A 47,774-nucleotide genomic window follows, 5' to 3' on the forward strand; every position below is an offset into this window, starting at 1 on the left:
AGCGGGAGCCACTCGGGCCGGGCGTCGGCGAGCGTGGCGGCGGTGGCCAGCCGGCCGCCGGACTGCAGGCCGCCGATCAGTGCCCATCCCGTCGCGGTGACGGTGAGCGCCAGGGCGGTGGTGCGGGTGGCGAGGGCGAGGTCCAGCAGTGCGGTCAGCAGGCAGGCGACGGCGATCGCGACCGGTCCGCCGTCGGTGGCCACCGCCACCAGCAGGCCAGGGAGTTGGAGCAGCAGTAGGGCCACCGGCAGCGGCCCGCGCAGGCGCACGGCCGCGCCGTACGCCGCCGCACCGCCGGCCGTCAGCGCGGTGATGCCCGCCCAGTAGGCGGCGGCGCCGATCCGGTCGAGCCCGCCGAGGCCGACGGCGCGGGCCGCGTACCAGTCGAGCAGGACCAGCGACAGCCCGAGGGCGGCCGAGGTCTCGGCGGTGGCGGTCAGCCCGCGCCGACGGAGCGGGACGGGTGCCAGCAGTGCGCAGAGCGTGACGGCGGTGAGGATCAACGCCTTGGCGCCGAGGCCGAGTTGGCCCCAGCTGACCACGGTGAAGACCAGTGCCGCGACGGCCACCAGCAGCCCGCCCAGTGCCAGCAGGACGGTCTGCGCGGACGGGCCCGAGACCTCGTGTGACTGCGACTGCACCTGCCACTGCGGCGTCGGCGCCAGGTGCGGGGCGTGCGTCGGCGGGTCGGGCAGGTCCTGCCGGGCGCGCAGCCCCGCCAGCAGGTGGTCGCGGTGCAGCAGCAGCGAGTGCCGCTGGGCGTCGAGACCGGCGAGGGCGAGGGTCACCTGCCAGAGGGCGGCCGCGTCCTGGCCGAGCAACGGCAGTCGGCACTGCGGGCAGCGGGCGACGGGGGCGGGCCCCAGGGGCGAAGCACAGCCCGGACAGGCGGGTGAACCGGTGTTCATGCTGGTGATTGTGGCGGCCGCGCCGGTGAGGCGACATGAGTATGGGTACTCAACTTGCGGCCGGGGCCGGGTTCGCAGGTCAGGCCTCGTGCCCGGGAGCCCAAAAGGGCGTGCGGTCCGGCGGGCAGGTCTGCGAAGCTCGTCCGATGCCGGCCCGAAACCGCAGACTGCCACGCCACCTGTCCTGGCCGCTCACCCCGTCCGACCTCGACGCCGCGCTCGGCGAGCGGATGACCCGGGTCGAGCGGGTGTACTTCTCCGACCGTCCGCACGAGGATGGAAGCCTGTTGGGTATCCAGTGGTACGGCGTGACCGTCCATCCCACACTGAGGTCGCGGCTGTCCCTCACCGTCGGCCCGCTGCCGGCCACCGAGCGGGCTGCGGCCAGGCAGATCCTGGTGCGGGTCTGCCTGCCGGAGGTCGCCGCCTGGATCGACGAGATGCTTGCCGCCTCCGAGACCTGGCGGCAGGCCGGTCACTACCGGCACTGGCGCCTGGCCGGTGACTCCGGGGTCGTCCACCGGGACGATTTCGACCCGTACCGCTGAGCGGCGGCCGTCGGGCGGGAGCCCGGACCGGGCCGCATGCTGGAAGGGATCTTGCCCGCCGCCGAGTGCGAGAGAAGAGGTCTGCTGATGGGTTTCCGGTCTGCCGGCTCGGATCGCCAGACGCCGAAGCGCACCCGAACGAGCGCGACCTGGGTCGGCGTTGCGTTGTTCGGCGTGGTGCTGCTGCTGCTCCTGATCTTCATCCTGGAGAACACCCAGCAGGTCGACGTGGCGTTCTTCGGCGTGCACAGCCACCTGCCGCTCGGGGTCGCGCTGCTGCTGTCCGCCGTCTGCGGGATCCTGCTGGTGGTGATCCCTGGCACCGCCCGGATCCTCCAACTACGGCGGGTGGCACGGAAGAACGTCGCTGCTCCGGCCCCTGCTCCGGCCCAGGCTCCGCCGGCGCCGCCGGTCGACCAGGCCGGGACGGCCGTCGCGCCGGAGAGTCCGGGCGGGGACGCGGCCGACAGCGAACGACCGGTCGAGGACTGAAGGAGAGCGACATGGCCACCGAGAGATTCGCCCTGGCCTTCCCCGGCGATCCGGATTCCCCCGGGGACCAGGACGTCGTGGTGGTGGAACCCACCGGCCAACGCGGGCCGGGCGGGCACCCGGTGTACGCGGACGTGACGGGGATCGTCCGCGCCGAGATCAGCGATCGCGGCGAGGTCCGGATGCTGGCCAGCGGGGGCCACCAGGTGCCGCGCACCCCGATGACGGCGCGGCCGCTCCCCTGACCGGGTGGCCCGGTTCAGTCGGCCTCCCGGAGGTGGGTGCGTCGGCCGTCGTGGTCGAAGATGCCCAGGATGTCGGCCGGGCCGCCCTGGGCGCCGATGGCATGGGGAACCATGGTGGAGAACTCGGCCGCCTGCCCGGCCTCGACCACGATCCGCCGGTCGCCGAGCAGAAGCACGACGGTGCCGGACAGCACCGTGAACCACTCGATGCCCGGATGGGCTTTGAGCGCACTGGTCGCGGTCGGCGCGGGTCTGGTGAGGCGCATCCTGGCCACGGTGACGCCGGGATCGCGGCTGAACCTCCACTGGGTGAGCCCACGGGTCACGTCGTGGTGGGGCTGGATCACCACGTCGCCGTCGTTCGGGGTCTCCACCAGCTGGTCGAGCGTGGTGCCCAACCCCCGGGCGATCGACGCCAGTTGGTCCAGGCTGATCCGCCGGTGGCCGGTCTCGATCCGGCTGAGGGTGGAGGGGCTGAGGAAGCAGCGCTCGGCGAGTTGGTCCAGTGACAGGCCCATCGCGACCCGCAGGCCCCTGATCCGCTTGCGCACCAAGGCGTCGAGGCCGCCGTCTTCTTGCGTCATACGCAAGATGCTATGCGATCCGGGCAAGCCCTCGTAGGGTCGTGGCCATGGCTCACCACGCTCACCAGCACCATGCCGTTTCGCCCGAGTCCGGGCACGATCACGGGCACGACGAGGCCGGCCTGGCCGAGATGCTCGATCTCGACGCCGAAGTCCTGCACGCCCACCTGTCCGAGCTGACCGGGTGGCTGAAGGACTTCGCCACCGATGCACCGGTACGCCGCGTCCTCGACCTCGGCAGCGGTACGGGTACCGGCACCTTCGCCCTGCTGTCGCGGTTCGCCGAGGCGGAGGTGGTGGCCGTCGACCGGTCCCCGTACATGCTGGGTCACCTGCTCGACCGGGCGCGCGAACGCGGCGTCGCCGGGCGGGTCCGTACCGTCGAGGCGGACCTGGACGCCGGCCGGCCCGACGTCGACCAGGCGGACCTGGTCTGGGCGGCGGCGTCGCTGCACCACATGGCCGACCCCGACCGGGCGCTGCGGGAATTGTTCGAGGTGGTTCGCCCAGGCGGCCTGCTGGCCGTGGTCGAGATCGACGGCTTCCCGCGCTTCCTGCCCGAGGACCTCGGCCTCGGCCGGCCCGGGCTCGAGGACCGCTGCCGGGCCGCGATGTCCGACCGGCACGCGGAGCAGATGCCGCATCTGGGCGACGACTGGGGCCCACGCCTGACCGGCGCCGGGTTCACCATCGAGGCCGAGCGGGTGTTCGGCATCGAACTGCGCCACCCGCTGCCCGAGGCCACCGGGCGCTACGCCCGGTCCATGCTGCGGCGGGTGCGGGGTGTGCTGGCCGACCGGCTGGATGCGGAGGACCTGGCCGTGCTCGACGTCCTGACCGAGAGCGACGGCCCCGACGGCGTGCTGCGGCGCGAGGACCTGGTGGTCCGGGCCGAACGGAGCGTCTGGGTGGCCCGTCGGCCGGTGCCGCCGGCCGGGTGACGGTACGTCACGGATCGGCGTTCCGCCGCGGCGTGGCCGGGAGGCAGGGGACTGCGGTGTGTGCGAACGTGGGTGCAGTTGTCCCGAGAGGAGTGGTCATGTCGTCGAAGCGCCGTCGCAAGAAGAAGGCTCGCGCCAAGCGCGGGGCGAACCACGGTCGTCGTCCCCAGTGCTGAGTGATGGCAGGGCGGTTGCCCGCGGTTGCTGACGGCGCCGCAGGTGACCGCCCTGTCGGATCGGCCCCTGGCCTCGGGTTCTGCCCGTGGCGGGGGCCGATCGTCGTTCCCCGACCGGCGTGGCAATCGGATGGCAATCGTCTGCCAAGTCGGGACGGCCATGCTGGGCCCTGCAATACCGGGGACGAGGAGGACGGCATGCCGGAGAGCAGCGGACCAGGTGGCCACGCGGTCGTGGCGGGGGCGGGTATCGGTGGGCTGCTGGCGGCCCGGGTGCTGTCGGAGACGTACGAGCGGGTGACCCTGGTGGACCGGGACGCGCTGCCGCAGGGCGGGGTGCCGCGCCGGGGGGTGCCGCAGAGCCACCACGCGCACGGGGTGCTGTCGCGGGGGTTCGAGGTGATGGAGGAGCTGTTCCCGGGGCTGGGGGAGGACCTGGTCGGGCAGGGCGCGCTGGTCCGGGACGCGCAGGCGGACGTGCGGTGGTTCAACGACGGGCACCGGTTGAGCGGTGGGGACTCGGCGCTGCCCTGTCTGATGGTCAGCCGGCCCGCGCTGGAGACCTACCTCCGTTCGCGGGTGGCGGCGTTGCCCGGGGTGGAGATCCAGGACCGGTGCGAGGTGCTGGAACCGGTGGCGGACGCGGCCGGCACGCGGATCACCGGCGTCCGGCTGCTGCGGGTGAACGCCGAGCCGCAGACGGTGCCCGCCGACCTGTTCGTGGACTCCACCGGACGCAGCAACCGGGGCGTGGCATGGCTGCGCGGGCTGGGGTACGAGCCGCCGGAGGAGGAGCGGGTCGACTCCAAGGTGGTGTACGTGACCCGCGAGTACCGGCGGCGGCCGGGCGATGCGCAGGCCGACGCGTACGTGGTGGGCGCCTCGGCGTCGGCGCCGCGCGGCGGGGTCGCGCTGAGCGCGGAGGGCGACCGCTGGCTGGTGACGCTGTTCGGGATGGACGGTGACGACCCGCCGGTGGACCCGGCGGGCTTCCACCGGTTCGCGGAGCGGCTGCCGGTGCCCGACCTGCACGAACTGATCGAGCGGCTGGAGCCGCTGACGGAGGCTCGGGCGATGCGGATCCCGGTCTCGGTCCGGCGCCGCTACGAGCGGATCGACCGGATGCCGAAGGGCTATCTCGTCTTCGGCGACGCGCTGTGCCAGTTCAACCCCTCGTACGGGCAGGGCATGACCGCCGCTGCTCTGCAGGCGGTCGCCCTCCGGGAGTGCCTGGCGCGGGGGAGTGGTGCGGCGGCGGCCCGGGAGTTCTTCCGGCGGGCGGCGCAGGCGGTCAGCGTGCCCTGGGACATGTCGGTCGGCGGCGACCTGCGGTTCCCGTTCGTCGAGGGCCGGCGGACGCTGCGGGTCAGGCTGATCAACCGGTACGTGGCCCGCCTGCACCGGGCGGCGGCGGTGGACGCGGAGGTGGCGCGGGCGTTCCTGTCGGTGGCCAACCTGAAGTCGCCGCCGCAGGGGCTGTTCGCGCCGAAGGTGCTGGCGAGTGTGCTGCGGGGGCCTGCGGGCGCGGCCTCGGCGGCGGTCCGACCGCGCTCGGCCCGGGCGGAGCGGGCGGCGGGGGCCTGACTGGGTGACGGTGTGTCAGTCCGGGTGTGATGATGGCCAGTTGAGCCTCTGGGCGGGCCCGATTGGCTCGACCGGGCCGGGGACGACGCCGAGGGGAGTGCGGCGGGTCGTGCCGCTTCCGCCGGGCTCGCGGGCCTATCGTGGACCAGCGATCTTGGCCGCTGGGAGGCGCGATGTGCTGGAGCGCCGAGGCGGATCTCGTCACCGGCACCATCGTCACGGGCCTCGGCGTGGCCTGCCTCAGTGGAGTTCGCCATCGACGGCAGCTGCCGCTGGCCGTGTTGCCGCTGCTGCTCGGTGTCCACCAGCTGGTGGAAGCGGCGGTCTGGCTCGGCGGTGAGGGGCGAGTCGACCCGGACGTCGCTCAAGTCGCCCGTGTCATCTGGGCGTTGATCGCGATGCCGGTGCTGGTGATGCTGGTACCGTTCGGCGCCTGGTACGCCGTCGGCCGGCCCCGGCGGCTGCTCCCGTTCCTGGTGCTCGGCGTCGCCACCGCCGTACCCCTGGCCGCAGTGATCCTGACCGGTCCCGTCACCGCCGAGGCGCACGGACACACCCTCACGTACGCGGTGGGCATCCCGCTGGCACCCCTGCTTCTGGTCACCTACCTGCTGGCCACCCTCGGCCCGCTCGCCCTCAACCCCGACCCGGACCTGCGGCGGCTCGGGTGGGTGATGGCCGCCGCCGCGCTGCTCTGCGCCGTCCTCTGGCGCACCGCCTTCGCCTCCACCTGGTGCGCCCTCGCGGCGCTGGTCAGTGTCCTGCTGCTGCGCTGGGTCCGGCGGGGTGATGAAGGGCAGCAGGCAGCCCTTGGGACGAATGCGGATGAAAACTGAAATAAGGGACCGCTTTCCGTGGGGCGGGTATGCCGGCGGAGGTCGGGGGTAGGCGGCCAAGAACGATGCGTCGGACGACGGAAGGTGTGTCATGGCCGTGTCCAGTGAGGTTTTGCCGACTCCCTTGTGTACGGCGGTGGCCGGCACAGCTCGGCTGCCCGAGATAGCGGATCTTCCGGTGATCGAGAATCCGTCGGCCGTCGCGCCGCGCGATGCCAGGGAACTCGCACGGGTGCTGCTGGTGCGGTTGGCGGACCTGGAGGAGGGCACGGCGGCGTACTCGTACGTGCGCGGGACGCTGGTCGAGCTGAACCTGTCGCTGGTGCGGTACGCGGCGGGGCGGTTCCGCAGCGGCCAGGAGCCGATGGACGACATCGTGCAGGTCGGGACGGTCGGCCTGATCAAGGCCATCGACCGGTTCGACCCGGAGCGGGGTCTGGAGTTCTCGACGTTCGCGCTGCCGACGATCATCGGCGAGATCAAGCGCCACTTCCGGGACGGCACCTGGGCGGTGCACGTGCCCCGGCGGATGCAGGAACTGCGGCTGACGCTGGTGAAAGCAGAGGAGGACCTCGAGCAGCGGTTGGACCGTTCTCCGACCGTGGCCGAGTTGGCCGAGCGGATGGAGGTGAGCGAGGAGGAGGTCGTGGAGAGCATGACCGCCACCAACGCGCGTACCGCCGGCTCGCTGGAGATGCGGCTGGCGGACGACTCGCCGAACAGCACCCTCGCGATGCGGCTGGGCTACGAGGACACCCGGATCAGCCGGGTGGAAGACCTCGAATCGCTCAGACCCCTGATCGCCGCACTGCCCGAACGCGACCGGGTGGTGCTCTCACTGCGCTTCGTCGGCGAGCTGACGCAGGCTCAGATCGGGGAGCAGCTCGGCGTCTCGCAGATGCACGTCTCCCGCCTGCTCACCCGCACCCTGACCAGGCTGCGCGCGGAGCTCACCCAGGAGAGCTGATGCCGTTGGGGTCAGCGGGTCGGGGACAGCCGGGAGGTTCGTACTTCGAGCCAGACGGATTTTCCGTCTGCGAGGAGGTCTACGCCCCAGCGATCCGAGAGCCGTCCGATGATGTGCAGGCCGTGGCCGCCTGGTGTGGCCGGTCGGTACGGCGCCCGGGGGCGGGGCACGGTCGGGCTTCCGTCGGCCACCTCCACCCGGAGGTTGTCGGGGGTGCCGTGCAGGACGAGGTGATGGGGGCCGCCGGCGTGCATGACGGCGTTGGCGAGCAGTTCGGTGATGAGTAGCAGGACGTCGTCCGCCGCGGTGTCCTGGTGGCCGTCGCCGCTGGTGACGGTGTACCAGTCGAGGAGGGCCTGCCGTCCGAAGTCACGTCCGGCCGCTACCTGGCGGCGCATGCCCTTGAGCATCAGGCGCCTGCGTTGCCCCGTGGCCGGCAGCAGCGTGGGACGGGAGCCGAGGTCGAGGTCACCGGTCAGCCGGCAGACGAGCTTTCCGTCCGGTTCGGTGCGGGTCGTCACCGTGAGGCCAACAGCCTGCGGGCCGGTTCTGTTGGTGCTCAATGTGGTCAGGCCTTCCGGTCCGTGCGGTACACGACAGCGGTTGGGGCAGCACTGTCTCCCGTCACGACCTTAGGCTTGCGGCCCGCCCGGTGGTAGCCCGTGGAACGGTCCGTAGCAGGAGCGGAACTTCCGGATCTCGACGCTGCTCATGCGGTCCTCCACTCGTCCTGCGCCGCTGCGGGCTGTTCCCGTCGGGCGCGTTCTCGACTGTCGGCTGCCCCCGTCCGAGGACTTCATGCCACCCGGTTCTGCGGTTGTTGCGGACCCGGGGGGTTTGGCCGGGCGGGAAGGGGTGAGACGCAACCGTGCACGCGGCGCCCGTTCGCGCCGACAACTCCGTTGTGACAGCAGACAACTGATCACGACTTGGAGAAGGGAACAGCTGATGACCGACATATCGCGCCTGCCCGGGGCTTTCGACCACCGCTGGGACTGGCAGATGCGCGCGGCCTGCCGCCGCCAGGACGCCGCCCTGTTCTTCCACCCGGCGGGTGAGCGCGGCCAGGCCCACGACGCCCGGGACGAGGCGGCGAAGCGGGTCTGCGTGCGCTGCCCGGTCCGTACCGCATGCCTCGCATACGCCCTCCAGGTCCGCGAGTCCTACGGCGTGTGGGGCGGGCTCACCGAGGACGAACGCGCGGTCCTCCTGCGCCGGACCCGGCGGGCCGGCCGCGCTGCCTGACCAGCAGTCGTTCGACCGGAAGCTGCCTGACGGTAGTCGTCACTGGGAGAGTCTTCGTGATTCTGTGGAGCATTCTGCGCATGCTCGGCCTGGCGGCCGCTTCGGCGCTGGCGGCCTTCGTGGTGGACCGGGCCGCCGAACTGACGGTCCGCCGGCTGGCGGCGGGGCGTGCGGGGAGCGGGACGTTGCCGCTGGTGCGAGGTTGCCGCCGGCCGTTCCTGTTGGCGGCCACTGCCGCGCTGATGCTGGCAGGGGAGGCCTCGGCGGGGCTCGCGCCCCTGCTTCGGGGCGCTGTGCGGCACGTGCTCGTCCTGCTCTGCCTCGCGGCCTGTGCCTGGTTGGCAGCCCGGTTGGTGGCGCTGCTGGTCGATGCGGGGGTACGGCTGTCGGTCCGGAGTCAGGACGCGAGTCGCGTCCGCCGGGCGCGTACCCAGGCGGGGATGGTGCGCCGGGTCTGCCAGGCCGTGATCGCGGTGGTGGCGCTCGCTGCGATGCTGATGACCTTCCCGGCGGTCCGTACGCTCGGCGCCAGCCTGCTGGCCTCCGCCGGACTGGTCGGTGTGGTGGCCGCGATGGCCGCGCAGAGCACGCTGGGCAACCTGTTCGCGGGGGTCCAGATGGCGTTCGGTGACATGGTGCGGATCGGCGACGAGGTGGTGGTGGCGGGGGAGTGGGGCACGGTGGAGGAGATCACGCTCACCTACGTGGTGGTCGCCACCTGGGACCAGCGGCGGATCGTCATGCCGGTCTCGTACTTTGCCGGCCGGCCGTTCGAGAACTGGTCCCGCAACGACACCCGCATCACCGCAACTGCCCTGCTGCACCTGGACCACAGCACGCCGATGGGCGAGCTGCGGGTGGAGTTCGACGCCCTGCTGGCCAAGTGCGAACTCTGGGACGGCGAGGGGAGCGCACTGCAGGTGGTCGACACCACGCCCTCCGGCATCGTGGTCCGCGCGCTGATGACCGCCCGCAACGCCGGGGACGCCTTCGACCTGCGCTGCCATGTACGGGAGGAGCTGATCGGCCACCTGCGCGAGCACCACCCCGGCGCCCTGCCCCGGCTGACGCTGGCCGGTACCGATGCCGACGGGGCGGTGGGCGCAGGTCGCGGCTGCGGATGCCCGAAGTGCTGTCGGCCGTGATCCGCACCGACGCCGGGTGGAGCCGTTCGAACGACCGACCGTCAGGTCCGAACCGCCGGTGGTTCCGTCGTTCGGGTGACGGTGGGGCGTGGCTTCATTCCTCGCTCCGTCACGCGTCTCATAGTCGGATCTCCGGACTATGAGACGAGCCGAACATGCGCCTTCCCCGCCGAGCGGTTCTGCTGCCGGTCGCCGCTCTGCTGGTGGGCGTGGCGGGTTGCTCCGCCTCCGTTGCGCAGCGCTCCGCCGTGCCCGTGTCCACTCCGAGCCCGCAGCCGATCCTCTCCCCGGGCTCCGGTCCCAGCGCGGCCGGGTCCGGGCTCCGGCCGTTCACCCTGGTGGCCTCCGGGGATGTCCTGCCGCACACCGCGATCATCCAGCAGGCCCAGGCGGACGCCGGCGGCACCGGGTACGACTTCGGCAAGATGCTGGCCGGGGTCAAAGCGGTGGTCGCCAACGCCGATCTGGCCATCTGTCACATGGAGACCGTCTACGGCGCCGAAGGCGGCCCGTACACCGGCTATCCCACCTTCAAGTCGCCGCCCGAGGTGGCCCGGGCGCTCCGGGACACCGGCTACGACTCCTGCTCCACGGCCTCCAACCACACACTCGACGCGGGCTCCGCAGGCATCAGCCGCACCCTCGGCGCGATGGACGCGGTGGGCCTGCAGCACACCGGCTCCGCCCGTACCGAGGACGAGGCCGCCCGCCCCGCGCTGCTGACGGCCGGCGGCGCGGCCCTGGCCCAACTCGCCTACAGCTACGACACCAACGGCATCGCGCTGCCCGAGGGCCAGCCCTGGGCGGTCAGTCTGATCGACCGTGACCGCATCCTGGCCGACGCCCGCGCCGCCCGCCGGGCCGGCGCCGACATCGTGGTGGTCAGCATGCACTGGGGCACCGAGTGGCAGGACCAGCCGAACGATCAGCAGCTCACCCTGGCCCAGGAGTTGACCGCCGCTCAGACCGACGGCCGCCGTGACATCGACCTTGTGCTCGGCACCCACGCCCACGTCCCGCAGGCGTACGAGCAGGTGAACGGCACCTGGGTGGTCTACGGCATGGGCGACCAGATCGCCGCCGACATGTACAACCGGTCCGGCGACCTCGACCCACGCGGCAACCAGAGCTCGATCGCCCGGTTCACCTTCGCCCCGCCCACCGGACCGAAGCAGCCCTGGACCGTGAGCAAGGCGGAGTTCATCCCCCAGCTGATGGACCTGAGCACCCCCAACCGGGTGCTCAACCTCAACGAGGCACTCCGGCAGAACCCCGGCAACGCCGACTGGGCCAAGGCCCTGGAACACATCCGGTCCACCGTGCTGAGCCGCTCCGGCGCTGCCGCCGGTCTCACCATGGGCTCCTGACCGGCGGGATTCCTCGGCCTGTCAGTTGCGGTGCCTGCGGGCTCGGAGGTACTGGCGGGCCAGGAGTCGGAGGGCCGGGAGCCTGGGTGTGTTGGCTGACTGGTGGAGCAGGTTGGTGCCGGCCGAGCGTGCGGCGGTGCTGGTGAGGTTGTCGATGCCGATGATGCAGCGGAGCAGCGGCTGGTGGCCGGCCGGTACGAGGGCGACGACTGCTTCGGCGTCGGCCAGGGTGCGGTCCACCCGGTCGAGTTGGTCGGTGAGCAGCGTCAGTACGGCCGGCAGTGGTCGGGCCTGCTCGAGGTCGGCCCGGGTGACGCCGTGTTCCTCCAGGGTCCGTACCGGGATGGTGAGTCGGCCGTCCGCCAGGTCCTCGGCGAGGTCGTTGACGAAGTCCAGCCGCTGGCTCGCGTCGATGAACGTGCGGCAGGCGGAGCGGTAGGCGCTCTGGTCACCGTCGGGGCCCAGCAGTGCGGCGACGACCATGAAGGCCGGCAGTGAGTACCCGTCCACGTAGCGCTGGTAGTCGTCCTCGGTGTCGAATCCGGTGAAGTCGAGGTCGGTGGCTGCCGCGGCGAGGTAGTCCGCGACACGGTCGCGGAGCACGGGGTGGCTGTCGATGCTGTTCAGCAGGGGTTGGAGCTCGGGGTTGTCGGAGTGGCCGGTGGCGAGGCTCTCGGAGACCTCGCGTTCCCAGCGGGCGGATGCCGTCCGGCGGTCTGCCAGGGGGCCGCTGTCCTGAAGAGTGTCGGTGCGGTGCATGAATGCGGCGGCCGCGATCACGTGCGGAATCATCGCGTAGGGCAGGAGCAGGCCGGCGGCAGCCGCCATCTCCCGCTTGTACTCGGTGACTTGGCGCCGTTGTCGGCTGTACTGCGCCCGCAGTCCGGGGTCGCGTACCCCTGCCGCGTCCAGCGCCGGCTCCCAGCTGCCCACTTGGTCCTGCCGTTTCTTGTTGTTCGCTTGTGGTCCGGCTATGGGCGCTGTGACGGGACGGGTGGGAGTGCGGGCCAGCGGGCGAGCATGCGTTGGCGCAGGTCCGTGCTGAGGCTGTTGAGGCCGCTCAGGTCCGGGCGGTCGGCAGTCAGTCGGCTGACGACACCGAGTCGGTGGACGAGCCGTTGCCGGGCGGTCGCGGTGCCCCACTTCCAGTCCCGGTCCGGGATCCGCGCCAGGTGGTCGGTGGTCCCGCGGTGGGCCCGCTGCACCAGTGCGTCGCCGCGAAGCAGCCACCCGGCGCACGCGTCCGCGAGATCGCCGTGGAGTTCGGTGCCGGTCGCGGTGTGCCAGGCCGTGCGGTAGGCGCTCTCGGCCCGGTCCAGCAGCGGAGCGGGCGCCGAGGTGACACACCAGCAGGTCGGGAAGCCGATCCGCAGGTAGGCGAGTTCCATCAGTCCGCTGCCCAGGGAAGCCTGTTCGAAGTCGACGAACCTGATCCCGGTGGTGGTGTGCAGATCGTTGCCGGGGCACGGATCCCCGTGGAGCAGGGCATGCCCCGGTGCCTGGCCGAGCCGGTGCACGAGCTCACCGAGCTCACCGGGCACGCCAGGTGCGACGGGGGCCTCAAGAGCCTCGGCCAGTCTGAGGAAGGAGTCGACGTCGGCCTGGTCCGGGCCGAGCCAGCGGGGAAGTACCCCGACGTCCTGCGGGCCGGTGGTGGCGTGCAGCCGAGCCAGTGCCGCCGCGTAGCCGACGATCCAGTCGCCGGACGGGCGTTGGTGGTCCAGGTGCTCCAGGACCAGTACGCGCTCGGCGGGATCGGTCCCCAGCAGCGTGGGCACCACGGGGTTGTCGGCTCGGGCGGCGAGCCGTAGTGCGGCGACCTCGCGGGCGTACCGGTCCTCGGCGTCGGGGCCGTCGACGAACTGCTTCACCACCACCGGTGATCCGGCCAGCTCGACGCGCCACACGCGTGAGCGCGGGCTGCTGCTCAGTCGGCGAGAGCGACTGGGTGAGCCCAGCTCGGTCCGTAATCCGTCCCCGAACGGCAGTCGTGACCACATGAGGTCATCTTTCCACGGAGACGAACAGGCGTGCGGCCGGGGTGGGTCGGACGAGTGTCCGCGTCATCGCCGCGCCCGCCACCACGGCGCAGAGGTGCAGCACCACCGCGACGGCGGGGTTCTCGGGCGGCGTGACATCGGCGGGAGCGGCCACCGCCACGTACAACAGAAGGGGAACCTTCCAGGCGCTCCAGGCGAACAGTGAGCCCGATCCGACCCAGCCGAACACCAGCGGGAGCCAGCGCGGCAACCCGGCCGGACGCGCCCGGGCGACCGTCCAGACGGCGGCGGATCCGGCGAGCGCCCAGAACCCCCACACGGCGGTCAGCACGAACCCGTCGGTGTTCCGCTCGGCCGGGTGCGCGATCCCCAGCGTGCCTCCGGCCGCCCAGTAGAGCCAGACCAGACCGACCGCGGCACCGACGCCGGCCGCCCACGGCGGCACCGCGCGCGGACCGTCACCGACGCGCCCGACGAACGCATCCGGCCAGCGGCGCCGCAGATACGCCGGAACCGCGAGAGCCAGCCCCAACCCCATTCCTACGAAGCTGAATTGGACGAGTGCACCCTCCCAGGCCGGCATCACCGGGTCGTCGCCGCCGCTGTCCTGCGAGTCACCACCGATATCCAGGAGCGCACCGAAGAGAAGGAAGGGCAGCACCGAGACGAGGAACCCCGACCCGACCCAGGAGCAGAACGCGACCAGCGCCCCCGGAATCCGCCTCCCCCACGGCCGCACCAGCGCGAGTGCCAGCGCGATCCCGATCAACGCCATGCCGATCGTCACGACGTTGAGCACCACCCACTCCGCCAGGCCGAACCCCTTGCCGATCGGCACCAGTCCCAGGAGGGAGCCGACCACCCAGGAGACCTTGATCAGCAAATACGGCGACAGCGCCAGAGCCGCCCCGTACGCCGCGCTCCGCCCGACCCGATCCCAGCGTTCCACCCGAACTCCCCTTCCGCCAGCAGGAATTCCAGCCTCCAGCCTCACCGGCCAGGCCACGTCCTCCGCCGGACGTAGCCGCCTCCCCCACCCGGGGGAGACGGAATGCGAAGGATCTCGGCTCGCGGAGCGGCTGAAGACGCAGCAGGAACTCGCGGGGCGGCTCCGGGAGAGCGGTGACACCGCGGCGCGTTGCTGGCGCTCCTGATCTGGCCTGGTTCCTGGAGCCGGACCGAGTGGTGGCGAGTGCCGGCTGGGCGCTGACCACCGAACGTGCGACGAAGAGAATGCCGGCGGGCCGTCACCAGTACTTCGGTGACGGCCCGTTGCGGGTGGAGCGGGTGCTCATGCGGTCAGGCTGGACAGGGCCTGGTGTGCGCGCTGGGCGGTGCGCTCGGCGCGGCTCTTGAGTCGGAGCGCGCGCACGAGGCGGTGGTTCTCGGCTTCCCGCAGACGGTTGTCGATCGTCGCCCGCGCGGTCTCGAGGTGGTAGGTCATGGTGTTCCCCCTGTTGTTGGGTGGTCCGCTGCATCACCGTGATGTCAGCCCCTCAGACCACCTTCTGTGCTTCAGATACTACACCCAAACGGGGCCATCACCTTGCAAGTTCCACTCTGTTCAGATAATCGCCTTCTGATCGAAGGGAAAAGTGTCAGTTGAGCCGAGCTATGCGAGCACACGCTTGCTGGCTCCGGCTCACCGGTCGGCGCCCGTGGCGGTGGGGGACAGGGCGGTGGCCTGGTCGATGGTGAGCACTGCGTACTGGGCCCGCTGGTCGTCGGGCAGGCCGCTTTCGTGCCGGCCCAGGATCTCGGCGGCGGGTAGGCCGGCGGCGACCAGGTGCTGGTTCACCTCGGCCCAGGCGGTCGTGCGCTGGTGCAGGGTTCGCGCCTGGTCCGGGCCGGGGAGCTGAAGCAGTGTCAGGGCCTGGGCCAGGGTCAGTTGGCCGACCCGGGCAAACTCTTGGGAGGGCGTGCCGAGGGTGTCCTCCGGTTCGGCGGGGTCTGCGCCGAGTGCGGTGAGCCGGGTGTTGACCTGTTCCCAGGTTGCTGCCCAGGCCCGTTCCGCGAGGAACTGTGCTTCGGCTCGTTGTTCGGCCATGCGGTTCTCCCGGCCGGAGTAGGTGTTGGTCTGCACCCTGTCCCAGCGGGCCGGGTCGTAGCCGGGCCGGTCGCGCCAGGGCAGGGCGGCGCGGACCAGCTGGTTCCACTCCCGCCGGATCGCCTGCAGGTGGGCAAGCTCGGTGACGCCGTCCCGGGGGCTGGTCGCGTCCCGCATCTCGATGCTGAGGTTGAGGACGGAGACGCTCTCGCCGAGGAAGACCTCCAGCGCCCGGGCGGTGGGGTCCAGCGGGTCCAGGTGTCCCCGTATCCAGCCGAGCAGCTCGGCGACGTCGGCCTTGGTCAGGTCGGTGGCGTACCGCTCGGCGGGCGCGGTGGTCTTGGACACGGTGTTCCCCCTCGGTCGCGGGCGGCCGGCCGACGGGTCGTCATGTCCGGTTCATCGCCCCGGGCATGGAATCTAATCCAAGGCGGCAACGCGGGAGAAGAGGCGGCAGCCTCGTGATCACCTGGCCGAGTGAACGGACGGCGGGCAGGCGGCGACATTCCTCACGGCACGACGGCCTCGGCGAGCAACCCGCCCCGGGCGGTACAGCTGCCGGCTGCACAGTGATGATCTCGTGATCGAAAAGCGGAGGCGGCGCCGGGCAGGCTCAAGTACTGTCCGCAGTCGTCCCGATCGGCCACGGCCGACTTCGTTTCACTGTGAGCAGGAACGTTTCTTGAACATCGACTTCGGCCTTGACCCGGTTTTCTCGTGGTACATCATCTTGCTGGCCGTCAGCGGAGTGCTCATGGTTGCCATGGCCTTGCTGCCTGTTGGCCGTCTGACGAACGGGATGCGCTCCCTGAACGGCGTCCTCGGGGTGGGCTTCGCGGGGTACGCGTACTACCTGTGCTTCGTCTTCGAAGGTGGCAGTTACGCGATCTTCTTCTATGCGTTCATCCTGCCGGTGCTGATGACCGCACAGTTCGTCAAGTCGCTGTCGGAGGGCAGCCGGGCCTGACGTGACGTCACCGTGCCCCGTCATCGACAGCGAACGAGCTGTCGGTGACGGGGAATGCGCCCCATGCGCCGGCGGCGGCCCGGCCGGCACAGCCCTCAGCTCGGCAGCAGACGGATCGTGGTGTCACGGAGCCGGGTGTGCTCGGTGGACACGAAGCGGTGCAGGTTCCGGGAGGCGAAGGCGACCCGCTGGGCGCTGCGGCGGCGTTGCGAGTCGTAGGTGCGCAGGGCGGTGTCGAGGTCGGTGGGTCCGTGGTCGGCGACGGCCCGGGTCAGCGCCTCCGCGTCCAGGAGTGCCGTGCACGCGCCCTGCCCGAGGTTGGGTGTCATGGCGTGGGCCGCGTCGCCGACCAGTGCGATCCTGCCGTGGTGGACGAAGGTCGGCAGGGCGGGGAAGAGGTGCCGCATCTCGTAGCGGATCCAGCCGGCGGGGTCGGTCTCGTCGAGGATCCGGGGGATTGGGTCGTGCCAGCCGTCGAAGTAGCCGCGCAGTTGGTCGGCGGTGGTGGCCGCGGGCACGCTGGCGTACCAGTTGGTGCGTCCCGGCTCGACCGGGGTCATGCCGAAGAACCGGCCCTTGCCCCAGGTTTCGCCGTACACGCCGGTCTCGAAGTCCGCGATGCCGATCCAGGCGACGCTCCCCACCTGCCGTGGACCGCTGCGGGTGCCGAAGCAGTGGGTGCGTACGGTGCTGCGGATGCCGTCGGCGCCRACCACCAGGTCGTGGTCGGCTGTCAGCGCGGCGACGTCGGTGACCTGCTCGCCGACCTTGAGGGACACGTCCCCGAAGGCGTCCAGCTCGGCCAGCAGGATGTCGATCAGGTAGGGCCGGCAGATCAGGAGTTCGGGGCGGCCGGCCTTTCGCTCCATGCGCTCCAGCGGGAGGCTCGCCAGCACCCGCCCCTGGGGGTTGCGGATCCGGGCGCCCCGGTACGGCACGGCCCGGCGCTCGACCGCCTTGCCCACCGCGAGGCGGTCGAGGGCGGCCTGGGCTCCGGAGTGGAGGGCGAACGCGGCGCCGTACCGCTCCAGTTCGGTGCGGCGCTCCAGGACCGAGACCTGCCAGCCCGCGCGGCGCAGCCCGATCGCCGTGGCCAGCCCGCCGATCCCCGCCCCGACGACAACTGCGGTTCCGGCCATCACGTTTCCCCCGATCGCCCCCGTCCGCCCACCTCCGGGCGGACCACCACAGATGTGGTACCACGGCTGGGGTAGTATGGGCAAGTGCCAAGCAAGCGAGGAGCATTGACGGTGAATCAGGACCGCCGGGACCAACTGCGCGACGCAGCCATCGAGGTGCTGGCCGAGGCGGGCGGGCGTGGCCTGACGCACCGGGCCGTCGACGCGGCCGCCGGGGTGCCGCTGGGCACGACGAAGAACTACTTCCCGACCCGGGACGCCCTGCTCGGTGCGGTGGCCGAGCGGTGTGCGGAGCAGTACCGCGCGATCGCGGCGCAGCTGGGGGTGGCCGGAGCGGGCCCTGTGGACCGCGAGGGTCTGGTGGCCATGTTGCGGGGGCTGCTGGAGAACGTCGCCGGACCGGGTCGCCCCCGGATGCTCGCGTACTTCGAACTGCGGGCCGAGGCGGCCCGCCAACCGTGGCTGGCGGCCATCCTCGACCCGATCGCTGCCGCCGACTTCGCCGGTTTCGAGTGGGCCCAGCGGGCGGGCGGCCTGCCCGTCACCTCGCAGCGGGCTGCTGCTGTCACGCTTGCCCTGCACGCCGCCATCCCGCACCTGCTGGAAGCCGGTCCCGCCACCCTGGCCGCCGCCGGCCTGGACGACCTGGACCGGTTCGTCCGCGGCCTGCTGGACGCGGTGTACCCGCAGTGTCCTGGGGACCGTTCGCACGGATGAGTGGTGTTCGCGAGAGCGGTAGGTAGCCGCTCCGGGCTTGCGCCGGGCGTCTTGCGTGGCGGGCGGGGGCGGGTGGTCCAGACGTGTGCCGCGTGCCCCTGCACCAACACCAGGCCCAGCCTTCGTCTTGTTCACCTGTGGCAGACAACGGTTCCCGGCAAGCCGCGGCCTTGGCGAGGACGGCCGGCCCGCCGCGGCGCAGACTTCCTGGCTGTGCCCCGGCGGGGCTTTGTGCAACGGGTTGGTTGCGCGTGGGCGGGATGAGGTGCAACAATCGGGTTGCGCTTGAGGTCGATCGTGGAAGGGGTTTTGTGATGGGTGAGGACATGATCGAGCGGGACACGTTGATTGATGCTTCGGTGGAGCGGGTGTGGTCGTTGGTGTCGGCACCGGGTTTCTGGGTGGCTGATCCGGAGAGCGTCAAGGGCACTACCGCTGTGGAGGGTGAGTCGATGGTGGCGAGGAATCCGGAGCATGGTGAGTTTCCGGTGCGCGTGGTGACGGTGCGGCCGATGTCGTATGTGGCGTACCGGTGGGCTCCTGCGTTTCCTGGTGCTGAGTTGACGGATGGCAACAGCACGCTGGTGGAGTTCACGTTGTCGGCGGAGGGTGACAAGACTCGGCTGACGGTGGTGGAGAGCGGGCTCGCTGCGTTGGCGGTGTCGGAGGAGGTGCGTGCCAGGACGGTGGAGAATCTTTCGGCGGGTTGGCCGCAGGTTCTCGGCGCGGCGAAGAAGCACGTGGAAGAGTCGACTGTGTGAAGGCGGAACCTGATGACGACGGGGCGGCGGATGTCGGCAGTGTGCTCGGTGCGTTGGCCGATCCGACCCGTCGCCGTCTGCTAGATCTGCTGGCGGCGCACGATGCGGTTACCGCGACGGCGCTTGCCGAGTGGTTGCCTGTGTCACGGCAGGCGATCGTGAAGCACCTTGCCGTGCTGGATGCTGCCGGGCTTGTGGTCGGCAGCCGGGTGGGGCGTGAAGTGAGGTATTCGTTGCGGCCGGCAGGTCTGGATGCGACGACGCGGTGGATGTCTTCGCTGGCGGCGGACTGGGACCGGCGGTTGGCGGCGGTCAAGCGTGTCGCCGAGGCGGCGGAACGTGATTCCACCTAGCACCCGCACGCACGTAGTACATGGACGCACTGTCTGTAAGGCCTGGACTCGCGCGTAGTGCCTGGGTGCGTGGTCTGTCGCGCCTGGACGTCATGTGGCGATGGTGTGTGTGGCTTGTCCGTACCTGGATTTCGAGTAGCGCGTGGATACGTGGTGCGGCGATATCGCTGCTGCCGCGACCTGTGATGACACGACGAAGGAGATTCGACATGGCGACGTTGAAGCCTGGAAGCATGTTGCTCGGTACGACCCGTCCTGCGGAGTTGCGGGAGTGGTACATCAGGGCGCTGGCGCCGGAGTTCACCGGTGACGGTGCGATCGATCTGGGTGGTTTCCTGCTGGTCGTCGACGGGCGTGAGGACGTCGAGGCGAAGAACGAGCAGCCGGGCCGCGTGATCATCAACTTCCACGTCGAGGACTTCGGCGCGATGGAGGCCCAGCTGAACGCGGCGGGCGTGGAGTGGGTGTCGGTCGAGGACCGGGAGAAGGGCAAGTTCGGGACGTTCGCCGACCCGGACGGGAACTACCTGCAGATCATCGAGTGGAAGTAAGGGACGCCTGAGAGCAGGCTGGCCCCGCCCGTCGTGTTCGGCCCGATCGGGCCTGGTGTGTGCGTCCGGGCGGGGCGGCCGTCGGGACAGGCGGCGGCTTCGTCGTGGGCCCGATCAGCTTCGCCGCAACCGGTTCCAGGCCGAGCCCGGCGGCGAGCTGCCGGCAGTTCATTGTCTGGCCACCCGACCGGGACCGGCCGCCCACGATCTCCATGACCCGCTGATAGTTGGGCGCCAGCACCGCCGGGTCGAGCCCATCGCGCACACCGGCACCACCGAGCGGGGCACGGCGCCCGCGATCGCCACGGGCCGCACTTCGGACAGGGCACCCGGCGCCTCCGCATCTTCGCGCGGCTCCGCCAGGACCTGACTGACCGTCTCACAGGCGATCACGAACCGCTCCAACACGGCCTCCGCCGCCAGCAGTTCGACCTGAAGGGCCTCCACCCGCTGCCGGACAGCCCGCTCCCGCTCCTCCAGCAAGCCCATCACCGACGGCATCCGGCACCCCCACCACAGAGACGACACGACACGCCATCCCTGCCACCGGGCCACCGATCTCATACCTGACCAGCAGAAACGCAACGACCGCCCCCGGTCCCGGTGCCGTCGCCACAAGCGGCGCACCGGGACCGTGCTGTCCTCTCTGCGGCGACGGCAGAGACTCCCTGAGCCGCACTCATCTGCTCCGTCACCGCGCTGGGTAACAGCAAGGACTACCAGCTGATCGCCGTCCACATCGGCGAGTGCGTGGACGTCAGCGAGAAGCGCTGAACGGCAGGACCCAGATCTGGCACCTCCAGGGCAAGGGCTGACCTGCGGTCCCTCCTCAGGACGTGGCCGACCGGGTCAGCCCGTAGCCGGGCCCAGCAGGGCGTCGCAGTAGGCGTTGCCGAACTTCCCGGCGGGGTCCAGCTGCTTCCGCAGGGCCAGGAAGTCCGGCAGCCGCTCGTAGTGGGCGGTGGCCTCGGCGGTGGGGGAGACCGAGACCTTGCCCCAGTGCGGGCGGGCCCCCAGTGCCAGCAACTCCCGTTCCACGGTGGCGAGGACGGGCGTCACCGCGTCCAAGTCCGGCTTCCAGGTGAAGTGGAAGGCGACCGAGTCGCGGCCGTAGGAGGGGCTGAGCCACAGGGCGTCGGCGGCCACCGTGCGCACTTCGGAAATCAGCAGCAGCGGCGCGAGCCGGGAGCCGTGCCTGCGCAGGACGGCGACCGCTTCGGCTGCGGCGGCGCGGGGCAGCAGGAACTCCGACTGCAGCTCCGCGCCGCTGCTCGGGGTGAACTCCGGGCGGAAGTGCGCCAGTCGCTCATGCCACGGGCCCGGCACGCCGAGTTGGGCGGTGCAGTTCTCGGGCGGCATGCCCGGGACCGGGTGCTGGGGCGTCTCCGCGGGCCGGGCGCCGGGGATGCGGGCGAGGGGTTCGCCGTCCTTCTGCTTGACCCAGACCCGCCCGGTGTCGGAGCCCCAGTCGGTGAAGAGGCTGACGCTGTAGCCGCAGGCGTGGATCTCGTCCAGGTGTTCGGCGTAGTCGGCCAGCGCGAGATCAAGGTACACCTGCTGGCGCAGCCCGAAGGTCGGGCGTAGTGCCAGGACGAGGCTGGTGACGATACCGAGGGCGCCGAGGCCGACCACGGCGCCCTCGGTCCGGTCGCCGGTGAGCGTGGACAACTCGCCGTCAGGGCCCATCAGTTGCAGGCCAGTGACGGCTGCGGCGAGGGACGGGTTGGCGTCGCCCGAACCGTGGGTACCGGTGGCGCAGGCGCCGGCCACCGAGATGTGGGGCAGAGACGCGAGGTTGCCGAGCGCGTACCCGGCGGAGTGGAGGTGCGCGGCGAGTTCGGCGTAGCGCGTCGCGGCGGAGACGGTCACGGTGTCGCCGCTGATCTCGATGCGGGTGGGCAGCCGATCCAGCAGCACCAGGTCGCCGGTGGTGTCCGCGACGGTGCTGAACGAGTGACCGCTGCCCAGGGCGCGGACGCGGTCGCTCGTGCGGACCAGCTCCTGCAGCTCCTCGACGCTCCGGGGCCGGTGCACGGCTCGCGCGGCGAAGTTGAGGTTGCCCGCCCAGTTGGTCAACGCGCCTTTGGTGGTGCTCATGGCTGTCTCGGCCTCTCGTGGTCGTGTCGCGGACGCCACCGCGCCCCTCGTCCTGGCGTGGTGTCCGATGGTCGACCGAACTGTTCGTTATGGCGCAGAACAAATTAGCCCGCCAGGGTGCCGGAAGGAAGACCTGGATCGGTGAGGAGGGGCACGGGAAGCGGCCGACCGGCACCGGGACGGTTCGGTGTCAGCCGGCCGGTGCGGGCTGGGAGGGTTAGCTGACCTGCGAAGACGTATGGAGGTAGCCATCTACACGCCTGGCATAGGGCGGGCCCATGCTCGACCGGGCAACGGCTTTGCAAGGGCAGGAGAGTCCCACCGTGCTTCTTGTCGTACCGGATCGCGTTTTTGGGCCGGTGAGGGGCCCAGCTGGAATGGATCGTGGCATGACAGGTCCCCGCGCAGCCCCCTCTACGCTCTCGGCATGCAGCGCAGTGATGTCACGCGGGACGACGGCACGTGGATGGGCCTGTCCCTGGAAGTACAGGGTCGCCGGCAGCCGGGGCTGTGCGTGTTCAGCGCGGGGCCGCACCTGCTGGTCTCCCAGCTGTCGCGGCCTGTGCTGCTCGCCGTTGTCGACGAGCATCTCCAGGGCGTGGACTTCTGGCGCACCGATGAGTACCGCTCGTTCGTCCCGCCGTTGCGCGCCGATGCGGGGCGCGCCCTGGCGGGCAGCCCGCAACGGTGGGCTCACCGCTTCGCGCGGTACCTCGGCGCCTCGGACAGCCCGCTGCACGAGGGCCGGTGGCTGCTCTCGTGCGAGAGTTCGTTCCGGCGCTGGCGCCCTGCTGACACCTCGCAGGCCGAGTACTGGAGTTCGATGCTCGTCGACGGTCATCCGGCCGGATACCTCGACTGGTTCCTCCATTCCTGTGGGTGGGAGGTCCTGGCGCTGCGGCCGATGCCCGATTCCGGCGACAGTCGGGTCAAGGCGTACCGCAAGCAGGCCCGTGACGGGACGCTTCCACCCGTCCTGCTGTGGTGGGTCAGTGGCCTCGACTGCCATCTGATCCTGGACGGTCACGCGCGGCTCGCTGCGGCGATCGCCGAGTCCGTCGAGCCTCCACTGCTGCAGTTGCACCGCACGATGGCGCACGATGACCTGGCCGCGCGCACGGGTGAGGCCGCGGGCCTCTACGAGTACGAGCTGGCTCGTTTCGCCGGACTCCGCGCCATCCACGGCCCCACCGTCCCGGACGGTGCTGCTACCGCCGGCCCGCAGCTCGCCCGCCTCCTCCACGGCCTGGACACCGCGCGACAACCGACCTGGGCCTGGCCCCTGCCCGGCGGGGAGGACCAGTGGCGTCGTCTCACACGTGAGGTGACAGCCGGTCAGGACTGGCCGCCTGCCTGAGCTGCGTGAAAGACACAGGTCATCAGAATTGAGGGTGGGCCGTCGGAGCCGGCGTACATCGGGCGGGTGGTGCCGGTCGCGATGTTGTAGTGGGGGGCTTACGGCTATGCGTCGGGTTCGGTTGGGGGGATGTCCTCGGTGTTCGGGTGTGCTTCGGGAGATTCCTCGGGCTCTGCGTTGTCGTCACGGTTTCGTCGGCCGGGTTGGGTGGCCGGGATTCGCTGGGTGAAGAACAGGGCGACGGTTGCGGCGAGAGCGAGGATGGCGAGGGCGGCGCGCAGGCCGTCGAGCCGGGCGGCGGAGTTCACGTCGAGCGCGGCCTGGGACAATTCCGCGCTGGTGCCCGCTTCTTCGAGGGTGGTCCGGAGCTGGGCGTCCGACAGGAAGGGCACGCCGCTTGCGAGTTCGACGCTCGCCTGGCTCTTGACCTCGGCGGGGATGGCCGGGTTCTGCTCGACACCGGTCAGGAACGAGGTCGTCATAGCGGCGATCAGGATCGACCCGGCGAGTGCCGTGCCGATCGAGGCGCCGAGGTTGGTGACGGCGTTCTGGACGCCGCCGACCTCCGCGCTCTGCTCGTCCGGCACCGCGGATACGGTGACCGAGCCGAGCTGGGAGGCCAGCGCACCCATGCCCAGGCCGATCAGCAGCAGCGGGATCGTGACGATCTCCGCTCCCGCGTCCGCGTCGAGCGCGGCCATCAGGACCACCGCCCCCGCGAGCAGCGCGAGGATCCCGGCCCGTACCACCCGTCGCGGCGAGACGTCCGGGAGCAGGCGCGGGACCAGGACTGCCGCGGCCAGCAGTGTCAGCGAGAGGGGCAGGATGCAGACGCCGGTCTTGAGCGCGGACAGGCCGAGGGCGACCGACAGGTAGAGCGGTACGACGAAGAAGACGCCCATCTGCACGAGGTACTGGAAGAAGAACATCGTCAGACCGCCGGTGAGCTGCCGGTTCCGCAGCAGCGCCGGGTTCACCAGCGGCTCCTTGCGCTGCTTCACGAGGTGGCTTTCCCAGCGCAGGAAGAGCCAGATCAGGAGCAGGCCTGCCAGCATCAGCCACACGACCAGCGAGACTCCGAGCCAGGAGGGGGCGTCGGGTTTCGGCTGGAACCAGCCCCACTCGTCCGAGCGCAGGACGCCGTAGACGAAGACCCCGAGCCCGAGAGCGGAGAGCACGCAGCCGACGAGATCGATCCGGGGGCGGGCGTCAGCCGGAGCGTCGGCGATTCGGCGGGCGAGCACCAGGATGCCGAGCACCATCACGACCTCGCCGGCGAAGACCCACCGCCAGGAGAAGAACGTGGTCGCGACGCCACCGATGAGCGGCCCGACCGCGATCGCCACGGCTCCGGCGGCCGTGACGAGCCCGTAGGCGGCGGGCCGGCGTTCCGGGCCGAAGTTGCCGGCCACCAGGGCGACGATCGCGGGCAGGATGAGCGCCGCTCCGATCCCCTCCAGGAACGACCAGCCGAACAGGAGCACCGGCAGGTTCGGGGCGAGCGCGGTCGTCAGGGATCCGCAGCCGTAGACGACACAGCCGATCATGAACGCACGCTTGCGGCCGATGAGCACGCCGACCTTGCCACCGGGGATCATGAACATCGCCATCACGAGGGTGTAGGCGGTGATCGCGCCCTGGACCCCGATCACCGTCGTACCCACGTCCTCGGCCACCGTCGCGATCGAGACGTTCATGACGGAGCTGTCGAGCGCCATCAGGAACTGTCCCGCCGCGAGTGCGAGCAGGACCACCCGCCCCCCGGCCGAACTCTTCGAAGTGCCTGCAGCAGGTCCCATGGGCGGTATCGTCCCAGCGGCCGCGCGGGGCGGCTCCTCGACCCGCCGCAGGGTCAGCCGGTTGACGCAGAGACGCTGATGGCGGTACCCGAGAACGGCCCTGGCCGGATCACCTACCGGCACGCCCGGCGCCGTTGTTCGCCACAATTCTCCGATGCACAGCGGATATCGGGCCCGGCGCGCGCACGTAACGTAATTGCCGCTGGCGCGGGCAATTCTGGGCAAGTCGACATGGTGCAGGAGAATTCTGCGTACCCCACCGGTGCCCGGCTTCCGGGAGGCGGATTCGGCAGGCGGCCAGCGCCGGTGAACTCCCAGGCCAGGGCCCACTGTCAGTGCTTCCTCATATTATGGGAGCAACGTTGGAGGGGGCGCCGAAAATGGCGCCGGAAGAGTGTCGAAAAAGGGGCGGAACCATGTCTGCTGACAGGATCAAGCACAAGGTCAACCACGTCTCGCTCGTGGTCGACAATTCCGGCTCGATGCGCAAGCACGAGGCGCAGCTTGTTCGCGTGGTGGACGAGTTCGTCAAGGGCCTTCAGGAGGAATCCGACCGGCTCGGCCACGAGACCCGCGTCAGCCTCTACGCTTTCGATCACGAAGTGAAGAACCTGGTCTGGGACATGGACGTCAAGCACCTGCCGTCCCTGCGGGGCCTCTACCGGGTCGACAACGGCGCGACGGCGCTGATCGAGGCGGCCGTGAAGTCCGTCGAGGACCTGAAGAACATCTGGGAAGGGTACGGGGAGCACTCCTTCCTCCAGGTCGTCGTCACCGACGGCGAGGAGAACGCCTCGGGTTTCTCGGAGACCGGCCAGATGCACATCCGAATGGGCGGAGGGAAGGGCACCGCCGTCCTGGGCACGTGGCTGGGCCGCATCCAGGGGGCCATGGACCACCTTCCGGACCACTGGACCTCGGCGATCCTGGTCCCCAACTCCCTGGCCAAGCGCACCGCCCAGGAGTACGGCTTCCCCGCCGGCAACATCGCGATCTGGGACGCGGACTCCAGCAAGGGCGTCGAGGAGGCCATCGGCACCGTCAAGTCGGCCGCCACCAGCTTCCTGCGCGGCCGCGAACAGGGCGTACGCGGCACCAGGAACCTGTTCGCGATGGGCCAGGACCTGAGCACTGCCGACGTGAAGGCCAGCCTCGATGCCCTGGACACCGGCAAGTACATCCTGGTCCCGGTCGACGAGCAGGCGCAGATCCGCGACTTCGTCACCCGCTCCGGGCACGCGTACAAGAGCGGCTGCGCCTTCTACGAGCTGTCCAAGCGCGAGAAGATCCAGGGCGGCAAGCAGCTCGCGGTGGCGGAGAAGGACCCGGCCACCGGCCGGATGACGGGCAGGGTGTTCTCGGGTCCGGCAGCCCGTCGGCTGCTCGGCCTGCCGGACGCGGAGGCCACGGTGAAGCCGGGCGACAACCCGGCGTACACCGTGTTCGTCCAGTCGACCTCCGTCAACCGGAAGCTGGTCCCGGGTACCAAGCTGCTCGTCATGCTGTAGTCGGGAACCGCGACCCGCCCTGCCCGCCCGGTATACGAGAACGACGAGCACGGTTGGGTAGATGGGCGCGATCGGGGCGTTGCCGATCACCGTGCCGGCGACCGAGAAGCCGACCAGCTGGGGCTGCCAGGTGGGGCTGTTGGGCGTGGCCGACCCGTACACGCGCACCTGGTTGCCGGTCACCTCTATGCAGGCCCTGGTCAGCAGGTACCCGGGCGCGCCCGGGGCACCGCAGGTCACAACGGCGCCAATCGGGCCGAAGGCGGGCGCGGCGGCGGCGTCCTGAACGATGGCCAGTGCGCCCAGGGTCGCGGCAGCGGCCACGACAGCGGCAAGTCTCTTCATGAATGTCTCCGTCACCCGGTGCCCTCACCGGGAACGGCGAGAGCAATATGAAATGTCACATTGCCAGGATCTTGGCAGAGCCCCTGACCGTGGCACCGGGTTCCGCCGCGCAGAGCGATCTTCTGCCGGTATCAGCTGCCGAATGGCCTGAATGACCTGTCGGTGATCGCGCAAGTACCGGCCGGGCAAGGCGGCGCAGCAGTCCTGGACGCGCCGCCGCCCACCACGCCTGCCGCCCCGCCCCGGGGACAGGCCGCGTGGGGTCAGGCTTGCGCGTTGCCGGGGCGCAGCCCCGGGGCGTCGGTGACGGCGCGCTTGAGGACGGCGGTGTTCGCGGTGACGGTGCCGGGCGCGACCCCGGGGGCCTCGGTGACCTGGACGCTGCGCTCGCCCAGGAAGGCGTAGGAGGCGCGGTCGAAGATGATCTCGTCGCGGGAGCCGGTGGCGGTGTTGGTACGGGCGATGGCGATGCCGGTGCGCCCGGAGGCGTCGGTGGCGCTGTCGAGCAGGACGACACCGGGGATGCGGGCGGCGGCCTGGTAGAGGGCGGCGGCGAGCTTGCCGGGGACGGCCTGTTCGCGGATCAGGTCGGCGATGGTGACGAACGCCTCCTGGTCCGGTCCGGTGCCGGCTCCCTTGGTCTCGGTGTAGATCTTCTGCAGCAGCTCCTGCGGGTCGGTGGACAGGGTGCGGAGGTAGTCGTAGGAAGGGCTGTTCAGGAAGCTGCCGGTGCCCGAATCGAGTGTCACGCCCCCTTCCGGGGTCTTGCCGTCCTCGACGAGCCGGCCGGTGCGGCCGTCGGCCGAGTGCCACACCTGCCGCCGGTGGGGCTTGTCGACCCACGTCGTCGATGCGCCGCTGTCGGCGTCGACGGAGCTCGCGAGGTAGGAGACGGTGCTCTCGATGTAGACGTACTGGCCCGGGCGCAGGACCAGGTCGGGCGCGGCCTGGGCGGCCAGGGAGATCCGCTCCACCGCGCCGACCAGGCCATCGGCGGAGCCGGCCGCGACCTGGACGACCGGTGCCGCCACGCGCCCGCCCCGTACGGGATCCGTCCCCGGGCTGCCGAGCGTGGTGACCGCCACGGTGGCGGCGAGGGTGAAGGCCGCCAGCGTGGTGGGTACGGCGATCAGCAGCCGGCGACGGCTCCTGGCCGCCGGGCGGTCCGGTGCTGCGGTTTCGGGGGTGCGGGTGATCTCGCTCATCAGGAACTCCTCGATCTGGCGTTGCCGGCCGGGCGGGACGGCCGGTGCTGCGGCCGCGGGCAGCAGGTGCCTCAGCTCCGTGTCGTCGAGCGGCTGCCGCCGCTGCGGGGTGCTGGTCATCTGGTCCACTCCTTGTCCGACCGGGCCGGAACCATCCGGCCACCTGGTACTTGTCCGGCCGCCCGCAGGGGTTCCCGACGGGTTTTCGCGGCCTGCCACAGTTCCTTCTCCGCCAGCGCGCGCAGCCGGGTGCGGGCCCGGGAGAGCCTGGAGCGCACGGTGCCCACCGGGATGCCGAGCGCCGCGGCAGCCTCGGGATAGCTGAGGCCGGCCCACACGCACAGCGAGAACACCTCGCGCTCCCCGCGGCGGAGTTTCTCCAACGCCGACTTGGCGGCCAGCAGCTGCTCGTGGTCGGCGAGGCGGCCGACCAGCTCGCCGGCGAAGTCCGGGGCGGGTTCGGGGGGTGGCATACGGGCGAGGGCGGCCGCGTGCCGGCGGGCGGCCCGGGCCCGGTTGCGCAGCACGTTGACGGTGATGCCCATCAGCCAGGGGCGGGGAGTGCTCCCCTCGTCGCGGAGCTTCTCCCGCAGACGCCAGGCCTCGAGGAAGACCACCGCCATGACGTCCTCCGCGCCGGCCCGGTCACCGCTCACCCGGACCGCGTGCGACAGGACCGCCCGCGAGTGCTCCTGGAACAACTGCCGGAAGGCGCCAGGGTCCCCGGCTCTGATCCGTTCGTGCATCGAAAAGTCCACGCCTGTGGGTTGTCCGGGCAGTACGGGTCAGTTCCCGTGACCCGCGTCACAGGCATGCCCCGGGCAGCCCCGCCACCCGCCCCGGGGCACATGCGGGGCGGGCCCCCAAGAGGGCCGGCCGGCGGCTGCGGTCCAAAGGGACGGCCGGCGACCACACCCGAGCCCGCCCTGCCCCGCATACCTCACAACCGACGCCACCTTGGCCGCGCCCGCCCCGTTGCGCGGCAGCCGCCTGCCCGGCCGCCGCGACCGGCACCCGGGGCCGGACCGGTGTTGGAGATCAGGGTGCTGCCACCGGGATCCCGGTTCGCTGCCCAGCTGCGGTTCTGGGTCAACGGCGAGGACGTGGTGGGAGGCGCAGTCGACGAGGGAGGTCGCGGGCCCTACGCGGCTGATGCTCTGCCTGTCGAGCGTCCGAGCCCCCTATGGGGGACCAGCGAGGCGCGGCGCGTGGAGCTGGGAGAACCCGAGTGCACCGGCGGTTGTTGCGGGTTCCTGTCTGTGGTCGTGCAGCGGTTCGGAGACATCGTGCGGTGGTCGGAGTGGGAGGTTCCATACGCCCCGCGTTTCTGCCACTGGAGTTCCATTTCGACGCGGACCAGTACGACGCCGAAATGGCCCGCGTTGAGGTGAATCGATGGTGGCAGGCCCATACGTAGCCCAGCGCGGCGCAGCCAGCCGCCTGGCTGACGGATCAGGTGAGCGCGTTCATGTGTACCGGCTGAGCACTTACCCGTGTACGCCGACACCCGGCAGCTCGAAGGTCGGCGGGAGCGGCCCGTGCGTGCCGGACGGCAGCCGGGGCGGGGTCAGGCGCAGGCCCGGGCGGGCGGCACCACACGGTCGGCCCCGGGGTCGTACCCGGGCACCGGCCGTCCGTGGCCGCCGTCGGCCGTCATGGTCCGGGCCTGCCCAGCCGGCGGCCGGTCACGCTCAGGAAGCCGCAGAGGACGTCGACGCCTTCCTGGCCCTGCAGCTCACGGAGGCCGATGCCGAAGCCGGTCCCCGGGGCGCAGGCCACGTACACGTCCGGCAGCGCGCCCGTCAGTCCGGACCGAAGAGGCTCCTGACGTTGTCCCACGGGCGATCCGGCATCCCGCCGTGCTGCCCGCCTGCTCGTCGAATTGACCAACCATCAAGCAGGCGATGAGCGCTCTGACCAGGTGGTTTGCGAGGCATACATGTGCGCGACGTGGCCCGGCGTTCGCCGCCGCGCCACCAGGGTCTTGGGTCAATGACCACCCGTTTGGCGCAGAGTGCCGCTCCGTCGGCTGGATGATGGAGCGGCACTTCCGATGCCGGAGCCACGCTATGAGGATGCTGGGCCGGCACCGTTCTGGTCCTCAGCGAGAGTGTCGGCGACACCCGTATCGACGTGTACGTACCGTCGTCACCAGCTATGGCGAGATCATCTCAGCCGTCACCGCTTCAGGTGTTGGCCCGCGCGGCCCTCACGACGCTGACGCCGCCAGAGGCCTGCTTCCTAGAGAGCCAGCGAGCGCGTCGCTCTGGGAGCAGCCACTGCGTGCCCCGGGCGTCGGCGAAGAGGAGTGAGAAGCGCTCAGCGGCCCTACCCGGCCAGGTAGGGCGGGAGCCGGCGCCCATCCGCAGGACGTACACCAGCCGACCGGCGTCACCGGAGACCGGGCCGAAGTAGGCCGGGCCGGCCGGTAGGGAGACTGACCCGCAGTCTCGCCGCAGGCGATCTCTGCCTCACTCATCGCTGGGCTGTCGGCCGGTGGGGGCGGGGGTGTGCGGCGGCTGGTGAGGGAGGAGCACGGCGGCGGTGAGGCCGATGAGTCCGACGACTGCCAGGGTGATCATGGCGGCGGCGTAGGCGTGGCTGGTGAGGCCGGCGACGAGGATGGTGCCGGCGATTGCGGTGCCGAGGGAGGAGCCGAGGTTGGAGACGCTGCGGGACAGGCCGGAGATCTCGCCCTGCTGGTCCTCGGTGAAGCTCGACTGGACGATGTTGACGGACGGGGTGAGCATCACGCCGAGTCCGAGGCCGATCAGCAGCAGTCCGGGCGCGAAGGCCCAGGGGCTGGGGGAACCACCGACCACGACGATCAGGACGACGATGCCGGTGATCGTGGTGGCGAATCCCGTGAGGATGAGGGTGCGCTGGGCGTGCCGCTTGGCGAGGCGTTCGGCTGCGAGGGAGGACACGAGGATTCCGAGGGTGGCCGCGGTGAAGATCACTCCGGTCTGGATCGCGTCGTAGCCGCGGACGACCTGCAGGTAGGAGGCCACCGTGAAGGACACCCCCATCAGGAGCAGCCACTGGGTGTTCTGGGTGACGAGCCCGAGGTTGGAGATACGGATGCGGAACAGGCTGGTGGAGAGCAGCGGTTCCTTGCCTGCGCGTTCCCTGGCACGGACCCAGCGGAAGAAGGCGAACAGGAAGAGCGCGCCGAGGACGAGGAGCGCGACCATCAGCCAGCCGTTGTCGTCGGCGGCCAGGATGCCGGTGACGACCAGGATGAGGCCGACGGCGGACAGGACGGTGCCGACGGTGTCGAACGGGCGGGTCGGGTCCGGCGGGAGGGGGTCCTCGATGCGGCGGCTGAGGACGATGATCACGACGATCACGAGGGCCTGGAACACGAAGGCGGCCCGCCAGCTGAGTGCCGAGGTGATGAGTCCGCCGATCAGCGGGCCGGCCGCGGCGCCGATGCCTCCGAGCGCCATGATCGTTCCGAATGCGCGGGCGCGTGAGGTCATGTCCGTGAAGAGCAGCGTGGTGAGGATGTAGACGGGCGGGATGAGCAGGGCCGTGCCGACGCCTTCGAGGATCGAGTTGCCCAGGATGAGGACGCCCAGGCCCGGTGCGGCGGCGCTGAGGAGTGCGCCGACGCCGTAGATGACGAGGCCGGTGAGCAGGCACCGTTTGCGGCCGTAGCGGTCGGTCAGTTTGCCGCCGGGGATCATCAGGGCGGCCATCACGAGCAGGAAGATCGTGATGGCGACCTGGACGCCCTGCACGGTGGTGTCGAGGTCCTCGCTGATGTCGTTGATCATCACGTTCATGTTGGAGCCGGCGAAGCTGCAGATGAACTGGGCGAGGGCGAGCGGGGCGATGACCCGCCGCAGGGCGGCAGGGGTGGCCGGAGCGGGATCAGCCATCGGTGCCGCCACGTTCCGCCTTGTCGAGCTGCTCGTCGAGGGCGATGGCCGCAGCCACCAGGGCGAGGTGCGTGAACGCCTGGGGGAAGTTGCCGATCTGTTCGCCGGACGGGCCGATCTCCTCGGCGAACAGGCCGACGTGGTTGGCGTAGGTCAGCATCTTGTCGAAGGCGTAGCGGGCCTGGTGGAGGCGGCCCGAGCGGGCCAGTGCCTCGACGTAGAGGAAGCTGCAGAGGTTGAAGGTGCCCTCGGAGCCGCGCAATCCGTCCGGGGACGCCTCGGGGTTGTACCGGTAGACAAGGCTGTCGCTGACGAGCTCCTGCTCCATGGCGTCCAGGGTGCTGAGCCAGGCCGGGTCCGTGGGAGAGAGGAATCCGACGCGGGGCATCAGCAGAAGGGAAGCGTCCAGGACGTCCGTGGCGTAGTGCTGGACGAACGCCTGCCGCTGCTCGTTCCAGCCGCGTTCGACGATCTGCCGGAACACGGCGTCGCGCGCCTGCGCCCAGCGGGCGGTGTCGGCGGGCCGGGAGTGAAGGGTCGCGAGTTTGATGCCGCGGTCGAAGGCGACCCAGGTCATGAGGCGGCTGTAGGTGAATTCCTGCTGCCCGCCGCGGGTCTCCCAGATGCCCTCGTCGGGCCGGTCCCAGTGGTCGGCGAGCCAGTCCAGGACGTCGGCGAACGTCTTCCAGCCGCGGATTCCTCCCATCTCGCCGGCCTGGGCCAGGGCGTCGGCGGCCTCGCCGTAGATGTCGAGCTGGATCTGGTCGGCGGCCGCGTTGCCCGCCCGTACGGGGGCCGAGCCCTCGTAGCCCTCCAGGTGGTCCAGGACTTCCTCGGTCAGGTGGGGGTCCCCGTCGATGCGGTACATGATCTGAAGGGGCTCCCCCGAGGCGGCGCCGCCGGCCTCCAGGCGATCGCGCAGCCATCGGCGGAAGGCCGCGGCCTCCTCGATGAACCCGAGATCGGACAACGCCCTGACCGCCAGGGAGGAGTCACGGACCCACGTGTAGCGGTAGTCCCAGTTGCGTTCGCCGCCGATCTGCTCGGGCAGCCCCATGGTGGCGGCGGCGATCGGAGCACCGGTGGGGGCGTAGGTGAGCAGTTTGAGGGTGATCGCGGAGCGGTTGACGATGTCGCGCCACCGGCCGCGGTAGGTGGAGGAGCGCAACCACCTGTGCCAGAACGTCCGGCACGCCTCCAGCTCCGCCCGGATGTCCTCGGGAACCAGCTCCGCCGGGGCCGCGGCGCCGCTCGCATCGGAGGTCAGGACCACGGCGGCGGTCTGCCCGGCGGTGAGACTGCAGCGGGCGGTGAGGTCGTCGTCATCGGGGTGGAGCACGAAGGGGCCGGTGACCTGTAGGTGCAGGTCGGTGCCGGGGCCGTGGAAGACCGCGGCCGCCTCGCCGGTCCGCTCCAGGGTGTGCGAGGCGCGGCCGTAGTCGAACCGCGGCCGGCAGGTCAGGCGGAAGTCCATGCTGCCCCGCACCACCCTCACCACCCTCACCAGGCGGTGCCGGTCCGTCGGGGTCCCGGTGGTCAGGGGAGTCATGAAGTCGGCGACCTCGCCGACGCCGCCCGGCGCCATGAAGCGGGTGACCAGGACAGCGGTATCGGAGAGGTAGAGCTGGCGGACCACCGGCTCCTGCCCGCCGGGGAGGTGCGCGGCCAGTCGGCAGTAACCCCCGCGTTCGCTGTCGAGCAGTGATGCGAACACGCTGGGCGAATCGAACCGGGGCGTGCACCACCAGTCGATCGTCCCGTCGGAGGACACCAACGCGGCCGTCTGGAGGTCACCGACCATCCCGTGGTCGGCGATCGCCGGGTAGGCGCTCATAGAATCTCCCGTCGTCGTTGGAACCGTCACGGCGTCCGACGCCCGGACGGGAACGTCGGGGTGCGCCCTCGTGGAACGTCCAGCCCGAGAGACCCGGACTCGCGACCCAACACGGGCTTGCTTGTTCGGCCGGCCGATCACACAGCCATACGAGATGCGACTCCGACAGCGCCTACACCAAGACCCTCAGGCGCAGTGGCTGCCGGGGGCGTACTGATCACGGCCATCCCCGGTCGGCCTGGCCCGCTACCGGCTGCTCGCCGCCCGCCTGCCGGCCGGTGACGTGGGCGGCTACAGGGGCGACCTGTTCCCGGGCACGACAGCCCGCGGCGGTGGCGGCGCGGTGGACGCCCAGCCCGCCCGGCTGTGCGAGATCGCCGCCGAGCGCGGCCGCAACACCGTCCGCCGGATCACCGCCGACGACAGCTACCGGGCCTGCTCCAAGGACGACCAGGCCGCCACCGGCACCATGTCCGTCACCTACGACACGGCACCGCAGCCCTGACCCGCAGGGCTCCGCGCCCCACCCAGGGCTTCCCCTGCTTTCCGGGAGCGGGAGGTGTCCGAGGCACCGGGGGTGTCCGGGCGGCCCTTTGGGCTTGCGGTGCTGGTGGCGCGGCGTGTCAACCTGCGATGTTGCAGGTTCCAGCGGTGATCGGGGCAGGTGATGATCAGCGCTCACGGTGCCACAACGGCACTGCGTATCAGCGTTCTCGAAAGGCTCGACGCGCGTCTTCGTACAACTGGCCGCTTCGCCCTGAGCACGGTGCAGCGGCCGGTGATTGACGGTACGTCCGGCAGGGGCCGCCGCCGCGCCGCTCCGGGCGGCACCGGGTAGCAGCCATCGGGCTCGGCAGTCTCGCCGCCTACGCCGAACCGGCGCCCGGTGCTGACGCGCCGATGTAGTGTCTCCCCGGCCGCAGCCGGGGCTGACGTGCCATCAACGGGGGGTAACAGTGGACATCCGGATCGACTACGTGGTGACGCAGGAGGACCTCGCCGAGGCGGTCCGGAGCAACGTGGTGAGGAGCCCGGTGCAGCGTCGGCTGCTCGTCGGCTTCTGGACGGCGGTCGCCGTCTTCGGTGCGTTCGGCCCGTGGGGGTTCACGGTGGTGGCGCTGGCCGGGCTGGCGATGATCTGGTCGGCGCCGATTGCGTACCGCAAGCTGGCACTGACGGCCGCCCGGCGGTTCAGCGGCGAGACCTCTGTGCGGATCACCGGCGACGGGCTCGCGTACGCGGCGGGCACCGCCCGGTACGAGATCCCCTGGACTTCGGTGACGCGGGTGACGGACAACCCGCTGGCCTGGGCGGTGGCCAGCAGCCTCAAGACCGACGGCCGGGTGCCGATGGGCGCGACCATCCTGAAGGCCGGGTTCACGCCGGAGCAGCAGGTGGGGTTCGAGTCCTTCCTGGCCACCGATTCCCGACTGGCCTCGAAGGTCCGCGGCCCGGTGAAGGCCCGCTTCGCCTGAGTACCCACCGCAGCCCGACGCTCTGCCGGCGCGGGCGCGAGGACGGCGACCACGAGTCCGGCACAGCACCGGCCAAGGGCCACGCGCCCGCCCTGCGACGACATCCGGAGCCGGCCGCCGGCACTGACGAAAGATGCGGGAGCCCCGCCTCCCGGACACCGGGGGCGGGGCTCGCAGCAGCGCGCGGGTGACGCCCGCGCGGGTGAGGGCTAGCCGAAGCCGCGGGCGTCCTGCTTCAGCGCGGTGTCCACGGTCAGCGCGGTCGCCACGACCAGGCTGAGCAGCGGGTCGGCGAGCGGGCGGTGGATCTGCAGCACGTAGTTGTCGGCCGTGGTGAACATCGTCTTCGCCAGGCCCTCCCAGGTCTTGGTGACCCGGGCGATCTCGGTGTCCGTCTCGTCGACGATGGAGAAGTTCCAGGCCCGCCAGTTCTCCGCCTTGACGGCGCCGACCTTCTGCCCGCCGACCTCCAGTGCGAAGTTGATCTTCCCGATGGCGTTCTGCTGGACGATCTGGCCGACCTCCTGGCCGTCCGGACGCTGCACGATCACCCGCGACTTGATGAACTTCGCCGGGCGGGTCAGCCGCAGCACCGCGACCCCCTGGGCGTCGCGGATCTCCAGCTTGTGGGTCAGGTACTGGTCGATGGAGAAGAACAGCCGCACCAGCTTGCGCAGACCGCTCTGGCCCACCTGCACCACCGAACCCAGCGTGGCACCCTGCTGGTCGAAGACCGCGTACTCGTTGGTCAGCTCGATCAGCTTGGCCTTCTGGTTCACCACCAGGACCGGCTCGGAGAAGAGCGTGCCGCCGCCACCGGAGACCGGCCCGACGCCAGCCTGCTGCTGGACCTGGCGCTGCACCTTGGCGGAGTCGCCGGCCGGAGCGGCCGACTGCCCGGGGATACCCGGGGTGTTCGTGTTCTGGGACATGGCGGGCAGGTTAGGGCCAACCCTCCGCACACCGCCAGATCGTTTCGAACCTCCCAGGTCCCTTCGGGGCGTCAGTTGTCGCTGCGCCCTGAGGGTTTGGGTGCTACTGGTAGGAGTTGCCCCATATCTGGCGGCCGGGATGTGGCTGACCTCACAGCGGCTTCCGGTGTCGAAACCCGACGGCGAGCACCGCCCGGTATCGGCACGGGTGCTCCGGGGGCATCGGTGAGGTGCTAGAAATCCCTCGTGGACGATCACCCCCAGCCCTCGGCCCTGCGCGTCTTCGTGGCGCTGGCCCCGCCCGACGACGCCAAGGACGAACTGGCCCAGGCCCTGCAGCCCGCCTACGCCAGGTACCCGCAACTGCGGTGGAACCGGATCGAGGACTGGCACATCACCCTGGCGTTCCTCGGCGAACTCCCCTCCACCGCAGCCCTGTCACTGCAACCGGCGCTCGCCGCCCTGGCAGCCTCGCACCCCGCTCCGCACCTGGGCCTGCGCGGCGGCGGTCACTTCGACGAGCGACTGCTCTGGAGCGGTATCGACGGAGACCTGGACGGACTGCACCTGCTCGCCACCGACGTCCGGAACGTGGTCAGGTCCTGCGGGATCGAGTTCAACGAGCGTCCGCTGCGCCCCCATCTGACCCTGGCACGCTCCCGGCGCGACGACCCCGCCAGCGTGCCGCAGGCCGCCGCCGGACTCACCGAGTTCGTGGGCCGGCCGTGGCGCGCCGAACGCCTCCACCTGGTCGGCGGCGCCGTCGGCCGTGGCCCCGGCCCGATCCGCTACCGCGACATCGAGGCGTGGCGGCTCGGCACCGCCCCCGGGCCCGTGGGCGGCAACGGTCCCAAGGGGCCGTAGCTGCCCGGCGGTTCCCGGCCCCGGTGAACGTGCTCCGCACCGTGCGACCTGCCGAGATCCGCGGACCAGAACCTAGTCGGAGGCCGGTGCGAACCGTGCCAGTGCGGTCCAATCCAACGGTCGCACGATGTCGGCCAGCCGACCTAAGGGGTCCTCGCCGGGCTGTTGGAACCACAGCACCGACAGCTCGCCATGGCCGGGCCCGGTCGTCTCGTCGGGGCACCAGGGCCCGGTCAGCCGGGCACAAACCTGGGCCCGTGGCAGCCAGGTGTCGACCCGCGCGGCCGCGTCAGCCCGGATGCCGTCCAGGTCGTGGATGTACAGAGCGGAGGCACCTGCGAGCTGTTTCTCCAACTGCCTGATCCTGAAGCGGCGATGCAGGTGAGGCGTTCCCTCGAGCATCCCTTCGAGGTCGTCCCACATGCGCAGCTCGCGCAACTCGGCGCGGATCGCCCCCACCTGATACGTACGCAGCTCAAGTTCCCCAGTCACAGCGCGCAGCCTAACGACGGCGGGTCCTGCCGACGAACGCAATTCGCTCGCCCGTCCGACATGGTCGGACCGGGCGGAACCGATGCCTTCCCGATCCGCCCGTGCCGCGAGGGCGGGATCGAGCGGGCGGAGAAGGTCGTGGACTACCGCGTGAGCTACCTGCCGCTGCGCTTCACATGCGTCCGCAGCACCGGGGGCGGCTACACCGTCGCCGTCCCCGGGTACGTCAACCCGCTGGCGGGCATCCTTGCGCTCAACGCCGCCACCTGCGGCATCCGCGCCGCCGCAGCGGCGCGACGCACCGGCCGCAGGCAGTCGCCGGCCCGGACCCCCTGCATCGAATGAAGCCACAGGCTGGTGGCCAAGCCGCTGACCATCGCCGAGGTGATGCTCCGGCCATGGGGCGCCCTGGCCCTGACGGCTTGTCAGCTGGACGGTGTCATTCGAAGGGTGTGGGGTCGCCGGCCCCGCGTCGGACGATCTCCGCTGCGCCGCCGGAGAAGTCGACGACCGTCGTCGGGACCGTACCGCAGTCGCCGGAGTCCATCACGGCGTCCAGCACGTGGTCGAGTCGCTCCTTGATCTCCCATCCCTGGGTCATCGGCTCGTCCTCTCCGGGCAGGAGCAGGGTGCTGGAGACGAGGGGCTCGCCGAGTTCGGCGAGCAGGGCCCGGGTGACGACGTGGTCGGGGATCCGGACCCCCACGGTCTTCTTCTTCGGGTGCATCAGACGGCGCGGGACCTCCTTGGTGGCGGGGAGGATGAAGGTGTAGCTGCCCGGTGTCGCTGCCTTGATGGCCCGGAAGACGGAGTTGTCGATGTGGACGAACTGCCCCAGCTGGGCGAAGTTCTCGCACATCAGGGTGAAGTGGTGGTGGTCGTCGAGGCGTCGGATCGACCGGATCCGTTCGAGGCCCTCTTGGTTGCCCATACGGCAGCCCAGAGCGAAACAGGAGTCGGTCGGGTACGCGATGAGGGCCCCGGAACGGAGGCTGTCGGCCACCGTTCCGATGGTGCGGGCCTGGGGAGTCTGCGGGTGCACGTCGAAGTACTTCGCCATTGGCCGACTCTACGGGATCCGCCCGCCCGTCCTGCGCCGCACGACACGGGCCGCTCAAGGCAGGCGGCAGATCAGTCGTGGACGACCACGTCGTCAGCGGTGCTTTCGAGCGCATCCAGTGATCCTGGAGGAACTGCTGGAGGACGTGCGGGTCATGGCGGTGTCCGGTCGGTACCGGGGCGCGGCCCTCAGGGTGAGCCGTTGGTCAGCAGCAGGTAGAACACCGGACCCTGGTGGAAGAGGGTGACGGTGTCGCTGGTGGACCCGTCGAAGTACACAGGGTGCAGCGGGACTTCTTGGGTGTAGTACTCCGTGCAGCGCAGGAAATCGGGCTCCACGGAGGCGAACTCCCATTCCTGTGCTGCGGAACGCGAGCCGCCCGCCCCCCAGCGGTGCCAGTACCTCGTGGACGAAGTCCGCGACCAGCACGTCGGCCTCCTGCGCCGACTTGTGGCAGTTGTAGGGGGAGTACGCCTCACGCAGCAGCCAGCGCAGCCGCCCGGCGAACTCCTCATAGCGGAGCGGTGCGAGGGCTGCCCGGAACCCGTCGCGCAGCAGCCTGACCGGTACGTGATCCTCCTCCGGCGGCGCGTACGGGTTGCTCAGGAGGTACCACTGCCGTTGGCAGTCGGCTTCGAACATCATCTGCTCGAACAGATCGCTGCGCAGGTACGCGCGCAGCACCTCCTGCCTGTTGTCCACGGTCAGGGACTGCTCGGCAGTGACCTTGAGCAGAACGGTGTTGCTGTTCATCACCAGGTCGACAGCTGACAGGAAACGGTCGACCGCGGCCCGGTCCACCTCGGCGAGCAACGACTGCACGGCCCCTCCTCGCACCAGATCCCTGCACTCGTCGGGTGCAGCCGGCACCCGGGACCATTCTCGCCGACGATCTTCTCCGGGTGCGGCCCGCCGTACTGGTGCGGCCATGACGGCGGCGGTCGCTCCGAGCCGGCCGCCAGCGGAGGGCACGGATTTCGTATCGGTGGCGGTAAGGGGAAAGACTGCAGGTGAGTTCGGTGTCGATCAGGCCGCGAGGCCGGCCGTTTCCGCGCCCGGCCACCTGCACCACCGCCCGCTGTTCACCGAGCGCCACCCGCGCCGGCCCGGCCCCAAGCCCGGACGGCACCCCTGAAGGAGACCCCACAGTGCCCTGGAAGTCCCACCTCATCTGGACCGGCCACACCGCCGGCAACGCCACGACCGTCCACGAGGGCCGGACCTGGCACCTGTCCAAGCACCTCAGCCCACCGGACGACAAGGGCCGCTACAGCCCTTACGAACGCTGGTACCTCCACGCCGACGACGGCCACGGCCAGCCCAACCCTGACCTCGCCAGCCCCTCCCTGGGCCGCAACCGCGTCAACGCCCTCCGCCTGGCCGAACTGACCATCACCGGCTGGGAGAACAGCCACCAGCTGCGCCCCGGCGACGGCGTCCAACTGTGGCGGCGTACCGATGGCGACGGCGTCCTGGTCCCGCTGGACGAGCTCCTCGCCGGACGGCATCGCTGACCGCGACCTCTTGGCTCTGCACCGAGGTTTGACGGGAAGTGTCCGGCTCATCGGTCGAGGCTCCGAGCTGCTGGTGCCGGTCGGGCCTCCGGCTATGGGGATGTCTGCTGCGGCCGGTGCCCGTCCCGGCCGCCCCCGGGTGGTGGCCGGGACGCTGTCCCGGCCTGCCCTCGTGTCCCCGGCCGGGCCCGTGAGATTTCCTCCTGACGGCCCGTTACGGGGCTTTCCTGGGACCGCTCCACGCCGGGGCCGCCAGGTGTGGGCACGGTGGTGTGGGGGTGCTGCTGTCCCAGCGCCGTCCCACCTCTGTCTCAGCGCGCCGGATATGTCCGGCTTGCTGGGACGGGGTGTCCCGGTGGGTGTCCGCGCCGACTCAGGCGGTTCGGGCCTCCCTCCGAATTGACGGACCGTCGGAACATGCCGTCCGCGCTCCGTCACCCGATTCGCCTCGAATCACCGGGAGAAGAGAGCTGGTAGCGGGGGCGGTCTCGGTGGGTCGTTCAGGCTGGGTGGGGTGTCTGTTCGTCGGGGCCGGGTTGGGCGTGCTGTGCGTCGAGGAAGGCGTGCCCGGCCGGGTGGAGGGTGTATCCGTGCCGCGGTTGCGGGCTGCCGGTGGGGCCTGCGCTCCACAGCAGGCGCCCGCTGTCGGCGTCGACCGGGGGCGCGCCAACGATGCCGGGGCCACGGGTTGTGGCTGTGACGCGTGCGTGGGCGCAGACGATGGACCCCTCGCTCTGGTCGGAGGCGAGGATCAGGCAGAGCGGCGGCTTCTTCATCGCGGGGTGGATGCGCCCTCCGGCACGCTCCAGCAGCAGATCGCGTTCGTCGGGGACTGCAGCCCGGATGGTCAGCTGCTCGTAGCGCTCGTGCAGGTTCATCAGAGCCACGCCGTCGAACCAGATGTCGACCGTCTCCTCGCCCTCGTGCCAGGCGGCGCTGCGCAGCAGCAGCGTCATGTGGCTGACGGTGTAGCGCCAGATACGGAACCGCCGTTCCACGGTGAAACTCGTCGCGTTGACGGCCGGGGCCTGCTCACTCATGGGCTCATGATCGCGAGCCCATCCAGCAGCGGCAAGGCACTGCTGCTGCAGCCCGGTTCGGCTCGGCCTCGGAGGCCCCAACCCGGCCGGTGTGGCCTCCTGCGCCGCCTGGTCGCGGCGCCCGTGCAGGTACCGTAGGCCCGGCTCCGCACCCGCTGCCAGCCGGGCCGTCACCTCGTCACCCACCTGGTCGGGCCGGTGTCCTGGCCTGCTGCTGTCGGTGGTCGGCACCGTCGGATACTCGGGTGCGACTGCCGGGACGGCGGGGCTAGCATGGCGGTTTTGCGGAGCGGAGGAGGGGCGCGGTGCTGGTGATGCCGGGGCGGCGGACGTCGACGATGGAGCTGCTGGCCGTCGAGGCGGTGGGCCGTGGGATGGCAGTCCGAGCGGCGGACGAGTCCGACCTGGCGGGTCCTGCGTACTGGTACGGCGGGCCGGTCGCGGGTGCGGGGCTGGCGGACCGGCTCGGCTTCGCGCTGCTCGAGCCGGTGGACAGGTGGCTGGCCGAGTTGCCGGAGGAGTTCACCGGTCGTCAGGTCCGGGCGGCGACTGTCGCGGACGCGTGGGCGCTCGACCGGCCGACGTTCGTCAAGCCGCCCCGCGACAAGTCCTTCCCGGCGGATGTCTACGCCGACGGTTCCCGGTTGCCCTCCGGACTGGATCCGGCGACACCGGTCCTGTTGTCCGAGGTGGTGACCTTCGCGGCCGAGTACCGGCTGTTCCTGCTGGACGGCCGGATCGCCGCGGCGAGCCGGTACGCGGTGTTCGGCCGGCTCGACCCGCGCCCGCTCGGAACGGATCCTGCGGACCGGGCAACTGGAGCTGAGATCACGGAGTTCGCCGACCGGCTGGTCACCGCGGCCGGGCACACCATGCCGAGCGCCGTTGTCGTGGACGTCGGACAGCTGCTCGACCCGTACCGCCCGGGCCACCGCTGGGCCGTGGTGGAAGCCAACATGGCATGGTTCTCGCACGCGTACGCCGCCGACCCGGCGCGGGTGCTGGACGTGGTCCTGCGGGCGGCGGGGCCGCGCGAGCACGTGCGGCCGGGGGACCTGGCGTTCGTGCGGCACTGATCGGCACTGCGTGAACCGTCCCGCCCGGCGTCCAGGCGCGGTGCGGCCCTTCGGCTCCAGGGCTCCCGTCCGCCTGCTGCTGCGAGCAGTGTGCCGAGTCTCGGTGATCAGGGGGTTGCGGTGGGGCTCGGGGTGCGATCAGGGCCGAAGGTGACAATGTCGGGCTTGGCAGCGCCGTAGCAGCCCGCGTCGAAGCCGGCGCGATCCAGGCTCGCCCGCTTCGACGGCGACAGTTCGTTCCACTGAGTGGCGCACGTCTCAGCTGACGGCTCGCCGCCCCGGTGCACGATATTCAGGACAGCGCCGGCGCCGGCGTTGGCGGACTGGGCCCAGTCGGCTACCACCGGTTCGGCCGGTACGGACGGTGACGACGATGCCGGCGCGGGCATCGACGGCGCGGGCCGGGCAGTCCCGGACTCGGCGGAAGAGCACCCCGCCACCAGGGCCGATGAGCCGACGAGAGCAATTGCCGCCGCGAACTGTGTGATCTTGTGCATGGCAGCAGAGAGTAGCCGACACGAGTCACCCACTGCGGAGCGGGGCCGGGCCGAGCGCGGGGCAGAGGCCCCGGACACGTCCAGTCCGACCACTGCCCACATGCCGGGCGGCGGCCGCCCCGGTGCTCCCCAACCGGGCCCCGGCCCGACCGAGCATCCCCGCCCGCTGCGCAGCGTCCCGTTTCTGAGCAGCCGTCAGCTGTTCACCGGAGCTGGTTGATGGACGGCAAGGAGGGCGGCATGTCGTCGGTGACCCAGGCGTACTCAAGGGCCGACAGGGTCGTGCCTCCCTCGGCCCGGACCAGTGGTTCGCCGATGTACTCGCCGGAGCGGTCGTGGACGTTGGCGCTGCGGGCTACCCCCCGGCCGGCGGTACCCGGCGTCGGGCGCGCATCCGGAGGCGATGGTGCTGTGCGAGCACTGGACTTCGCTGCCGCTGCTGTCCCGCGACAGATGATCTTCGCTGCGGATCGGGTGAGCCGCCGATGAGGCGGACCAGGCTCGGCCCAGCGCCCGCCACATACGCCAGCAATTGAACGGGGGGGCGGGTTCGGCAGGGGGCGGCGTGCCCGGGACGCAGTGCGGGTTCAGCACTTCGGCGGCGGTCAGTCCTCGGGGCCGATCTCAACTGCGGCGCGGATGTCCAGTGTCCGCTCGGCCAGTTCCCCGGGCCTGCTCTCGCCCGTGGTGTCGGTGACAATCCCGACCGTGCTGCCGTCTGCCCAGGCGCAGGTGGTCTCGGATGTGGACGGGTAGACCAGCACCGCGCACATCAGTTGGCCGACGAGCGGGCCGGGCGGGAAGTCCTGCAGTTCGGTCACGGTACTGCGCATCACGTCACCGCCTTCCAGCCGCCCGAAGTACTTGCGCAGCTCCCGGGCCGGTTCCGGGAAGCTGCCGGTCAGACCGACCACGGTCAGCGTGGTCCCGGTTGCCCCGGTTGCCCCGGTTGCCCCGGTTGCCCCGGCGGCTCCGTAGCCGGCTACCGCCAGCTCCCGGTACGGCCTCAGCGCTGTCATCCGCCGCTCGTAGTCGGCGCGTACGGCCTGAATGTTCCCCTCGTCCGGGAGTCGTATCTGGTTCCCGATCCGATCCGCCAGGACAATCCTGTGTCGAGGAGGGGCGCCCGCGCCTGTCACGGCGGCCACCACCAGTGCTGTGGCCAGGCCCGCAACCACCACCCCCGCCGCCGCGAGCTTGGGGGACACCCTGCGGTACCAGGGCAGAGGAGCTGTGGGCTGCTGAGTGTTGGCCCAGATCGCCTGAAGACCGCCGAGCCGTTCGGAGGCCTGGTCGGTCTCGGGTTCGATGCCGGGCACGTCGTCTCGTTCCATGGAACCGGGAAAGGGAAGGACCCGGATACTACGTCAGCGCACGGACGGCAGCTGCCGGCGCTGCCGCTTCTCGCATTGATCAACCACAACGGGGATGGTGCCACAGCACTCTGACAGACCCGCTTAGACCGGGGCGTACTTGGGACCGGAGGTACGAGGAACCCGAATTGGGCTGCGCCCCGGCAGCCGGCCCGCCAGACTGCGGCCCGTGAGGCCCACCACGAACACTCACGCGTGATCCGCCCTCTCGACGTCCCCGCCGACTACCCGGAGCTGGCCCGCCTACTCTCCGGCACAGGGCCGGTACCGGTCACCCCGGAAGAACTCGACGCTCAGGACCGGGCCCTGCCGCCCGCCGACGCCCTCACTCCCGGCCCCGACGGGCTGCTGACCGGCCACGGCCGGATCCGGCTGGTCGAGGAGCACCCCGACCGACGGCTGCTCGCCTTCGCGACCACCTGGTGGGCGTCCTGGGCCCCGCCCGGTGACATCGCCTCCCATCTCGCACCGGGGAACAGCAGCTCGCCCTGGTCGGCGAGTTGGCGCGGTGGGCCCGGGTGCCGGGTGCGCACCGGCTGCCCGGTGAAGTCCCCGACGACCGGAGGGCGTTGGTACGGCCGTTGGAGGCGGAGGGCCACCGGGTCGAGGCCCAGGTGATCACTCAGGGCGCCAATGGCCCGCATGCGGTGGCGGGCCGTCCGCTCGCCTGAGGCCGCCGCCTGCCCCGCCTCGGCCCTCGCCCCGGTTCGCTGCGCCCGGTCGTCCTGGTGGCCGGTGCGGCGCCGCCAGGTTCCGGGGGCGGCGCTCTCGTGCTGCCCTGCCGGCAGGGGGCTGCCGGTCGGATCATCACTTGTGGTTACCCGTTCGAATGAACGTGCCTGGCGGAACTGTTGGTTGACCAACCATCGCTGCTACCAATGGCCTTGCACCCGGTTCCGTACCGGGAACGCACCTCAAGGCCGTGCGCGCATCGCACGCCTGCAGCAAGGACGGATCCACCCCATGGCACTCGCATTCCGCAAGACGCTGGCCGTCACCGCACTGGCCCTCACCGCCGCTTCCCTGCCCACCACGGGGGCCGGGGCCGCGGAGGCCGCCACCCCGTCCCTGCGTACTCCCGGCCTGTACTGTCTCGCCAACACCTGGGACAGCCCGAAGGACTCCACGAAGCCCTGTGACACCAAGGACCAGGGCCAGCACTGGACCCTGTCGGGCCAGCAGATCTCCCTCACCAATGCGAGGGCCTACTGCCTCGCCAACACGTGGAACGCCCAGGACGTCTCCACCAAGCCGTGCAACCCGAAGGACCAGGGCCAGTACTGGACCGTCTCGGGTCAGCAGATCTCCCTCACGTTCGCGCCGGCGTACTGTCTCGCCAACGCGTGGGGCACCCCGGACATCTCGACCAAGCCGTGCGACCCCAAGGACCCGGGCCAGCACTGGGTGGTCTTCAACGACCAGATCAGCCTCGCCAACGCCTGACCCGACCCGGCCGTCAGGAGCAGTCGGTCCGCCCACCTGCGGGTCCGGCTGCGCCTGGTCGTCCTGTTCTCCGTGACGGCCGTCCGGCAGCACCCGATGACCGTCACCGCGCCACCCGGCAGCCGGGTGCGGGCCCCGGCGGCAGGGAGGCGGAACACGGCTGCGGCCGCGGCTTGCTGACGGGCCGTCACCCTCGCTGGCCGCCGGGGCGTGCGGCCCGCCCCGGCGGGGAGGGCGGTCTGGGCGGAACTCGTGCTTCCCATCCCGCTCGACGCCCCCGCCCTCACCCGCCGGGCAGCAGGCCGCTCTGGGCTGCCAGGACGGCGAGGCGGACGCGGTTGGGGGAGCCGGTCCGGTCCATCAGCGCTGAGATGTGGGCCTTGACGGTGGTAGGACCGAGACGCAGGCGGGTGGCGATCTCGGCGTTGGACAGCCCCTGGGCGAGCAGGCCGAGGATGTCGCGTTCGCGTTCGGACACGGTGGCGCCGAGGTCCGTGCCGGGGACGGACCCGGAGGCGGAGCGCGACGCCCGGAGGACGACCCGCCGCAGGATGTCCGGGCTGAACGGGTGGCCGCCCGTGGCGGCGTGGCGGATCCCGTCGAGTAGTTCGTCGGGGGTGACGTCCTTGGCGAGGAAGCCGCAGGCACCCGCGGACAGGGCGGGGTAGAGGTGATCGTCGTCGTCGAAGGTGGTGAGCACCACGACGCGGGTGTCCGGCTGCTCATCGAGGATGCGGCGGGTCGCGGTGGCGCCGTCCACGCCGGGCATGCGCAGGTCCATCAGGACGACGTCCGGGCGCAGTTCGGCAGCGAAGCGTACGGCGTCCTCACCGTGGTCGGCCTCGGCCACCACCTCCAGGTCCGCAGTGGATCCGCACAGCATCCGCAGTCCGGCCCGGACCAGGCGCTGGTCGTCGACCAGCAACACTCGGATCACCGGTTCTGCTCCGCCCGCTCGCTGCCGGTCGCCGCCGCGACGGCGCGTACGCCCGGTGGCCGGGGCAGCGGCAGGGTGGCCGTCAGGCACCAACCGCCGCCGGGCGCGGGCCCCGCACTCAGGACACCGCCTGCCAGGGCCATCCGTTCGCGCAGGCCGACCAGGCCGTGGCCGGGGCCCGTCTGCGGCCCGCCCGGACGTGCGGCGGTCCGGGGGCCGCCGTCGTCGACCAGCTCCACGACCGTCTGCCCCGACGCCGGCCGCCGTACTCCGATCCGGACCTCGGCGCCCGGCCCGGCGTGTTTGGCGACGTTGGTCAGGCCTTCCTGCACGACGCGCAGGACGGCGAGCGCCTGCAGCGGGTCCAGGTCGTCCAGCGCCGGATCGAGCTCGGCCTCGATCAGGAGACCCGCCGCCACGCAGTCGCGCACGAGCGTCCGCAGCGCCGGGAGGAGTTCTGCCGGGGCCAGCGGCCAGATATCCGCCGCAGCGTCGGCCTGCGGTTCCCGGAGCATTCCCACCAGCTGCTTGAGGTCGTCCATGGCGCGCAGCGCGCTCTCGTGCACGTCCTCCAGTACCTCGGCGACCGGGCCGGCGCCGGCGGGGGCCACATGCCGCGCCACTCCCACCCGCAGGACGATCGCGGCGATGTGATGCGCCACCAGGTCGTGCACCTCCCGCGAGATCGCGGTGCGTTCGGCGGCGCGGACCGCCTGCCCGGCGAGCCGGCGGCGTAGTTCGGCCTCGGCGGCGCGTTCGCGGGACTCGTGTACGAGTCGGCGCACGGCATGGAGGTAGGCGCCGAGCAGCAGCGGGACCAGCACCACCACGGCGGTCCGGTAGGCCATGCCCGCCGCGTCGGCGGCCGGCCGCKGCGCGGCGATCACGGTGTAGACGGCCAGCACCGTCAGGACCCCGGCCGCGRCCGCCCGGCCGCGMCGGCGGGCGGCCAACTCCAGCAGCGCGACCGCGACCAGTACCTTCGCGCAGACCGGTGTGGTCGCACCGAAGCGTTCCGCCGCCAGCAGGACGGCCGACTGGCCGGCCAGCACGGCGAGCGGGCGGGCGGTGGCGGCGAAGCCCAGGGCCAGGCCGGCCAGGGCGCACGCCCAGTCGACAGCGGACGGTGCCGGTCCAGGCCGCCCGAGCCACAACCAGCCCACCGCGCAGAGCACCAGAGCACTGCGGGCGAGCAGCGTGCGGCGGCGCTCCGGTCGAGTGATCTCGAAGTCCACGTCCCGACAGTAGCCGAGACCAACGACGCGGCCTCCTACCCGAGGAGGAGAGCGCCTCGACCGATCGGTCGAAACCCCGGCCCGGCAGAGTGATCCGGCGGGCAGCGGCCGTCCGGCAGGCTTCGAGGCATGACAGACCACCAGCACACACAGCCCAACGGCAGCCCCCGCAAGCGTTCTGACGCCTCGTCAGCACAGTCCCCGGGCGTCCCCGGGCGCCGCGCCGTGCTTGCC

52 protein-coding genes and 1 pseudogene are annotated in these 47,774 nt (G+C 71.1%); 27 read left to right on the plus strand and 26 right to left on the minus strand.

Features of this window, described 5'->3' with window-relative positions; all coding sequences use genetic code 11:
• Positions 1 to 908, minus strand: a pseudogene (locus ACXJMZ_RS27985) (hypothetical protein); the annotation flags it as partial.
• Positions 909 to 1,054: 146 nt separating this feature from the next.
• On the opposite strand from ACXJMZ_RS27985, the gene ACXJMZ_RS27990 reads away from it, so the two are divergent.
• The 3 genes from ACXJMZ_RS27990 to ACXJMZ_RS28000 all read left to right on the plus strand — a co-directional run bounded on the left by ACXJMZ_RS27990 (position 1,055) and on the right by ACXJMZ_RS28000 (position 2,193).
• Positions 1,055 to 1,456 carry a hypothetical protein gene (locus ACXJMZ_RS27990; RefSeq protein ID WP_457032816.1) on the plus strand — a complete coding sequence of 134 codons (402 nt, stop codon included), beginning with the start codon at positions 1,055 to 1,057 and terminating at the stop codon, positions 1,454 to 1,456.
• Between the two features lie 87 nt (positions 1,457 to 1,543).
• A complete protein-coding gene (locus ACXJMZ_RS27995; protein WP_457032817.1) occupies positions 1,544 to 1,948 on the plus strand; it encodes a LapA family protein in 405 nt (134 codons plus the stop codon).
• Positions 1,949 to 1,959: 11 nt separating this feature from the next.
• Positions 1,960 to 2,193, plus strand: coding sequence for a DUF6296 family protein (locus ACXJMZ_RS28000; protein WP_457032818.1), 234 nt, complete (start codon positions 1,960 to 1,962; stop codon positions 2,191 to 2,193).
• Positions 2,194 to 2,207: 14 nt separating this feature from the next.
• On the opposite strand, the gene ACXJMZ_RS28005 is transcribed toward ACXJMZ_RS28000, so the two are convergent.
• Positions 2,208 to 2,777: a helix-turn-helix domain-containing protein gene (locus ACXJMZ_RS28005; RefSeq protein ID WP_457032819.1), complete on the minus strand. Its 570-nt coding sequence runs from the start codon at positions 2,775 to 2,777 to the stop codon at positions 2,208 to 2,210.
• 47 nt (positions 2,778 to 2,824) lie between these two features.
• On the opposite strand from ACXJMZ_RS28005, the gene ACXJMZ_RS28010 reads away from it, so the two are divergent.
• The 4 genes from ACXJMZ_RS28010 to ACXJMZ_RS28025 all read left to right on the plus strand — a co-directional run bounded on the left by ACXJMZ_RS28010 (position 2,825) and on the right by ACXJMZ_RS28025 (position 7,281).
• Positions 2,825 to 3,718: a class I SAM-dependent methyltransferase gene (locus tag ACXJMZ_RS28010; protein WP_457032820.1), complete on the plus strand. Its 894-nt coding sequence runs from the start codon at positions 2,825 to 2,827 to the stop codon at positions 3,716 to 3,718.
• A gap of 374 nt (positions 3,719 to 4,092) precedes the next feature.
• Entirely contained in the window at positions 4,093 to 5,478 is a 1,386-nt protein-coding gene (locus ACXJMZ_RS28015) for an FAD-dependent oxidoreductase (protein WP_457032821.1), read from the plus strand.
• Between the two features lie 173 nt (positions 5,479 to 5,651).
• Positions 5,652 to 6,314: a DUF6629 family protein gene (locus ACXJMZ_RS28020; protein ID WP_457032822.1), complete on the plus strand. Its 663-nt coding sequence runs from the start codon at positions 5,652 to 5,654 to the stop codon at positions 6,312 to 6,314.
• Positions 6,315 to 6,405: 91 nt separating this feature from the next.
• Positions 6,406 to 7,281: a SigB/SigF/SigG family RNA polymerase sigma factor gene (locus ACXJMZ_RS28025; RefSeq protein ID WP_457032823.1), complete on the plus strand. Its 876-nt coding sequence runs from the start codon at positions 6,406 to 6,408 to the stop codon at positions 7,279 to 7,281.
• 11 nt (positions 7,282 to 7,292) lie between these two features.
• On the opposite strand, the gene ACXJMZ_RS28030 is transcribed toward ACXJMZ_RS28025, so the two are convergent.
• A complete protein-coding gene (locus tag ACXJMZ_RS28030) occupies positions 7,293 to 7,844 on the minus strand; it encodes an ATP-binding protein (protein ID WP_457032824.1) in 552 nt (183 codons plus the stop codon).
• Positions 7,845 to 8,229: 385 nt separating this feature from the next.
• Between ACXJMZ_RS28030 and ACXJMZ_RS28035 the strand changes: the two genes are divergently transcribed.
• The 3 genes from ACXJMZ_RS28035 to ACXJMZ_RS28045 all read left to right on the plus strand — a co-directional run bounded on the left by ACXJMZ_RS28035 (position 8,230) and on the right by ACXJMZ_RS28045 (position 11,038).
• Positions 8,230 to 8,526 carry a WhiB family transcriptional regulator gene (locus tag ACXJMZ_RS28035; protein WP_457032825.1) on the plus strand — a complete coding sequence of 99 codons (297 nt, stop codon included), beginning with the start codon at positions 8,230 to 8,232 and terminating at the stop codon, positions 8,524 to 8,526.
• A gap of 56 nt (positions 8,527 to 8,582) precedes the next feature.
• Positions 8,583 to 9,671 carry a mechanosensitive ion channel family protein gene (locus ACXJMZ_RS28040; protein WP_457032826.1) on the plus strand — a complete coding sequence of 363 codons (1,089 nt, stop codon included), beginning with the start codon at positions 8,583 to 8,585 and terminating at the stop codon, positions 9,669 to 9,671.
• 155 nt (positions 9,672 to 9,826) lie between these two features.
• Positions 9,827 to 11,038 (plus strand): CapA family protein, encoded by a 1,212-nt coding sequence (locus ACXJMZ_RS28045; protein ID WP_457032827.1) that lies wholly within the window; start codon positions 9,827 to 9,829, stop codon positions 11,036 to 11,038.
• 21 nt (positions 11,039 to 11,059) lie between these two features.
• Here the strand turns inward: ACXJMZ_RS28045 and ACXJMZ_RS28050 are convergent, their stop codons facing one another.
• The 5 genes from ACXJMZ_RS28050 to ACXJMZ_RS28070 all read right to left on the minus strand — a co-directional run bounded on the left by ACXJMZ_RS28050 (position 11,060) and on the right by ACXJMZ_RS28070 (position 15,433).
• Complete coding sequence (locus ACXJMZ_RS28050) at positions 11,060 to 11,971, minus strand: phytoene/squalene synthase family protein (protein ID WP_457032828.1); 912 nt, start codon at positions 11,969 to 11,971, stop codon at positions 11,060 to 11,062.
• 38 nt (positions 11,972 to 12,009) lie between these two features.
• Positions 12,010 to 13,038 carry an aminoglycoside phosphotransferase family protein gene (locus ACXJMZ_RS28055; RefSeq protein ID WP_457032829.1) on the minus strand — a complete coding sequence of 343 codons (1,029 nt, stop codon included), beginning with the start codon at positions 13,036 to 13,038 and terminating at the stop codon, positions 12,010 to 12,012.
• Between the two features lie 4 nt (positions 13,039 to 13,042).
• Positions 13,043 to 13,987 (minus strand): hypothetical protein, encoded by a 945-nt coding sequence (locus ACXJMZ_RS28060; RefSeq protein WP_457032830.1) that lies wholly within the window; start codon positions 13,985 to 13,987, stop codon positions 13,043 to 13,045.
• Positions 13,988 to 14,329: 342 nt separating this feature from the next.
• Complete coding sequence (locus tag ACXJMZ_RS28065) at positions 14,330 to 14,482, minus strand: hypothetical protein (RefSeq protein ID WP_457032831.1); 153 nt, start codon at positions 14,480 to 14,482, stop codon at positions 14,330 to 14,332.
• Between the two features lie 198 nt (positions 14,483 to 14,680).
• Positions 14,681 to 15,433 (minus strand): hypothetical protein, encoded by a 753-nt coding sequence (locus tag ACXJMZ_RS28070; protein WP_457032832.1) that lies wholly within the window; start codon positions 15,431 to 15,433, stop codon positions 14,681 to 14,683.
• Between the two features lie 334 nt (positions 15,434 to 15,767).
• Between ACXJMZ_RS28070 and ACXJMZ_RS28075 the strand changes: the two genes are divergently transcribed.
• The gene (locus ACXJMZ_RS28075) at positions 15,768 to 16,052 is read left to right on the plus strand and encodes a hypothetical protein (protein ID WP_457032833.1); all 285 of its coding nucleotides are present in this window, start codon (positions 15,768 to 15,770) and stop codon (positions 16,050 to 16,052) included.
• 95 nt (positions 16,053 to 16,147) lie between these two features.
• Here ACXJMZ_RS28075 and ACXJMZ_RS28080 read toward each other — a convergent pair whose 3' ends face one another.
• Positions 16,148 to 17,191 carry an FAD-dependent monooxygenase gene (locus ACXJMZ_RS28080; RefSeq protein WP_457032834.1) on the minus strand — a complete coding sequence of 348 codons (1,044 nt, stop codon included), beginning with the start codon at positions 17,189 to 17,191 and terminating at the stop codon, positions 16,148 to 16,150.
• 111 nt (positions 17,192 to 17,302) lie between these two features.
• On the opposite strand from ACXJMZ_RS28080, the gene ACXJMZ_RS28085 reads away from it, so the two are divergent.
• The 4 genes from ACXJMZ_RS28085 (at position 17,303) to ACXJMZ_RS28100 (ending at position 19,573) form a co-directional block, all read left to right on the plus strand.
• Entirely contained in the window at positions 17,303 to 17,908 is a 606-nt protein-coding gene (locus ACXJMZ_RS28085) for a TetR/AcrR family transcriptional regulator (protein ID WP_457032835.1), read from the plus strand.
• A 314-nt stretch (positions 17,909 to 18,222) separates the two neighbouring features.
• Complete coding sequence (locus ACXJMZ_RS28090) at positions 18,223 to 18,669, plus strand: SRPBCC domain-containing protein (RefSeq protein WP_457032836.1); 447 nt, start codon at positions 18,223 to 18,225, stop codon at positions 18,667 to 18,669.
• Positions 18,666 to 19,022 (plus strand): ArsR/SmtB family transcription factor, encoded by a 357-nt coding sequence (locus ACXJMZ_RS28095; RefSeq protein WP_457032837.1) that lies wholly within the window; start codon positions 18,666 to 18,668, stop codon positions 19,020 to 19,022. Before ACXJMZ_RS28090 ends, ACXJMZ_RS28095 begins: the two co-directional genes overlap by 4 nt.
• Positions 19,023 to 19,231: 209 nt before the next feature.
• On the plus strand, positions 19,232 to 19,573 hold the full coding sequence (locus ACXJMZ_RS28100) for a VOC family protein (RefSeq protein WP_457032838.1): 342 nt from the start codon (positions 19,232 to 19,234) through the stop codon (positions 19,571 to 19,573).
• A gap of 168 nt (positions 19,574 to 19,741) precedes the next feature.
• Here ACXJMZ_RS28100 and ACXJMZ_RS28105 read toward each other — a convergent pair whose 3' ends face one another.
• Together ACXJMZ_RS28105 and ACXJMZ_RS28110 are read right to left on the minus strand one after the other, a co-directional pair.
• The gene (locus tag ACXJMZ_RS28105) at positions 19,742 to 20,101 is read right to left on the minus strand and encodes a hypothetical protein (protein WP_457032839.1); all 360 of its coding nucleotides are present in this window, start codon (positions 20,099 to 20,101) and stop codon (positions 19,742 to 19,744) included.
• 321 nt (positions 20,102 to 20,422) lie between these two features.
• Positions 20,423 to 21,670 (minus strand): FAD-binding protein, encoded by a 1,248-nt coding sequence (locus ACXJMZ_RS28110; protein ID WP_457032840.1) that lies wholly within the window; start codon positions 21,668 to 21,670, stop codon positions 20,423 to 20,425.
• A 427-nt stretch (positions 21,671 to 22,097) separates the two neighbouring features.
• On the opposite strand from ACXJMZ_RS28110, the gene ACXJMZ_RS28115 reads away from it, so the two are divergent.
• A complete protein-coding gene (locus tag ACXJMZ_RS28115; RefSeq protein ID WP_457032841.1) occupies positions 22,098 to 23,027 on the plus strand; it encodes a hypothetical protein in 930 nt (309 codons plus the stop codon).
• A gap of 104 nt (positions 23,028 to 23,131) precedes the next feature.
• Here ACXJMZ_RS28115 and ACXJMZ_RS28120 read toward each other — a convergent pair whose 3' ends face one another.
• Positions 23,132 to 24,826 carry an MFS transporter gene (locus ACXJMZ_RS28120; protein WP_457032842.1) on the minus strand — a complete coding sequence of 565 codons (1,695 nt, stop codon included), beginning with the start codon at positions 24,824 to 24,826 and terminating at the stop codon, positions 23,132 to 23,134.
• A 416-nt stretch (positions 24,827 to 25,242) separates the two neighbouring features.
• On the opposite strand from ACXJMZ_RS28120, the gene ACXJMZ_RS28125 reads away from it, so the two are divergent.
• Positions 25,243 to 26,334, plus strand: coding sequence for a vWA domain-containing protein (locus ACXJMZ_RS28125; protein WP_457032843.1), 1,092 nt, complete (start codon positions 25,243 to 25,245; stop codon positions 26,332 to 26,334).
• A gap of 61 nt (positions 26,335 to 26,395) precedes the next feature.
• On the plus strand, positions 26,396 to 26,620 hold the full coding sequence (locus ACXJMZ_RS28130; protein ID WP_457032844.1) for a hypothetical protein: 225 nt from the start codon (positions 26,396 to 26,398) through the stop codon (positions 26,618 to 26,620).
• 322 nt (positions 26,621 to 26,942) lie between these two features.
• On the opposite strand, the gene ACXJMZ_RS28135 is transcribed toward ACXJMZ_RS28130, so the two are convergent.
• The 5 genes from ACXJMZ_RS28135 to ACXJMZ_RS28155 all read right to left on the minus strand — a co-directional run bounded on the left by ACXJMZ_RS28135 (position 26,943) and on the right by ACXJMZ_RS28155 (position 33,602).
• The gene (locus ACXJMZ_RS28135) at positions 26,943 to 28,004 is read right to left on the minus strand and encodes a CU044_5270 family protein (protein WP_457032845.1); all 1,062 of its coding nucleotides are present in this window, start codon (positions 28,002 to 28,004) and stop codon (positions 26,943 to 26,945) included.
• On the minus strand, positions 28,001 to 28,630 hold the full coding sequence (locus ACXJMZ_RS28140) for an RNA polymerase sigma factor (protein WP_457032846.1): 630 nt from the start codon (positions 28,628 to 28,630) through the stop codon (positions 28,001 to 28,003). The genes ACXJMZ_RS28135 and ACXJMZ_RS28140 overlap by 4 nt, the downstream gene beginning before the upstream one ends.
• A 907-nt stretch (positions 28,631 to 29,537) precedes the next feature.
• Entirely contained in the window at positions 29,538 to 29,723 is a 186-nt protein-coding gene (locus ACXJMZ_RS28145) for a hypothetical protein (RefSeq protein ID WP_457032847.1), read from the minus strand.
• A 632-nt stretch (positions 29,724 to 30,355) separates the two neighbouring features.
• Positions 30,356 to 31,768, minus strand: a complete 1,413-nt coding sequence (locus ACXJMZ_RS28150; protein ID WP_457032848.1) for an MFS transporter — start codon at positions 31,766 to 31,768, stop codon at positions 30,356 to 30,358.
• Positions 31,761 to 33,602, minus strand: coding sequence for a glycoside hydrolase family 15 protein (locus tag ACXJMZ_RS28155; RefSeq protein WP_457032849.1), 1,842 nt, complete (start codon positions 33,600 to 33,602; stop codon positions 31,761 to 31,763). The genes ACXJMZ_RS28150 and ACXJMZ_RS28155 overlap by 8 nt, the downstream gene beginning before the upstream one ends.
• Positions 33,603 to 33,885: 283 nt before the next feature.
• On the opposite strand from ACXJMZ_RS28155, the gene ACXJMZ_RS28160 reads away from it, so the two are divergent.
• The gene (locus ACXJMZ_RS28160) at positions 33,886 to 34,107 is read left to right on the plus strand and encodes a hypothetical protein (protein ID WP_457032850.1); all 222 of its coding nucleotides are present in this window, start codon (positions 33,886 to 33,888) and stop codon (positions 34,105 to 34,107) included.
• Positions 34,108 to 34,558: 451 nt separating this feature from the next.
• Positions 34,559 to 35,077 carry a YcxB family protein gene (locus tag ACXJMZ_RS28165; RefSeq protein WP_457032851.1) on the plus strand — a complete coding sequence of 173 codons (519 nt, stop codon included), beginning with the start codon at positions 34,559 to 34,561 and terminating at the stop codon, positions 35,075 to 35,077.
• A gap of 209 nt (positions 35,078 to 35,286) precedes the next feature.
• Here ACXJMZ_RS28165 and ACXJMZ_RS28170 read toward each other — a convergent pair whose 3' ends face one another.
• On the minus strand, positions 35,287 to 36,039 hold the full coding sequence (locus tag ACXJMZ_RS28170) for an LURP-one-related/scramblase family protein (protein ID WP_457032852.1): 753 nt from the start codon (positions 36,037 to 36,039) through the stop codon (positions 35,287 to 35,289).
• A 216-nt stretch (positions 36,040 to 36,255) separates the two neighbouring features.
• Here ACXJMZ_RS28170 and thpR point away from each other — a divergent pair, with 216 nt between their 5' ends.
• Positions 36,256 to 36,873, plus strand: coding sequence for an RNA 2',3'-cyclic phosphodiesterase (gene thpR / locus ACXJMZ_RS28175; protein WP_457032853.1), 618 nt, complete (start codon positions 36,256 to 36,258; stop codon positions 36,871 to 36,873).
• A gap of 72 nt (positions 36,874 to 36,945) precedes the next feature.
• Here thpR and ACXJMZ_RS28180 read toward each other — a convergent pair whose 3' ends face one another.
• Complete coding sequence (locus ACXJMZ_RS28180) at positions 36,946 to 37,365, minus strand: hypothetical protein (RefSeq protein WP_457032854.1); 420 nt, start codon at positions 37,363 to 37,365, stop codon at positions 36,946 to 36,948.
• Positions 37,366 to 37,503: 138 nt separating this feature from the next.
• Between ACXJMZ_RS28180 and ACXJMZ_RS28185 the strand changes: the two genes are divergently transcribed.
• Entirely contained in the window at positions 37,504 to 37,710 is a 207-nt protein-coding gene (locus ACXJMZ_RS28185; RefSeq protein ID WP_457032855.1) for a hypothetical protein, read from the plus strand.
• Positions 37,711 to 37,804: 94 nt separating this feature from the next.
• Here ACXJMZ_RS28185 and ACXJMZ_RS28190 read toward each other — a convergent pair whose 3' ends face one another.
• Both ACXJMZ_RS28190 and ACXJMZ_RS28195 read right to left on the minus strand, forming a co-directional pair.
• Entirely contained in the window at positions 37,805 to 38,425 is a 621-nt protein-coding gene (locus ACXJMZ_RS28190; protein WP_457032856.1) for an L-threonylcarbamoyladenylate synthase, read from the minus strand.
• Positions 38,426 to 38,613: 188 nt separating this feature from the next.
• On the minus strand, positions 38,614 to 38,763 hold the full coding sequence (locus ACXJMZ_RS28195) for a hypothetical protein (RefSeq protein WP_457032857.1): 150 nt from the start codon (positions 38,761 to 38,763) through the stop codon (positions 38,614 to 38,616).
• A 67-nt stretch (positions 38,764 to 38,830) separates the two neighbouring features.
• Between ACXJMZ_RS28195 and ACXJMZ_RS28200 the strand changes: the two genes are divergently transcribed.
• Together ACXJMZ_RS28200 and ACXJMZ_RS28205 are read left to right on the plus strand one after the other, a co-directional pair.
• Positions 38,831 to 39,196: a hypothetical protein gene (locus ACXJMZ_RS28200; protein ID WP_457032858.1), complete on the plus strand. Its 366-nt coding sequence runs from the start codon at positions 38,831 to 38,833 to the stop codon at positions 39,194 to 39,196.
• 377 nt (positions 39,197 to 39,573) lie between these two features.
• A complete protein-coding gene (locus tag ACXJMZ_RS28205; protein WP_457032859.1) occupies positions 39,574 to 39,939 on the plus strand; it encodes a hypothetical protein in 366 nt (121 codons plus the stop codon).
• A 500-nt stretch (positions 39,940 to 40,439) separates the two neighbouring features.
• Here the strand turns inward: ACXJMZ_RS28205 and ACXJMZ_RS28210 are convergent, their stop codons facing one another.
• Positions 40,440 to 40,979, minus strand: coding sequence for a hypothetical protein (locus tag ACXJMZ_RS28210; RefSeq protein WP_457032860.1), 540 nt, complete (start codon positions 40,977 to 40,979; stop codon positions 40,440 to 40,442).
• A 338-nt stretch (positions 40,980 to 41,317) separates the two neighbouring features.
• Here ACXJMZ_RS28210 and ACXJMZ_RS28215 point away from each other — a divergent pair, with 338 nt between their 5' ends.
• On the plus strand, positions 41,318 to 42,055 hold the full coding sequence (locus ACXJMZ_RS28215; protein ID WP_457032867.1) for an ATP-grasp domain-containing protein: 738 nt from the start codon (positions 41,318 to 41,320) through the stop codon (positions 42,053 to 42,055).
• A 107-nt stretch (positions 42,056 to 42,162) separates the two neighbouring features.
• Here ACXJMZ_RS28215 and ACXJMZ_RS28220 read toward each other — a convergent pair whose 3' ends face one another.
• Positions 42,163 to 42,552, minus strand: coding sequence for a hypothetical protein (locus ACXJMZ_RS28220; RefSeq protein WP_457032861.1), 390 nt, complete (start codon positions 42,550 to 42,552; stop codon positions 42,163 to 42,165).
• 605 nt (positions 42,553 to 43,157) lie between these two features.
• A complete protein-coding gene (locus ACXJMZ_RS28225; RefSeq protein WP_457032862.1) occupies positions 43,158 to 43,886 on the minus strand; it encodes a hypothetical protein in 729 nt (242 codons plus the stop codon).
• A 234-nt stretch (positions 43,887 to 44,120) separates the two neighbouring features.
• On the opposite strand from ACXJMZ_RS28225, the gene ACXJMZ_RS28230 reads away from it, so the two are divergent.
• Together ACXJMZ_RS28230 and ACXJMZ_RS28235 are read left to right on the plus strand one after the other, a co-directional pair.
• A complete protein-coding gene (locus ACXJMZ_RS28230) occupies positions 44,121 to 44,543 on the plus strand; it encodes a hypothetical protein (protein ID WP_457032863.1) in 423 nt (140 codons plus the stop codon).
• Between the two features lie 345 nt (positions 44,544 to 44,888).
• Positions 44,889 to 45,368: a ricin-type beta-trefoil lectin domain protein gene (locus ACXJMZ_RS28235; RefSeq protein WP_457032864.1), complete on the plus strand. Its 480-nt coding sequence runs from the start codon at positions 44,889 to 44,891 to the stop codon at positions 45,366 to 45,368.
• Between the two features lie 283 nt (positions 45,369 to 45,651).
• On the opposite strand, the gene ACXJMZ_RS28240 is transcribed toward ACXJMZ_RS28235, so the two are convergent.
• Together ACXJMZ_RS28240 and ACXJMZ_RS28245 are read right to left on the minus strand one after the other, a co-directional pair.
• Entirely contained in the window at positions 45,652 to 46,305 is a 654-nt protein-coding gene (locus ACXJMZ_RS28240) for a response regulator (protein ID WP_457032865.1), read from the minus strand.
• A complete protein-coding gene (locus tag ACXJMZ_RS28245; protein ID WP_457032866.1) occupies positions 46,302 to 47,540 on the minus strand; it encodes a sensor histidine kinase in 1,239 nt (412 codons plus the stop codon). Before ACXJMZ_RS28245 ends, ACXJMZ_RS28240 begins: the two co-directional genes overlap by 4 nt.
• Positions 47,541 to 47,774 lie beyond the last annotated feature (234 nt).

Source organism: Kitasatospora sp. P5_F3 (assembly GCF_054049135.1).

Excerpts from the sequence above, each read along its gene's own strand:
- ACXJMZ_RS27990 (WP_457032816.1), top strand. The coding sequence starts at position 1,055 with ATGCCGGCCCGAAACCGCAGACTGCCACGCCACCTGTCCTGGCCGCTC.
- ACXJMZ_RS27995 (WP_457032817.1), top strand. The coding sequence starts at position 1,544 with ATGGGTTTCCGGTCTGCCGGCTCGGATCGCCAGACGCCGAAGCGCACC.
- ACXJMZ_RS28000 (WP_457032818.1), top strand. The coding sequence starts at position 1,960 with ATGGCCACCGAGAGATTCGCCCTGGCCTTCCCCGGCGATCCGGATTCC.
- ACXJMZ_RS28005 (WP_457032819.1), bottom strand. The coding sequence starts at position 2,777 with ATGACGCAAGAAGACGGCGGCCTCGACGCCTTGGTGCGCAAGCGGATC.
- ACXJMZ_RS28010 (WP_457032820.1), top strand. The coding sequence starts at position 2,825 with ATGGCTCACCACGCTCACCAGCACCATGCCGTTTCGCCCGAGTCCGGG.
- ACXJMZ_RS28015 (WP_457032821.1), top strand. The coding sequence starts at position 4,093 with ATGCCGGAGAGCAGCGGACCAGGTGGCCACGCGGTCGTGGCGGGGGCG.
- ACXJMZ_RS28020 (WP_457032822.1), top strand. The coding sequence starts at position 5,652 with ATGTGCTGGAGCGCCGAGGCGGATCTCGTCACCGGCACCATCGTCACG.
- ACXJMZ_RS28025 (WP_457032823.1), top strand. The coding sequence starts at position 6,406 with ATGGCCGTGTCCAGTGAGGTTTTGCCGACTCCCTTGTGTACGGCGGTG.
- ACXJMZ_RS28035 (WP_457032825.1), top strand. The coding sequence starts at position 8,230 with ATGACCGACATATCGCGCCTGCCCGGGGCTTTCGACCACCGCTGGGAC.
- ACXJMZ_RS28045 (WP_457032827.1), top strand. The coding sequence starts at position 9,827 with ATGCGCCTTCCCCGCCGAGCGGTTCTGCTGCCGGTCGCCGCTCTGCTG.
- ACXJMZ_RS28055 (WP_457032829.1), bottom strand. The coding sequence starts at position 13,038 with ATGTGGTCACGACTGCCGTTCGGGGACGGATTACGGACCGAGCTGGGC.
- ACXJMZ_RS28065 (WP_457032831.1), bottom strand. The coding sequence starts at position 14,482 with ATGACCTACCACCTCGAGACCGCGCGGGCGACGATCGACAACCGTCTG.
- ACXJMZ_RS28090 (WP_457032836.1), top strand. The coding sequence starts at position 18,223 with ATGGGTGAGGACATGATCGAGCGGGACACGTTGATTGATGCTTCGGTG.
- ACXJMZ_RS28100 (WP_457032838.1), top strand. The coding sequence starts at position 19,232 with ATGGCGACGTTGAAGCCTGGAAGCATGTTGCTCGGTACGACCCGTCCT.
- ACXJMZ_RS28110 (WP_457032840.1), bottom strand. The coding sequence starts at position 21,670 with ATGAGCACCACCAAAGGCGCGTTGACCAACTGGGCGGGCAACCTCAAC.
- ACXJMZ_RS28115 (WP_457032841.1), top strand. The coding sequence starts at position 22,098 with ATGCAGCGCAGTGATGTCACGCGGGACGACGGCACGTGGATGGGCCTG.
- ACXJMZ_RS28120 (WP_457032842.1), bottom strand. The coding sequence starts at position 24,826 with ATGGGACCTGCTGCAGGCACTTCGAAGAGTTCGGCCGGGGGGCGGGTG.
- ACXJMZ_RS28125 (WP_457032843.1), top strand. The coding sequence starts at position 25,243 with ATGTCTGCTGACAGGATCAAGCACAAGGTCAACCACGTCTCGCTCGTG.
- ACXJMZ_RS28130 (WP_457032844.1), top strand. The coding sequence starts at position 26,396 with ATGGGCGCGATCGGGGCGTTGCCGATCACCGTGCCGGCGACCGAGAAG.
- ACXJMZ_RS28135 (WP_457032845.1), bottom strand. The coding sequence starts at position 28,004 with ATGACCAGCACCCCGCAGCGGCGGCAGCCGCTCGACGACACGGAGCTG.
- ACXJMZ_RS28140 (WP_457032846.1), bottom strand. The coding sequence starts at position 28,630 with ATGCACGAACGGATCAGAGCCGGGGACCCTGGCGCCTTCCGGCAGTTG.
- ACXJMZ_RS28150 (WP_457032848.1), bottom strand. The coding sequence starts at position 31,768 with ATGGCTGATCCCGCTCCGGCCACCCCTGCCGCCCTGCGGCGGGTCATC.
- ACXJMZ_RS28155 (WP_457032849.1), bottom strand. The coding sequence starts at position 33,602 with ATGAGCGCCTACCCGGCGATCGCCGACCACGGGATGGTCGGTGACCTC.
- ACXJMZ_RS28190 (WP_457032856.1), bottom strand. The coding sequence starts at position 38,425 with ATGGCGAAGTACTTCGACGTGCACCCGCAGACTCCCCAGGCCCGCACC.
- ACXJMZ_RS28210 (WP_457032860.1), bottom strand. The coding sequence starts at position 40,979 with ATGAGTGAGCAGGCCCCGGCCGTCAACGCGACGAGTTTCACCGTGGAA.
- ACXJMZ_RS28215 (WP_457032867.1), top strand. The coding sequence starts at position 41,318 with ATGGAGCTGCTGGCCGTCGAGGCGGTGGGCCGTGGGATGGCAGTCCGA.
- ACXJMZ_RS28220 (WP_457032861.1), bottom strand. The coding sequence starts at position 42,552 with ATGCACAAGATCACACAGTTCGCGGCGGCAATTGCTCTCGTCGGCTCA.
- ACXJMZ_RS28225 (WP_457032862.1), bottom strand. The coding sequence starts at position 43,886 with ATGGAACGAGACGACGTGCCCGGCATCGAACCCGAGACCGACCAGGCC.
- ACXJMZ_RS28235 (WP_457032864.1), top strand. The coding sequence starts at position 44,889 with ATGGCACTCGCATTCCGCAAGACGCTGGCCGTCACCGCACTGGCCCTC.